A 54,744-nucleotide genomic window follows, 5' to 3' on the forward strand; every position below is an offset into this window, starting at 1 on the left:
TGGTGCTGGCCGGTGCGGTCGCAGTGGTCGGCGGCGATGCAGCCGTCGCACCAGATCCGGTCACCGTCATAGATCCAGCCGACGCCGGCCGCGCGGGCTCCGATGTAGTCCACGGCCTGCGCCACGGTGTCGAAACAGATGGATTCGCCGGTGTTTTCGGTGTAGACGTCACCGCACATGTCGCAGTAGACGACCACGTGGGCCTCGGTCACGAACCCTCGTTTCATCGCGGCTCACCGCCTTTCCTGGGTGGGCGGAAGCCAGCGCAGGGGGCGCAGTAGCCGCGGGGTGATCGAGGCGTACACGCGCACGTCGCGGGTTGTGTGCCGGGCCGGGTAGGTGCCGCCGGTTTCCAGGTCGAACCCCAGCTCGCGAAGTAGCGCCAGGAGCTCGTTGACGTAGGTCGCCGGGCCGCACACACGCACGCTCACCACCGGGTTCGCGGGAATGTCTGCCATGCCGCTCACGCCGCCACCTCCCCGTCGTTCTCGTCACCGAGGTCATCAGGGTCGAAATCGGTGTAGTCGCCTTGCGGGGCGAGATCGACACCGTGATCGGGTGCGTAATGCTCGACCAGGTAGGCGATGTCGTCGCGAGTCACGTGGTAGGCGCGTGCCCGCACGATGTTGGGTGTTCCGTCCTCCTTGACGTAGGCGACACCTGGTGTGTTGAAAGGGATTTCATCGCAACGTGCGCCACGCTCACGCGCGGAGTCGCCGTGCACCATGCCGATCTGGGTTTTCTCGTCCAGGCGCAGCCCGATCCGGATCGGGACCAACTGCCGTTGCGGGAGCGTCTCTTTCGACGGGTCCTGCACGCAGGTGATCACGCAGAACCCCGGCGCACGGCCCTGAGTGAGGATCTTGCCGTTGTGGCGTTCGAACTTCGCGATCGTCTCCTTTTCGGCGTAAGAGGTCATCGACGCCGCTTCATCAACAATGATCACGATCAGCGGTTCATCAACCGTGGGGACATGCTTCTCGATGCCGGCTTCCCGGCAACGGTTGGCGCGTTCGAGCATCAGTGTCTCGGCGTCGGCCATCATGGCGACGATGCCTTCGTCGGTGTATTCGCAGCGGGTCATGAGCTTGCGGCCGCGCCAGAACTCCATGCCGCCCTTGGGATCTGCTACCCACAACTCGACCAGTCCGGCCTTGATCGCTGGAGCGAGTCCGGCGATGATCGCCCACACCAGACCGCCCTTACCGGCGTTGGTGCCACCCGCGATCAACAGATGCCGATACAACAGCCCCAGCCGCCAGGTATCTCCGGATTCCAGCACCCCGACCGGAATCGCCTCCAGGTCCACACCGTTGGGGACCGCCAACGGCGCCGTTGCCGGGGCAGCGAGAGTGTCGAACACCCTCACCTGGAGACGAACCCAGGACGGCGCGGGTGACGACACTGTCACCTCACGGACACCGAGGTAAGTCGCGAACTGGGCGCACACGTCTTCGTTGTTCCAGTCCTTGACCTTCTGTCCGCCCAGCATCACCACATCCGCGTAGAGGCCGTGCGCGTCGTAGTCCCAGCCGTCCACGTACGGGAAGCCGGTATCAACAGAGCCCAGGTCCAGGGCGGCGAGCATCATGTTGGTTTGGTGCGGATCAGCTAAAATCGTTACAGCGGTACGCAATTCGGCCGGAGCCACCGTGGCGAGATCAGCCGCGGTGATCGGGCGGACACCGGCGCCGAGGGACCGCAGCCACACCAGCCCGCCCGTACCCAGCATCGCGCCACCAGCAGCGAGGGCGAGTTCAGACAGTGCCATCACCGATCACCCAGCTCAACCTCGAGCAGCGCCACCAGGGCGGCATTACACTCCGAGCAGCCACACGGGTCACAGGTGATATCGCGATGCGGAATCGGTTCCAGCGCTGCCCCTTCGGCGATACGGCCGTCACGCACCGCCGCCGTCAACAGCCCCGCGAGTTCTTCGGCCGCGTCCACGCTCATGATCAGCAGCGGCATTCGGCCGGCACTGTGGTGCCCGCCCAGGGTCAGCCACACCAACCCCTCGTATTCGCCCTCGGTCGTGTACTGGCACGCGCCCTGAGGCACATACCGCACAGCCGTGCTGCCGTGCCCCTTCACCCCGGTGCCCATGACCTGGAACGCCACCCGGCACGCCGGATCACTTGAGACCCAGTAGTTTTCGGCCTGGACCATCTCGTTGTCCGGCATCACAGCAGCCCCCGCAACGGTGCGAACGACAGCGACACCGAATGCTCCGCGAGCACGTTCGGCAGCACCTCCGACAGAATGCGGGCATCCTCGATCGTCAGCCGGATCTCGGTCCCGCCGACGAGGAACGACATCCGAGCCGCGGACTCGACCGGCTGAAACGGCGACGCCGCAACATATTTCACGTGACGCAACCCGCCCACGATCGGAGTACTCATCACCGCGCCCCTTTCGGTGCCGGGCCACCGATCAGCTCATTGGCATCACGGAACGACGACAGCGGCTTGTCGTCGCAGAACATCACGCACCCATCCGGGCGGACACTCGTCCGTGAGGACACCGCAGCCGGAACCGAAACCACAACAGGAGCTGGAGCGGGAGCAGGGGTCGGAGCCGGGATGCGGTCGTGGGTCAGCAGCACCGCTGTCGCCATGACCGCGACCCCACCCACACCCAGCACGACAGCCAGCAACGGCGGATGCACAACACGATTCGTGGAGGCGCTCATCACGCGACCGCCTTCACACCAGCCGCGGCGATATCGTTGAGCGAGCGCAGATGCCGCGCCATCATCACCAACGCCGCCGCCATCTCCGCATCACCCTCGGCCGCAGCATGTTCGGCCAGCACCACCGGCAGGCCCGCCAGCACCGATCGGGCATCAGCAATCGACAGATTCAGCCGGGAACTGCCCGGACCGGTCAGCGTGATATCCACCGAAGCCGGAATCATCGAGTCGCCGTAGGGATACGGGCTGGTCGCGCGATAGCCGACCTCCACACCATCGGCAGAACTCGTGAGCAGACTCATGAAAGACATGTCAGTTACCCCCAACAGGGACAGCGATCGGCAGCAACTGTTGCACCGGTCGCGAGGAATGAATGGGTTGCATCGCCGCCACCGGAACAGCAGCGGCCTGAGTCAGCGGACGAGGCTTGGCCGTTGCGGTGGCAGGTGCGGGTGAAGGCGCGTAGTTCGACGCTGTGCGAGGCGAAATACCAAGCGTCCTACCGATTTCGGCATAGGTCTTGCCCTTCGCCCGCATCGCGACCGCCTGCGCCACGGTGGCCGGATCACGACGGCCAGACACCGCACGACGACGAGGAGCAGGACGAGTAGGAGCCTCGACCGAGGCCGGAGCACTGACCGGTTCGGAAACCAGCTCAGGGATCGAATCGTGTTGTGCAGCACGGAACAACATCGCTAGGCCGTGCGTGTCGACCAGTAGCGATATCGGGGCGATTGCCGCGACCAGGGCTGAGGCCCACCACGGGAGGATTCGGCCGGCCGCGACCGCGTGCAGCGAGTTGCCTGCGATCGAGACCAGGGCACCGGTGCCGAGGACCCACAGGAACCATTTCCGTTCCGGCGATTTCGCCAGCACCAGCGCGGAAATGGTCGCTTGGATGATGGTGCCGTCCACGATCACCGGGAACAGCCACGCCCACCGCTTCGGAGTGTTGGCAAGAATCGCCAGATCACGCAACGCAGCGAAGCTGAGCACGAACGCAGCCGCCCCGATGACCACGATGATGACCACGGCGGACCAGCGCGCCCAACGCATCCCCGCCGACTGATCCGCCGCCATCATCACGCCGCCTTAGACGCGGCGGGCCGCGAGGCACCCGGATCGTTCGGGGCCCGCTTGGCGCCGGAGGTATCGCCCTTGATCCCCGACGCCCGGATCGTCCAGCCGATCGACTTGAACTCACCCGTACCGACGACCTTCGGCTTGATCTGCAAACCCTCCAGCTCGATCGGCGTCATACCCGGCACGATCTCGGCCACCGCAGGCACCGGCTGCACAGGCGACGCGAAAATCACGTCATAGCTGGCATTGCGCGCGTTGGCCGCATCCGGATCGGTCACCGTGCCCTTCCACAACCGCCGACCAGTCCCGTTACCGTCCTCGTCCAACTCCTGCTTCTGGATCTTCGGCGCGTTGCGATCACTGTTGAACTCAGTCACCGGCGAGATCTCACCCAGCAGGAACAACCCCCTGGGGAACGCCTCACGGAACTCCGGCGTAAACCACACATCCTTCAAAGCCATTGCTCTACCCTCTCGGTTGGGACTACTTGTTGTCAGGTTGTCTTGTTAACCTGATAAGTAGCATGAGTCACACCCGGGGGACTTGTCAAGACAACGTGAGGACTAATCTGAAGCCATGGCACTTAAGTACGAGCGGTTAGCCGATGACCTGCGCGAATCGATCCGGTCAGGCGAGTTGGCAGCGGGCGAGCAGCTGCCGACCTCCACGACGCTCAGCGAGAAGTACGGGGTCAGCCTGCCTACGGTCCGTCAGGCGCTCGACGTGCTACGAACCGAAGGGCTAATCGATTCTCGGCAAGGCGTCGGGGTCTACGTACGGCCACCGCGACGCAAAGTGGTGCGCAGCAATACCAATAGTCATTTCGACAAGGCGCGCGTTCACGAGCCCGAATCCGCCCGTGCCGCAACAGGATCGACAGAGCGAAATACTGGCCTCGATGTCTCCGAGCTTGAGTTCGAGGCCCAGTACGCCGTCGTGAATGCGGACGAGGATCTTGCCGGAGCATTCAACGTGCCGGTAGGTACCAAGCTCCTACGACGCGACTACCGCACTCGGTCGACGGCCGAAACCGCGCCGTTCAATCTGGCACGTTCGTACCTGATCTACGACATGGTTGCGGCGAACCCACGCCTTCTAGACGAAGCTAACGAGCCGTGGCCCGGCGGGACGCAGCACCAACTCTCCACGATCGGCATCGAGCTGGACCGCATTATCGAAGCTGTTACGACGCGTCCACCGACACCGGCCGAGGCCGAGCAGCTCGACATCGCACCAGGAGTCCCCGTCTTCCTGATTCGCAAGACGTCGGTTGATACAACTGGACGTGTCGTCGACATCGCAGATGTCACTTTGCCGGGCGACCGAACCGAACTCGTTTTCGAGACCCCGCTTGAAAGGTGGACGAAATGACCCGACTCATTTCGATCGTTACCCCTGTCTACCAGGCACGTCCCGAGTTCATCGCTGACGCATACAAGTCGATCGTCAATCAGGCGCTACCACAGGGATGGGCCTGGGAATGGATCGTCCAGGCCGACGGCCCCAGCGAAGCTGCAACAGGGGACACCCTGCCCAAAGACAGTCGCGTTAGCTTTGCGGTCGGACGCCACGGTGGCCCCGGCGTGGCCCGCACACTTGCACTTGGACGTGTCAACGGCGAACTCGTCAAGGTGCTTGACGCCGACGATCAACTTGGCGACAACGCACTTGCCCGGGATATCGATGCCCTTGCCAATCATGACATCGGCTGGACCACATCCCGCGTTCTCGATTTGCTCCCGGACGGTTCAACGATCGGCTTCGACAACGACCCTGAGCAGGGAGTAATCACTCGGGGCGCTGTCCTCGCACACTGGCAGGCTCACAACTTCCGCGCCCAAGTACACCCGGCAACCTTGTGCATCCGCACCCAGCTCGTTCTTGCGTTGGGCGGCTGGATGGGACTGCCGGCCTCCGAGGACACCGGGCTACTCCTCGCGGCGAATGCCGTGGCGGATGGCTACTTTTCGGCCGATGTCGGACTGCTCTACCGCAAATGGTCTGGTCAAGTCACAGCGCAGGCAGCACACACTGATGCCGACGACTCCTCGACCCGGTACGCCGTCATTGAGCGCCGTGCGCAGGCTCTTGCAGCAGACTTCCCGCACTGGCACTACACCAGCAACGTGGCCAACCCAGGGCGCGATCAGCGATAACGAGTCCGCCATGCGGTAGTACTATGGAACCATCACGCAAGTGATGCTGGCGGTGAGACGCCGCGACAACGACGCCTCACCAGGTGGGTTACTTAGCCCGCATCAACCAGCGGACCAGAACGAGCGCCCCGGCGATCACGGCAGCAACTACCAGGATGATGCCGTAGTCGACCGGGGCGTTGCCCTTTTCTCGGCGATGTTTCGCCATACCCACCACCTCCCTTCTCGGCACGGTATGGCTGGACCGATTCCATACCGCCCCTGAGCCGGAGGTGGCACCACCCTACGCCAGCCCGCCGACCGGAACCGTTGGAACGCAGCCCATTCCACCGTCCAGAGCCGCGGGCGCTTCGTGTCCGGCTGCGCGGGTTTGCCGTCCCGGGTTCCCGTGCGCGCCTCACGCACAACGGGTTGCTGCCGAATTCCGCCATTGAGGATCAAGAGCGCCTGCGGCGCGGCGCATGCGCGCCGCCGCCGCGCGGCGACGCGCTACGGGTCTGATGGAACGTCGCCCCGGCGCGTCGGCACGTCTGCACCGCGCATGCGCCGCCAACTGTCACTCCAGGACACTCTTGGTCGCTTTGGGCATATCCGAGTAAGTGTGGTCGCGACGAGAGCCGTCCCCGACCTACCTCCGCAGTCGATCACGAATCGGCCGGCGCCGTACGGGGTGACTGGCTGTGGTCCAGGCCGACGAAGGCAAGCAGGGAGATGAAGCTGCGGTGAGATCGTGGCAATGGGTCGCGTAGATCCCTGCCTCCTCATGGCCCAAGTGTCTGACCTCACTCGGTCGTGTCAAGGGAAAGAGCGCCCTTGACACGACCTCCCTCCGCTCAGGAATGGCCAGGACGAGGAAGCAGGGGAAGGGAAGTCCCCAGATGCGGAGGTGTCACACGGGTGTCACAACTCGTCCATACAACCCCGGACACGACAAGACCCCCACGGAAGCGTTTCGCCACTTCGCGTAGGGGGAATGGACGTCGGCAGACGCCGAGCAGACCTCAGATATTCGACTTGAAAGCGAGCGTCGAGAGATCGACCGGGGGTTCAAATCCCTCCGTCTCCGCTTCGGTAGGTTGCAGGTCGGGGCGGGTTTCGGGGATCCTGCCCCGGTCCTGTGACAGGTGGTCTGGGCACGGAACCCGTTGTGTTCGAATCCATTAACGGGCAGGATCCGGTCGTGTGATGAACAAACGAATTACTGGAGCTATCCTGCTTGCCGCGTCCGCTGCGGCCGTGACGTTCGCCCCGCTTACTGCCGCACCCGCCGTTGCGGCGGCCCCGTTCAAGGCCCCCGTGGTCACCTTCGAAGGCACCGGGCCGGGGACGGTGACGGCCACCCTGACCAACCCGAACGAGCGGGGGCAGTGCTGGGCCGAGGCCGGTGTCGGACCGGAGAACAACCACGTCTTCTTCGGCGAGGGCAAGCTGGAGTCGCTGGCTCAGCCCGGCCAGACCATCAAGACCACGCTGACCGGCCTCGAGCCGGGCACGAAGATCACCGCGCGCGGCGGCTGCGCGGACACCAGCCCCGCCGGCGGATACGAACTGAGCGAGACGGTCACCGTCGCCGTCCCTGCCAACAAGCCTGCCACCGGCAGCTTCGGCGGCTAGTCCGCCCCGACGAGGGCGCAGGTCTGGCGGTTTCACGGCCGGGCCTGCGCCCTCGCCGCCAAGCCGCCGACTGCCGAAAGTGGCAGTCCTGCTGGCAATTTCGATTTCCCCATGCATAGCATGCGAGAGCCGGGAAACGGGGACGAAGCCGGCTCGATCGTTGTGCCGAACGTCCGAAGCGCGTCGGCACAACTCGTTTTGAAGTGGGGAGAATTCATGAACATTCGCAAGAAGCTGCCATTCGCCATCGCGGCCGCCGCGGCCATCGGAGGTTCATTGGCGCTCGCGGCGCCGAACGCCACCGCGGAGCCCACCGACATCGTCTGCTCCAGGGACTACATGAACTGGACGGCATGGGACGGCCCGGGAACCACCGGCCAGCAATACGTCTGCACCTACGACGACAACCGCGGCTGGCACTGGCAGGCCACCTAGGAACACGACGTTCTGTCGGACAGGCAGGGGTGTTGATACGTGCACCCCCTGCCTTCGTCGTTTCGAGGCCTGCCGTGTTTGCCTCCCCAGACGCCGGGTAACCGGCCGTCGACTGGGAGGTGCCACATGACGGAAGTGCGAAACGGCCCACCGGCGGAAACACGGTCGGTCGGCGAATTGGTCAACGACGCTACCGAGCAGATAAGCAGGCTGATCCGTGATGAGCTTCAGCTGGCCAGGCTCGAAGTGCAGAAAAAGGGCAAGCTGATCGGCCGTGGAGCCGGGTTGGCCGGGGCCGGGGCATTGCTCGCCTTCTACGGCGGTGCGGCTCTGATCACCGCGGCGATCTTCGCGCTGGCCATCCCGCTACCCGCGTGGGCCGCCGCGCTGATCGTCGGCGGGGTGCTGCTCGCCGTCGGTGCCGTGCTCGCCCTGCTGGGTAAGAAGGACGTCCAGGAAGCCGTTCCGCCGGTGCCGCAGGAGGCAGCCGCCGAGGTCAAACGCGATATCGAAACCATCAAGGACGGGAAACGCCGATGAGCGACCAGGGGCGCCATGCCGCCGATAAAGCAGCCGAGGCCGACCAGCCCATCGTGAGTGGTCCGATCGACGAGGAAGCTCTGCGCACGGACCGCGATGAGACCAGAGAGCAACTCGGGCAAACGGTTTCGGAGTTGACCGACAAACTGGACGTCAAGGGCCGAGCCGAGGACAAGCTGCACGACACCGCCGACGCCGCACGGGAAAAGGCCACGGAGACGGTCGAAGCCGCGGCTGCGAAGACCGCACAGGCCAAGGCGGCCGCGAGCCGCAAGACCGCACAGACCAAGGCGGCCGCGAGCAAGCAGGCCGCCGCGACCAAGCAGGCGGCGAGCGAAAAGGCCGAGCAGACCAAGGAATCCGCGACCCAGTTGGCCGCCGAAGCGAAGGACACCGCGACCCGCAAGGCCGCGGAGGCCAAGCAGGTGGCCAAGGAGACGACTCAGCAGACTAAGGCTCAGGCACGCGAGCTGGTCGACAAAGCCGAGGCCGCGACCCCCGAGCCGGTCGTCGAACGCGGCAGGCAGGCCGCCGACGTCGCCCGCAAGCAGCCCGCCGCGGTCGCCGGCGCCGCCGCGCTCGCCGCCCTCGTGGTCTGGTGGATCCTGCGCAGGCGGCAATCGTGAAAACCTTGTACAAGCCGCTCGGCCTGCTGGTCAGCGTGGTCGGCGGCCTGGCGGCGAACGTCGCGTTCACTCGCGTTTGGCGGGCGATCAGCGGCGAAGACCAGGCGCCGACCGCGACCGCCAGGAACTACACCTGGAGCGAGGTCTTGATCGCCGCCGCCCTGCAAGGCGCCATCTTCGGCCTGGTCAAGGCCGCGATCGACCGTGCGGGCGCGGCCGGCTACAAGTCGCTGACCGGCACCTGGCCGGAGTAGCGCGGATCAGTCCTGCGCGTCCGCGCTGAAATCCCGCCGCACGAAATTCGGCCGGATATCGAGATCGGGCGGATCGTAGTAGCGATGGAACGTCGGGGTGAGACCCGAGGAGATCGGCGGATTGATCCAGCTCCAGTCGGTCGGGCATTTCCGCCCGGCCGTCTCTTCTCGCTTGACGTGATCGCAGAACTGCTTGGCCACCGTGTGGTGATCGACGATGTACACCCCCGCCTTCCGGAAGCTGTGCAGCACTGCGCGATTGAGCTCGACCAGCGCCAGGTCCCGCCACAGGTTGCGCTCGGATCTGGTGTCCAGGCACATCATTTCGGCGATCAGCGGCAGCATGTTGTAGCGGTTGGTGTCGCTGAGGTTGCGTGCACCGATCTCCGCGCCCATGTACCAGCCGTTGAACGGCGCGAACGGGTAAGTGACACCGCCGACTTCGAGGTTCATGTTGGAGACCGCGGGCAACGCGTGCCAGCGCAGGCCGAGCGCGGCGAACCACTCGAACTCCGGATGCTCGAGCTCCACCTCGCGGGCCAGCTCGGGCGGGATGTCGAACCAGCGAATGGGCTCGTCCGGTGTGCTGATCAGTAGCGGCAGAATGTCGAAAGGTGTTCTGGCGCCGCGCCATCCGAGCTTCATGGCGAATTCGGTGAGCGCCACATTCGCCGCGTCGCCGGTCACCGAGCCGTCGCCGTTACGGTAACCCGCGTACCGGATGAGCTGCGGGCTGACGATCCGGAATTCCCGCCCGTCGGGCTGGCGCGGCGGCCCGACGGTGATCATCGATTGAATGGCGCCGCCATTGGTGGCCATCTGCAAATGCTGCCAGCAGACCTCGGCCAGATCGCGCGCGGACCGCACGCGCCGCGCGTCGAGCAATTTCAATGAGCGCCAATGTTTCCGGCCGACGCAGCGGGCGTGGTTACGCCACGCGAGCTTGGCTCCGATCAGGATTTCCTCGGCGGTCTGCAGGTAGCCGCCGGTTTGTTCGAGCTGCTCCAGCGCGGTGCGGCGGCGCTGGGCGGACAGGTGGGCCAATTCCGGCAGGCGGAAGAATTCATCGCACTCGCGTAGCCGGCGTTTCAGGTCGGTACTGAAAGGCTTTGTGTCGGGCGAGTTTTCGATCGGCGGGACGGGTAACACAGGATTCACGGTTTTCTCCGGTCGGGCATAGGTACTGCGGTGAAACAGACGAGTTCGAGCGGGAGAATTCGCGCGGGCGCGCAGCCGACAGCGTCCCGCGTCGGTGGCCCGCGGGAATGCGCCGGCACCGGGATGCCGCGAAATAGCTTCGGCCCGAAGGGGAGCGCGATCCTGCCCGGTCTGTCCCGACTGCGTACCGAGCGGCCGGTCCGCTTGCTGTGCGTAAGCGCAGCGAGTTGACCTCGGTGCCGATGGTGCGGATCCACGATCATGCTCGTCCTTGTTCATGCCCGGAAGAGGCCCGGAGAGTAGCGTACGGCGGGTGTGCTGGCGGTGTGCCCAGATTTGCTGGATTTGCTGGGTTGCCCCACGTCGCGCCGAAAATCGGGCCTGTGTCGAGTCCCGTTGACGTGGTTCGGAGTTCGGTTTTCGACGGTTAGCTGTGGACGGTTGACGGCCGTCGCCGAGGTGGTGAATCGGCGGAATCGGGTGATCTAGGCGACATGGCCGCCCCGCGCCCAGCGCGCGAATGAACGGTCACTCGCGGGTGTCCTGGAGGGAACGTCGCAGGCAGAGTGGAATTGTGCGGCAAACGTGGCTCTGGTCACATCTTATGGCGACCCGCTATGGCCGTCCGAGTGATCTGCGCATTTCTGGCAGGATGGGTCACATGCTGTCTCGGCGTGGTGTGCGGCGCTGGGTATCCGGCGTCTTGGTCAGCGCGGCACTGGTTTCCGGTGCTGTGGCGTTCGGCGCTCCCCCATTGTCGGCAGCCCCTACAGACCCGCAAAAACCGAGTTCCGGTTCCTCGGACGGCCCGGCTCCGGCCGAACCGACCACGGACCGCCCGGCGAAACCGGCGATCGACCGCATCGAACCGATCAACGATCGATGGCTGCGAGTCTTCGTCGAGTCGCCGGCCATGAGCCGCCCGGTCGAGGTGCAGGTGCTGCTGCCGCGCGACACCTCGAAGCCGCGGCCGACCGTCTACATGCTCGACGGCCGCAGCGCGAACCCGACCAGCAACAACTGGACCGACATGGGTCACGCGGACCGCTTCTTCGAGGACAAAGACGTCAACGTCGTGCTCACCGTCGGCGGCCCGGCCAGCTTCTACACCGATTGGCAGAAGCCGGATCCGGTGCTCGGCACGAACATGTGGGAGACGTTCCTGACCCGCGAGCTGCCGCCGCTGATCGACGCGAGGTTCGACGGCAACGGACGCAACGCCGTCATGGGTGTCTCCATGGGCGCCGAGGCCGCGATGATGCTGTCCGTGCGGCACCCGCAGCTCTACACCGCGATCGCCGCGCACAGCGGTTGCTTCTCCATGGGCACCGACCTCGGTCAGGCGCAAGCCAGGGCGGTGATCGCCACCTATCAGGGTGAGCCGGACAACATGTTCGGCGCGTCCGACGATCCCGCCTGGCTCGACCACGACGTCACGCTGCACGCGGAAGCGTTGCGCGGCAAGACGATCTACATGTCCGTCGGCAGCGGAGTGCCCGGCATCCACGACGTGCCGGGCGAACCGGACGTCGACGTGGCCACCGCGATCAGCTTCGGCGGCCCGCTCGAGGCCGCGACCAACGCCTGCACCCGCCGCCTCACCGATCGGCTGCGCGCCCTGGGCATCCCGGTGACCGCGCACTTCCGCGCGACCGGAACCCACTCCTGGCCGTACTGGGCCGACGAGCTGGTCCGCTCGTGGCCGGTGATCGCCGGCGCGCTCGGCGTCTAGATCGAAAAGCGTTCCAGCACCGCGGGATCGGTGGCGAAGCTCAGGAACAGATCGTTCTCGTGCGGGTCGCCGGTGGTGATGCGCACCCCGTCGGTGCCGTACGGGCGCACCAGCACACCCGCCTCGGCGCTCGCCTCACCGAATTCGGCGCTGCGCTCGCCCAGCGGCAGCCAGACGAAGTTCGTCTCGCTGCGCGGCACCTCGTAGCCCGCGGCCAGCAGCGCGTCCCGCACCCGATCGCGTTCGAGCACGAGAGTGTGTGTGCGGTCCAGCAATTCGTGCCGCGACTCCAGCGACGCGATCGCCGCGGCCTGCGCGACCCGGTTGACGCTGAACGGAATGTGCACCTTCATCAGCGCCGTGATCACCGCCGGATCGCCCACCGCGTAGCCGACGCGCAGCCCGGCCAGCCCGTAGGCCTTCGAGAAGGTGCGCAGGACAACGACATTGGGACGCGTGCGGCCCAGTTCGACGCCGTCCGGGTGGTCCTCCTCGGCCAGCCGCATGTACTCGAAGTACGCCTCGTCCAGCACGATCAGCACCCGCTCGGGCACCGCGTCCAGGAAGCGGATCAGCTCGGCCTTGCCGACCGCGGTGCCGCTCGGGTTGTTCGGGTTGCAGACGAAGATCAGCTTGGTGCGTTCGGTGACCGCCGCGGCCATCGCGTCCAGGTCGTGCACGTGCGCCGCGGTGAGCGGGACCTGCACGGCGGTCGCGTTGCCGACCTTGGTGACGATCGGATACGCCTCGAACGAGCGCCAGGCGAACAGCACCTCGTCGGTCGACGCGTCACAGGTGATCTGCACCAGCTCCTGGCACAGCGCGACACTGCCGCAGCCGACCGCGACGTTGTCCCGCGTGACCCCGAGGAAATCGGCCAGCGCGGCCCGCAATTCGAGCGCCTGGTTGTCCGGATATCGGTTGGCCTGCTCGGCCGCCTCGGCGATCGCCTTGGCCGCCGTCGGCAGCGGGCCGAAGGTGGTCTCGTTGCTGGCGAGCTTCACCGCGCCGGGATGGTTACGGCCGGGGACATACGCCGGAATCGAGTCGAGATCCGGCCGGGTTGACGCTGTCACACACCAACCATAGGTGGCCTCGGGCAAAGCATTGCTCGCGTACCGGAAATTCTGTGGCTGATGGCCCCTCAACAGCAATTTCTACCGAAGATCACGAAGTCGCCCTACGCTGGTTTCATGTCGGGCACCTACAACGACCTAGCCCCCCTGCGCCGCGACGAACTGTCGCCCGAACCCGCGACCGACTCCCAACCCCTGGCCGCCGATACCCAAGTGCCCATCATCGTGGTCGAACCCGAGGGTAATGCCCGCGGCGGCATCGTGATGCTGCACGAATCCCGCGAGTTCACCGGCGCGCTGCTGGCCCTGATGAGCGCACTGGCCTCCGAGGGCTGGACGGTGGTCGCGCCCAACCTGTTCCATCGGACCAGCCGCGAGTCCATCGCCGAGGTGTTCGGCGACGAGCTCTTCGACGACTTCGACGCCTGCTTCGACTGGCTGACCCGGCACGGTGTGTTCCCCGACACCATCGGCGTGCTCGGCTTCGACTCGGCCGGCACCGCCGCGTTCCTGGTCGCCACCAACCGTCCGGTCGGCGCGGCGGTCAGCGTCGCGGCGCCCGGCATCGTCGAGCCGCTCACCGACCAGGCCGACGCCCTGGTTCGAGTGGCCTCGCACCTGCAGGCGCCGTGGCTCGGACTGTTCGGCACCGACGACCCCGCCACCCCGCCCGTCGAGGTCGAGCGACTCCGCGACGCCACCGGTCGCGCCGCCGTCGCCAGCCTGGTCGTCAGCTACCCCGGACTCCGCCACCGAGCCGATCATCCGGCCACCGAAGACGACTACGGTCCGGTCGACTCGCAAACCCGTATTTTCGACTGGTTCGACAGCAACTTACGCTGATAACCAGCCGTTTTGCGATCTGGACAACAGCTCCTGTAATCTTCATGCTCGGCGGTTCGAAAGGACCGGTGCCCTCGAAGAGAAGGCTCCAGGAGGCGTGCCAGAGCGGCCGAATGGGACTCACTGCTAATGAGTTGTCCCTTCACGGGGACCGGAGGTTCAAATCCTCTCGCCTCCGCCACAACCCGGGCAACCGGTACCACAACTGAATAACCACGCGGCTGTAGCTCAACGGATAGAGCATCTGACTACGGATCAGAAGGTTAGGGGTTCGAATCCCTTCAGCCGCACATGTGACCAGCGGAAACGCTGAGAGGACAAACCGCGAACAACGTGCTTGTTCGCGGTTTGTTTACGTAATGGGGTCAATCGCGGTGTTCCCAGCCCGCTTCTAGAGCGCCGTAGTAGTCGATCACAATCCTCAATATCGCCGACGTAGAACCGCTCGATGATCACCGTGGAGCCGTGGTGCAGCTGCTCGGAGGCAGCCTCCAAGCCAATCTTGCGCTTGCCCCTCGTTCCTACGGCCTTACGGAACGTCTTCGGCGTCACCCAGGCGAAGTTACTTCTACGGGCCTTGCACAACTGCCCGCTGAGCCTGCGTGGGTCGACCAGGACGGTCCGTGCAGATCGTGAACAACAATGCCTCAGGATCTTGGTCCGCCGCATCGAGAGGCCGGAACAATGTTGGTACCGCGAAGTCGGTGGCTACGGACCAGCTTCGCGGACGCGTCTCCCCGATCCACGTGGCTGAGCTGGGTACCCGCCTCCTCATGGCCCACGATCTGACTTCGCACCGGGAGAGTAAAGGGCGCTTCGCGTCGTTCCGCGATGCCTACGGCAGCCTTGACTACCCCTCCCTCAGCACAGGATGGCCAGTATGAGGAAGCGGGTGATGTAGGTGACGGAAGGGGCACAGTCCGGGGCTGATAGGTGCAATGATCAACCCTATGCGGGCCGAGACTCTTCGGTACACAGCATCTTTCATAGCTCAATCGCCGCCGCCGACTTCTGGGCTGACCCAACCACAGGCAACCATTTGGGCCGCCAGTATCGCGGTAGTAGCCGCGTCTCTCGCCTTCCTCGGAGTCATCATCACTGTGTGGGTGAACATCGTCATCATCGGGAGAAAGAGGCGGTAGCCCTACGGGACAGGAACCGAAAAGAAGCTGTCGATGCCCTCGTTGAAGCTCTGGAGAGCACCATGGCTTACTGGAGGCTCTTAGGTGCTTTGCACGATCACCTGATCGGAACCCTCAGCGCTGACAACCTTCCAACCACACAGGAGGTTGACGACGCGACGATGGCGATGATCTCGACACAACTGAAACTTGAGCTCTTGGGGCTCGATAGCGAACAGTCTGTGGACAGTGCCAGGAAGCAGTTGGACGTCATCGCCGGAGCTGTCGAGGCGGCTCAGCACTGCAACTGGGGGGAGCGCACAACGCACGGAGAGCGATGCTTGCTAATTTCCGTAAAACCCTCGCTCGTATCGACGGAGTGACCGAGCCATCATGATGCCGTCGCGCCTGCCACCGACACGGATCGGAACCAACCATCCGTGACGTCACTAGGACAACGACAGGACGCACTCAAGTTGTACGCAGCAGCACCGATGGACGTCGGCACACACCAACACATCAAACCGTAATTTCAGCTCACGCCCTAGTTGCCAACGATGCCAACTCCCCCTCCCCGGTCTCAGGCAAACCGTCACGATCCGCGCTCCCAAAGTGGGTGTCGCAGATGAAACGAGCTAACCAGTGGCAACGATTGACTGGTATGCCATGCATAGTCACCGTGTCTGGTGAAGGCACTAACGCAGAGCGCTACCGCGTTGTGCTGATTCATTAAGAAGTTCGATCGCTAGATCGTCTCAGCGTTGCCGGATAGTGGCATTCAATAGACCGGCCGTCCTGGCGATATCTCGTTGTTGTGGTTCCGGTACCAATATTTTTATCGCAAAGTTCTCGCGAGCGTCTTCCGCGTTGTCCAGGGAATCAGGACATCGTGTTCGGTGTCGAGGTATTCAGTACTCAGGTCAATCGGATTGCCAGCGTAGCGTTCAATACCAATAGGTCTAAATGTGAAAATGATCACATTTATGAATGCACTTCAGATTGCATAAGGAGAACATTCTAGAATTCTGGAATTCTAGAATTAGTCGCTACCAGCACTTTTGATTTCAGGTATTCGTCGACGACGGCTTTTTCTTGTGAGCGCACAGGTAGCGCGCCGTGTTTGGCCGGTGATCGGGTTTGCGCATTCCACTACAGTCATTCGCAGCACCGCGGTAGTAGTTGTTCGGGACCCCGAAGCTTGGGTGCCTGAAGGAGTCGTGCTCCGCCCTCTGGTCCAGGACGGAGCACGAGCCCGGGCAGTTGCCGCAGCGCGCATTGGAACCCACGTACGACAAGGAGCCGCCAATGGCGACGATAACTGCTTGCACCCCCACGATCAATCAGGTCGGCACGAACAAGACCATCATCACAGTCGATGGCGACCGGCAAGTACCCGTGACTAGTAGCGCCACCTCGTTCGTATCCGGGCCGTCTTCGGTAGAACTTCAGGCTCGGTTGATCGACAATCATCCCGCCTTCGCATTGTCGATCTGCTTGGCAGTCGCGATTGCAGTGATCATCGGGCTGATAACAGGAATTGCCCATCGGGTCGACGGCTCGACTTTCGCGGCAGCGTTCATTCGGGGTGGCAGCGCCGCTGGCTACACCTTGGTAGGCGGCGCGGCGGTGATCACCTTGATCACCTTGATGTCCTAGCTGCGCAAGAGCATCCGGCTGGAGTTCGTGTTCGCGCCTTTGTTCGCTATGTGAGGGGTTGCATCGGGAAGGGTCAGGGTTTCTCCGGGATGGCCGGATGGGCCGTTCCTGCAGATAGAGTGAACATTCGGGAGTAGATGGGCGAGCTGTCCTCTCCTGAACCGAAGGTCAGGGGTTCGAATCCTTTCAGCCGCACAATGAAGAAGACCCCTGCGCGGAAATTCGAGCGGGGCTCTTCTGTTTTGTTTGGCGAAATCCTTGCTGCGCTGGGGGATCCGGCGTTATGGGTGGTTGGTTTTGAAGGCTTTGCGGTAGGCGCCGGGGGTGGTGCCCAGGGCGCGGAGGAAGCGGCGGCGGAGATTGGTGGGGGAGGAGAGGCCGGTGCGGCGGGCGATGGCGTCCAGGGGGAGGTCGGTGGTTTCGAGGAGTTCTCGGGCGGTGGTGATGCGCTGGGTCAGGAGCCATTGGCCGGGAGGGGTGCCCAGTTGGTCGGTGAAGCGGCGGGCGAGGGTTCGGGGAGAGACGGCGGCTCTGGTGGCCAAGTCGTCGACGGTGAGTGGTTCGTCGAGTCGTGCGGTCGCCCATTCCAGAATGGGTGCCAGGGAACCGTCGATCTGGATGGGGTGTGGCGGGGCGGCGTATTGGAGCTGGCCGCCCTCGCGGTGCGGGGGCATGACCATGCTCCGGGCGAGTTGGGCGGCGTAGCGGGCGCCCTGATCCGTGCGCACCAGATGCAGGCACAGGTCGATGCCGGCTCCGGCGCCCGCGCTGGTGGCGATGTCACCGTGGTCGACGTAGAGGACGTCGCGGTCGACCCGGATGGCGGGGAAGCGGGTGGCCAGATCGTCCGTTCGGGCCCAGTGGGTGGTCGCGCGTCTTCCGTCGAGCCGGCCGGTGTGGGCCAGCGCGAAGGCGCCGGAGCAGATGCTGACCAGCCTCGCGCCGCGTTCATGGGCCCGGCGCAGCGACTCGATCACGCGTGGTGAGGGTGTTTCCCCGATGGGCAACCAGCCGGGGATGAGCACCGTGTCTGCCTGGTCGAGCGCGTCGAGACCGTCCGGCACGAGCATGGAGTACCCGGCGTACGTCACGACCGGCCCCGGCTGCTCCGCGCACACGCTGAACGCGTAGCGCGTCGGAACACCACCTCGTTCGAGCCCGAACACCTCTGCCGCGCAACCGAGTTCGAAGGTCGACTGCGGTGCGTGGACCAACGCGACAACTCTGTGCATGGCAGGAAAGTACCCCGAGATGTCATTCCTGACACTCGGCAGCGGACCGCGCGGCCGCGAGGCTGGCTGCATGACGACAGACCTGAACATGTCCGGTTACGAATGGTCCACTGCCCAGGACGCCGAAGCGCGCGAGCTCTTCCCCGGCATCCGCGCTCGCTCGCTGTGGGCCGGGGAGAACGGTGCGAAGGCCTATTTCCTCGAGCTGGACCCGCATTCCCGCTGGGCAGGAATCGATGTGCACGAGCCGGGACCCGAGGAGGTGTTCGTGGTCTCCGGGGTGTTCAACGACGGGATCCGGGACTATCCCGCGGGCTCCTTCATCCATGCGCCGGCCGGTTCCTCACACATCCCGCAGACGACGACCGGGTGCACACTGTTCGTCTTCTATCCCGAGGGCTGAACGCCTGCCAATGGAATTGGGGTCGGCCGAACCTGTCACTTCCGGGTGGAAACGGCCGATACATTGCGGTGATGGTCCAACGAACGGAGATCGGAATGACAGCAAGCTGGCGCCGCATCATCAGTAGTTCGACTCTTCTAGGCATCGCGGCGGCCGCGGTCGTCGCCACCGCCGGTTCGGCCGCGGCGGAGCCGAGGGACTGCGTCCTCGATCGATCGCTGACCGGCGCGACCGGGTTCTGCCCCGGTGGCGACGGGTATTTCACGGTGGAGGCCGACTGCGTCGGCGTTTTCGTCACCCGCGACGGCATCGGCGTCGGCCCCTACCGGCAATCAAGTCAGCGCAACGCCTACGCGGGCCCGCATCCGGAGATGGACGCGACCCAGACCCACCCTCGGGCCGAGTGCAACGAATTCATCACCGGGCACTTCGGCATCGCCACCGACGCCCGGCTGTACGAAACCTTCCGCTGACGCTCGGCTCACACCCACGGAGAGACCATGCGACACCGCAACTGGCTCGTTCGGATCCCGATCGTCGGGGCATTGCTCGCCGGCGCGCTGCTCACCACCAACGCGACGGCTGCGGCCGACGACGCGCTCGGCACTCAGCTGGGGTACATCAACACCCTCTGCTACGACCCGCTCACCTTCGCGACGATCACCGGCAATGCCGGAAACCGTCCCGATGTCGGCGGGCCGGGCGCCGCCAGCGTCTGGTACGGCATCCAGCACTACCTGTTCGTCTACCCGCCGTGCTCGGTGACCGTCTTCGCGAACTGGCGCAACCTGACCACCGGCGACTCCGGCTCGGTGCCTGTCTTCGTCAGCGGCGGTTGGGGATTCGCGCTGCCGATGAATCCGGGCGCGGTCGGGCGCGCCGACCTGCCCACCGGTCGTGGCCGAATCAGCATCACGACCACGACGGACCGGCCGCATCAGGCGCTCCCGGCCTTCGAGTTCACCGTCCGCTGACGTAGCGCTCGACCGGACAGCCTCGCCGAACCCGGCGAGGCTGTTCGTCTTTCAGCAGTCCACCATCTGAGTCGCCGTCTCGATCATCTCCGAGCCGGCCAAACTGGTGGACTCGCTGAGCGAATACGACTCGGCGGCGGACTATTTCCAGGCGGGCAGGGCGGGCAGATCGCCGGTGAGGTCGGCGCCGGTGGAGCGGCCGAGCAGCCAGGCGGCAAGCGCGGCGGACGTGCCGGTGACGGTGGTGACGGGGGAGTCGGCGCCGACGAGGCCGATGAAATCGGTATCGGTGGAGCGCAATTCGAAAGCCGGCACCGGCTCGGTCGCTGCGGCCGTGATTCGGTTCATGTCGACGGTCGCCTGCTGGAGGATGCGGGCGGTGAACGGAGCGGGCCAATCCGAGGGCGTGTACCCGGTATTCAGGTCGACGTGGTGAATCTCGACCTCCTGCAACCGCATCCAGCGCACCTCGCTGGCCGGGATCGGACGTCCCTGGCGGGTACGGACTTCCGCGTGCCAGGTGTCCTCGGTCAGCGAATTCGCCAGCGCGAGCCACCGTTTCGCGGCGGCCTCGTTGTCGGCGAGCTGTTCGGCGGCGGGCCGCGGGGCGCCGGCCTCGATGTCGAAGTCGCGCAGATACATGCTCGCGTATTGCAGGATCTCCACCCCGGTGTGCGCCCACAGCAACAGATTGAGCAGGCTGTCCGCATTGCGGGCAAGGTGGGCGAGCACATGCCCGCGGCTCCAGCCGGGCAGCAGCGAGGCCGCGGCCACGTCGTCGTTGCCGAGCTTGCGCATGGTGTCGAGGAGACGATCGGTCGCCTCGGCGAGGGTGTCGAGTGAGACGGGATCTTCCGGCAGGGCACTGGTCACACTGCGACCCTAGCGACCCGGATCGGACCCCGCCGCACTTCGCCGGGTAGCCGCCGACCGGCGATCGGCACCGAATTGTCACCTGCGCGTCGGCCAGAAGTCGGATCGACGCGGTAGGCAGTCCCGGTGAAAGCTCATTCTCGTCCTCGCATCACCGCCGCCGCCGTCCTCTGTGCCGGCGTGCTGGCCGCAGGCTGCTCGTCCGCGGACTCGGCCGACTTCACCGCCACCAAGGATCAGCCGCTGGTGATCTCCCTGGACGACCTGCTCGCCAAGACGGGCGGCAGCGCCGCCGTCCGCATCGCCGATCCGGAGCACGGCACGCTGAGCCGCCGGGTGGACGGCGCGGTCGTCTACACGCCGAATGCGGGTTACACCGGATCCGACCGCCTCGAGGTGACCACCACCGACGCGGTTCGCCTGTACACCACCGACATTCCGCCGCTCGGCGAGTTCGGTGGAACGACGGTGCAGGGCAGCGGTTTCGGCTCGGCCTGGACCCCGGTGCCCGGCAGCACGGACGAGTTCTACGGCTTGACCGACCGCGGCCCGAACGTGGACGGCCCGGGCAAGAACGAAAAGCTTTCCCCGACCGCGAGTTTCGTGCCCAAGATCGGCCGGTTCAAGCTGGTCGGCACCCGCGCGGTGCTGCAATCCAGCTTCGACCTGCACACCAAGGCGGGCGTCCCGTTCAACGGACAGGTCGACGTCGCCGCGAACACCGGCGAAACCATCAAGGACCTCGCCGGAAACGTGTTGCCGCCCACCGATCACGGCCTCGATCCGGAGGGCTTGGTCGCGCTGCCCGACGGCACCTTCTGGGTGTCCGACGAATACGGCCCGTTCCTGGTGCATTTCGACGCCAAGGGCGGCGAACTCGAGCGCCTGGCCCCGGGATCCGGCCTGCCCAGGGAACTCTCGCTGCGCACCCCGAACCAGGGGATGGAGGGCCTGACCATCACCCCCGACGGCAGCACCCTGGTCGGCCTGGTGCAGAGCGCGCTGAACACCCCTGGCCTCAGCGGATCCGCGAAGGAGGTGCCGCTGACCCGTCTCGTCACCGTCGATCTGAAGACCAAGGCGCAGAAGGAATTCGTGGTCCCGCTGGAGAACCCGAAGAGCACCAAGGTCGCCGACTCGGAGATCACCGCGTTGAGCGCGACCACCTTCCTGGTCGACGAGCGCGACGGCAACCAGGCGCCCAAGGCGGACAAGAAGCTGTGGACCGTCGACATCGCCAACGCCACCGACGTCGGCCCCGACTCGAAAGTGCCCGGCGCGCACTACGATCCCGAACACGGCGGCCTGTTGATCGACGGCAAGCCACTGGAGACCCTGGTCGGCCCGGTCTCGACCACCGACGGTGTCGCCGCATTGACCAAGGTGGGCGTCACCCCCGCGGCCAAGCCGAAGCACCTCGACCTGAACGGCCTGGTCAAGGATCTCGACGCGGACGGAAAGTTCTTCGGGCACGACAAGATCGAGGGCGTGGCCACCCTGGACGGCGGTAAGACGCTCTACATCGCCAACGACAGCGACTTCGGCCTGGCCGGCAGCAAAGGCGATCAGCCGCCGTTCGGCCTGAAGCCCAAGACGCTGCCCAACGGCGTCCAGGACAGCGGCGAGATCCTCTTCGTCGACACCACCAAGCTGCCCGCGAAGACCACCGAGCACACCGTCAAGCTGACGGTGAGGTAGCTAGTCGTTCGGATCGATCCACTCCCGGCCCTCCAGGATGACCGCCGCGGCCAGCGTGATCAGCCACAGCGACATCGACCCCACCTGGATCCGCTGGGCGATGCCGAGCGCGTAGTTGCCGGGCAGGTTGTCGGCGACCAGCATCCACACGGTCGCCGCCGACCCGACCACCAGCACGACCAGCCCGGCCTCGCGCAGGATCCGCCAGCGGTGATAGCGGAAAGCGGCCAGGCTGAACGCGAAGGTGGCGACGGCGATCGAGGTGACCGCGATGGTGCTCGACAGTGCGTGCGGCTGGTGCAGTTGCGGGAAAAGCTCGCTGCCGCCGCCGCACGCATTGTCGCTCGCGGTGCAGTCCTTGAGCGGCAGCAACACATCGGCGATCGTGGCCGCGCCGAAGCAGAACAGCGCGACCCAGCCGATCGTGGTGAACCGGCGGCGCGGAAAAATCAGCAGTCCGCCGATCGCGGCGGGGATCAGCACGGCGCCGACGATCTTGTCGGCGGTGGCGAACACCGCACGATATGGCTTTCCTTCGGCGTCCAGTTCGCTGAGGAACGAGTTGACCGGGTCCACGTCGATCTTCAGCACGAACTCCAGCACCCAGGACGAGTAGCAGACCCCCGCGATCAGGATTGCCGCCGCGATCGCCAAGGACGCCACCCGCACGCGCCGTTCGGCGATCTGTTGGCTATCTGTCACGGACCCATTCTCCTACCTGCCACTGGACCGATGTTCAAACCGTAGGTCAGTGCGGCGGCCGAGTCATGGGATCACCACCGCGATGGGATCAAACACACGCCTTTGCCATTCACTCCACAGGCTCCTGTCAGGTTCGGCGGACAGGCTGTCATGGAAGCGTTCCCAAGGAGGTTCCTTATGATCGGCTACGCGACCGCTGCCGCCGGAGTCATCGTGATGTCGGTGATGGTGGCGTCGAGCTACCTCGCCGCCCACGCGCCACGCACGCTGGTCCGGGTCAAGTCCCGCTAGTCCGGCCCAGCGCGGCCTGCACCCGATCGGCCGCGGCGACGGCGTCCTCGTGTTCCCACACCCGGATCACCCGCCAGCCCGCCTCGATCAGCGCCGCGTCGGTCGCCCGGTCCCGCGCTACGTTCCCGGCCAGCTTGGCGGCCCACCACTCCGCGTTGTTGCGCGGATCGGTGGCGTGTTGCGGACAGCGATGCCAGAAGCAACCGTCGACGTAGACCGCGACCCGGAGTCGCGGAAACACCAGGTCGGCGCGCCGCCGCTGCCCGCGCAGGGGCGCTCGATCGACGAAATAGCGCAGTCCGCGCCGGTGCAGTTCCCGGCGTAAGGCCAGCTCGGGCTTGGTTCCGGTGCGTCGCTGCTTGGCCATGCGCGCACTTGTCGCCGCATCCGTGGCGGGGCGCTGCGTGGTTTTCGAAATTCGCTGTGCGCCCTCGGGCGCGTCGCCAGGCGATCCCGGCCCCGCGTCCGGTCGCCGGCTCATGCCGCCCAGCCACCCATCCGATCGAGATGGCTCTCCACATCGTCGAGGAAGCCCGGCGGAAACCGCAGGCTGCCCATGCTGGTCCGGCGCAGGAACCCGGCCGTGGCCCGGGCCGAGAGCAGCCGCGAATCGGTGAGGAAGTTGCGCAGATCCTCGTACGGCTCGTGCACCGGCCAGGTCGAGACCGGCACCCGATAGGCCGTCCCGTTGCGTCCCCAGGCGGCCACCGGCCAGGGCGTTCCCGGCGGTAACGGCTGGTCACCGGGTATCGGGTCCAGCGGTGCGGCCAGCCGGGAGCCGACCCAATCGGCCATCCGCACGCTCACCGCGTTGCCGACCAGCTTCCATCGATGCCCCTGCCGGACGCCGAGCACCTCACCCGCGGGCGCGGTCCAGCCGGCGTCGAAGCCTTGCAGGCGTTCCACATCGACCAAGCCGGGCGTGACGATCTCCCCGGACGGCAGCCGCACCGCGGGCGGACTGGCGATGCCGAGCGCGGAGCCGCCCTTCACCGTCGGCACCGCGTTCACTGCCCAGCCGAGCCCGCGCACCCCCTCGGTCCAGTAGAACCCGCACGGATCGCGATCCGGGTCGCCGACGATCCGCGGCCCCGCGTCGTCGCCGAACAGCACGCCGCGCGGGTCCTCGGTCCTGGAGGCCAGCATCAAGACCCGCTGACGGCGCTGTGGCAGGCCGAACGCGCGCGCGTCCACCACCCGATAGGCCCAGGTGTAACCGAGCTCCTCCAGGGCCGTGGTGATGTGCCGCATCGCCGCGCCGCGGCCGAGTTGCAGCATGAACGGGACGTTCTCGATCAGCAGCCAGCGCGGCCCGCGTTTGCGCCGCACCAGGCGGAACACCTCGTCGACCAGGCCGGACCGCTTGCCGGTGATGCCCGCGGTGCGCCCGGCCTGGGACAGGTCCTGGCAGGGGAAACCGGCGGCGACCAGTTCGGTGCCCGCGGGTAGCGCGCGCAGGCCGGTGATGTCGGAATGCAGTGGCACATCGGGGAACCGGGCGGCCAGCACCCCCTGTGCGCCCGCGTCGATCTCGCACAGCAACTCGGTCTGCCAGCCGTTGTGGCCGAGGCCGAGCTCGAGCCCGCCGATCCCGGCGAACAGCCCGACCATCCGCGCGCCCGTCACCGACCGTCCCTTCCTCGCGTCTTCGGTCGAGACGCCGCCGACGTCGCCTCGTGCCCGGGGAGAGGTTACTCGAGTTGCCGGGCGGCGTCCGCGAACAGCGCCAGGACGGCGTGACCGAGCGTCCGCGAAGGTGGCCTGGTACCGTCCGCGTGTCAGCAACTCGATCGGTCTGCTGCTGCTCGATAATGCTTATCGGCCGATCGCGTATGCGGCCCTGATGACAGGCTCGGCAGGCTGATCTGCCTGCGCTCCAGCGCTATACGCGCGGATGCCGCCCCACGTGCTAGGCGGCGCGTCCGCATGCGAAATGCAACTGCTCCACAAGGTTTTGAGCTCGACAGATTTCTTAGTCGTCACGCTAGGGAAGTGAGCGAACATGCAGATACCTTCGAAAAGCCGGGGCTTTCCCAACGTCGTCGTGACCAGCCTGGCCGCGACGACCTCGATCGCGGGCGACGTCGACTCGACCTGGAAAGGCCTGCTCAACGGCGAGAGCGGCATCGATGTCCTGGAGGACAGCTTCATCGAGCAGTTCGAGCTGCCGGTCCGCATCGGCGGTCATCTGAAGGTCCCGCCGGCCGACAGCCTGACCCGGACCGAAGCGCGCACCCTGTCCTACGTGGAGCAGATGGCCACCGTGCTGAGCCGGGAGGTGTGGCGCAACGCGGGCAGCCCGGAGGTGGACAAGACCCGGCTCGGCGTCGCCATCGGCACCGGACTCGGCGGCGGCGAGTACATCGTCGACGCCCGTGACCGCATCAAAAACGGTGGCTACCGCAAGATTTCGCCGCTGACCGTGCAGCGGATCATGCCCAACGGCTCGGCCGCGTGCGTCGGCATCGAGCTGGGCGCGGGGGCGGGCGTGGTGACGCCGGTGTCGGCCTGCTCGTCCGGCTCGGAGGCGATCGCCAACGCCTGGCAGATGATCGTGATGGGCGACGCCGACATGGTGGTCACCGGCGGCGTCGAGGGCTCCATCCAGGCGGTGCCGATCGCGGCGTTCACCATGATGCGCGCGATGAGCACCCGCAACCACGATCCGAAGAGCGCCTCGCGCCCGTTCGACACCGACCGCGACGGCTTCGTGTTCGGCGAGGCGGGCGCGATGATGATCATCGAGACCGAGGAGCACGCGAAGGCGCGCGGCGCGACCATCCACGCGCGAATCATGGGGGCCGGCATCACGTCCGACGCCTTCCACCTGGTCGCGCCCGATCTGGAGGGCAAGGGCGCGGCGCGCGCGATGACCAGGGCGATCGAGAAGGCCGGACTGACCAAGCGGGACGTCACCCACGTGAACGCGCACGCCACGGCCACGCCGATCGGGGATACCGCCGAGGCGCAAGCCATTTCGGCCGCGGTGGGCAATCACGCGTCGGTCTACGCGCCGAAATCCGCACTGGGACACTCGATCGGCGCGGTCGGCGCGCTCGAGTCCGTGATCACCGTGCTGTCCATCCGTGACGGCATCGTCCCGCCCACCCTGAATTTGGACAATCAGGACCCGCAAATCGAACTCGACGTGGTCAAAGGACAGAGCAGGCCCGGTCGAATCGATTACGCCGTGAACAACTCGTTCGGTTTCGGCGGACACAACGTAGCGATCGCCTTCGGGCGGTACTGAGCGTCGGAAGGCTGCGCACCTGCTAGCCTTCCCGACGCTTCGTTATCGACCTGTGTTCGGTGTAACTGCACGGCCTGTGTGCGTGCTTTGGCAAAAGGATAAGGCGATGATCGACGAGACCTTCGACGACTATTTGGACGACCAGGGCAATATCAAAATCCGCGGTGACAAGACCCTGATCGACTTCGTCGACAAGCACAGCGCGGAGAACGGCGACGACCTCGCCTACCGCTATATCGACTATTCGCGGGAACGCGACGGTGAGTACCACGAGCTGACCTGGCGGCAGTTCGGTGTCCGGCTACGAGCCGTCGCGGCTCGGCTGCAACAGGTGACCCAGCCCGGGGACCGGGTGGCGATTCTGGCGCCGCAGGGGCTCGACTACGTCGTCTCCATTTTCGCCGCCGTCTACGCGGGCAATATCGCGGTCCCGCTGTTCGACCCGGAGGAGCAGGGGCACACCGACCGGCTCACCGCGGTGCTCAGCGACTGCACGCCGGCGGCGATCCTCACGGTCGGCTCCGCGGCGGGCGGCGTGCGGAACTTCTTCCGGCACCTGCCCGCGGCGCAGCGGCCGCGGATCATTGCGGTGGAGGCGATTCCGGACAGCGTCGGCGCGACCTGGGTACGGCCGGATATCAATATCGATAGCGTGGCCTACCTGCAATACACCTCCGGTTCCACCAGAACGCCCGCGGGCGTGGAGATCACCCACCGGGCGGTCGGCACCAATCTGTTGCAGATGATCGATGCCATTGGCGTGAAAGAGAATTCGCGCGGCGTCACCTGGCTGCCGCTGTTCCACGACATGGGACTGCTGTGCGTGATTCTGCCGACCGTCGGCGGCGGATTCATCACCATTATGTCGCCGAGCGCGTTCGTCCGCCGCCCCTACCGCTGGATCAAGGAACTGGCCGCGGCCTCCGACGGCGCCGGAACTTTCGCCGCGGCACCGAATTTCGCCTTCGAGCACGCGGCGGCGCGGGGTAAGCCGAAGCCGGGTGAAGAACTCGACCTGTCGAATGTGATCGGGTTGATCAACGGCAGCGAGCCGGTGTCGGTGTCGTCGATGAACAAGTTCAACGAGGCGTTCGCGCCGTACGGGCTGCCGAAGACCACGATCAAACCCTGTTACGGCATGGCCGAGGCGACGCTGTTCGTGTCGGCGACCAAGGCCGAGGACGAGGCCAGGGTGGTGTATGTCGATCGCGCCCAACTGAATTCGGGCCGCATGGTCGAGGTCGAGCAGGGCGCCGACAATTCGATCGCCCAGGTGTCCTGTGGATACGTGGCGTTGTCGCAGTGGGCCACCATCGTCGATCCGGACACCGGCGTCGAGCGCGCCGACGGCGAGGTCGGCGAGATCTGGCTGCACGGCGAGAACATGGGCATCGGCTACTGGGGCAAGCCCGAGGAAACCGCGGCCACCTTCCGGGCCAAGCTGGCCGTACGTCAGCCGGAGGGCAGTCACGCGGAGGGCACACCCGAGGACGCGCATTGGATGCGCACCGGCGATTACGGCGCCTACCTCGACGGGGAGCTCTACATCACCGGCCGGGTGAAGGACCTGGTGATCGTCGACGGCCGCAATCACTACCCGCAGGACCTGGAGTTCTCTGCGCAGGAATCCAGCACCGCGCTGCGGCCCGGTTTCGTCGCGGCGTTCTCGGTGCCCGCCAACGAACTGCCGGCGCTGGTGTTCGAGAAAGGCAGCCACTCCGGCCTGAAGTTCGACGCCGACGACAACTCCGAGCAGCTGGTCATCGTCGCCGAGCGCAACACCGGCGCGGGCAAACTCGAAACCGAGCCGGTCGCGGACACGGTTCGCGCCGCCGTCTCGCAGCGCCACGGTGTCACCGTTCGCGATGTGCTGCTGGTGCCGGCGGGTTCGATTCCGCGCACCTCCAGCGGCAAGATCGCGCGCCGGGCCTGCCGGGCCGCGTATCTGGACGGCACGCTGCGCGGCGGTTACCAGCAGCAGGCCTTCCCGGACGCCCGCTGAACGGGAGAGCGCGGGGGTCCGCTAGAGCCGGACCTCGTCCGAATATTCGAATTCACTGACCTCGGCGCCCAGGATCTGGGCGCCGAGGTCGTTCGATGTCCCGTTTCCACGGAACGTGTGCACGGCCTCGCGTGTCGCCGTGGAGTCTATTCAGCGCGACACCCCTTGACCTGAAGATTGCTCGAGGTTGTTTGCTTGCTTCATGACGGACGGCGCGACCTGCGGGCAAGCGGTGATATCCAGCACGAACGCGGTCGCGGGGGAATCGCCGGGCCCGGAAAATCGGTTGGCTGATCGGGGCGATGCTGCCACCCTGAAATGTCGGACCTCGGTGCGAACATCACCGAGTGGGCCGGTTCTCGCCACCACCATCCACAGACCTCTAGGGGGCACTATGTCAGTCGGACTGGACGTCGCAACCGTCGATCCGGAGGCCGACAGACCTGAGCGGCCCGCCGCGTCCGCGCCGGGCCGCCTGCACTCGCTGCGCCGTTTCTGGCCGTACGTGCGCCCGTACCGGCGCGCGCTCCTCGCCGCGACCGCGCTCGCGGTCCTCTCGTCGCTGACCGCGGTCGTCATCCCGTTGATCATCGCCAAGATCATCGACGGACCCATCGCGCGCCGCGATTTCGCGGGCGTGTTCGCGCCGGTCGCGCTGGTGCTCGCGCTCGGCCTGCTGGAAGCCTTCGGCGTCTGGGGCCGCCGGTGGCTGGTGTCCAAGCCGGCCACGATGGTCGAGATCACCATGCGCGCCAAGATCTTCCGCAAGTTGCAGTCGCTGGCGATCGGGCGCCACGACGCCTGGGAGTCGGGTCAGCTGCTCTCGCGCGCGGTGGACGACATGGCCACCCTGCGCCGCTTCGTCGCGTTCGCCGGGCCGTTCCTGATCATCCACTTCGTGCTGATTCCGGTCGGCCTGCTGGTGCTGCTGTTCTTGAACTGGCAGATCGGGCTGATCTTCGTGATCATCGCGATCCCGTTGACCTACATCTGCGTTCGCTTCGAGCGCGAGTACTCCATCGCGTCGCGCCGGTCCCAGGACCAGTCCGGCGACCTGGCCACCACCGCCGAGGAATCGGCGCAGGGCGTGCGCGTGCTGAAGGCGTTCGGTCGCGGGGTGTTCTTCGGCGGCCGGTTCCTCGCGCAGTCGCGCGAGTTGCAGAAGACCGAGATGTACAAGGTGCGCCTGGACGCGCGGCTGTGGTCGGCCATGACCGGCCTGCCACAGCTGGCCATCGCGTTCGCGCTCGGCTACGGCGGCTACGCCGTGGTGCAGGGCACGATGACGCTCGGCACCCTGGTCGCGGCGATCACGCTGGCGAACTTCCTGCAGTGGCCGATCATCTGGACCGGCTTCCTGCTCGCCGAGCTGAACGACGCGCGCACCGCGGGCGACCGGTACTGGGAGATCATCGACACCCCCGTCGACATCGCCGATCCGGCCGATCCGGTGGAGCTGCCGGAGACGATGGTCGGCGAATTGCGTTTGACGGGAGTGAAGTTCGCCTTCCCGGATGCGAAAGAAGAGGTGCTGCACGATGTCTCGCTCAAGATCCGCCCCGGTGAGACGGTCGCGCTGGTCGGCGCGACCGGCAGCGGAAAGACCGCGCTGCTCAACCTGATTCCGCGGCTGTACGACCTGTCCGGCGGCGTGATCACCATCGACGGCATCGACATCGCGACCATGCGGCTGGCCGATCTGCGCTCGCTGGTGTCGGTCGCGTTCGAGGAGCCGGTGCTGTTCTCGGCGAGCGTGCGGGAGAACGTCGCGCTCGGCGACCCGTCCGCCACCGACGCCGACGTGCGGCGGGCGCTGGACGTCGCGCAGGCCACCGAGTTCGTGGACACACTGCCGTGGGGACTGGACACCAGGATCGGCGAGCAGGGACTCAGCCTGTCCGGCGGCCAGCGCCAGCGGCTCGCGTTGGCCCGTGCCGTGCTGAGCGGGGCGGGCGAGGACCGGGGGACGGTCGAAGGCGGGGTGGGCGAACGCCGTCGCAGCCGGATCATGGTGCTCGACGACCCGCTGTCCGCGCTCGACGTGGAAACCGAAGAGCGGGTGCAGGAACGGCTGCGCACCGTGCTGGCCGGCGCGACGACATTGCTCGTCGCGCACCGCCCCTCGACGGCCGCGCTGGCCGATCGGGTCGCGGTGCTGGCCGATGGCCGGATCGTCGCCGAGGGCACCCACGATCAATTGCTGCGCAGCAGCAGCCGATATCGAGAACTGATGGGAGGTGAGGAGCAGTGAGCACGGACACGGCTGTGTCGAAGGACGTTGTCCAAGAGGAGGCTTCGGCCGTCCAGCGCGACGAGGCCGCCGATTGGCGCGGCATCGCCAGCGAGGACAAGGAGGTCACCCAGGCCGGAAACCTGGTGCTGGCCGGGCGATCCCGGCGACTGCTGCTCGACCTGGTCCGCCCGTACCGCAAGCTGGCTGCGCTCGCGCTGGTGCTCATCGTGGTGGACAACGCCGCGATGGTGTCCGCGCCGCTATTCATCGCGCACGGGCTCGACAACGGCATCGGCGAAGGGCGCAAAGGGAATTGGACCCCGCTGATCTGGGCGGTCGGCGGGTACTTCACCGCGGTGCTGATCGGCGGGCTGACCACGTTCCTGTTCCTGCGGGTGTCCGGCAGGCTCAGCCAGAGCGTGCTGTTCGACCTGCGGGTGCGCTCGTTCACGCACATGCAGCGGCTCAGCGTCGCCTTCCACGAGAAGTACACCTCGGGCAAGGTCGTCGCGCGGCTGACCGGCGACATCGAGACCCTCCAGGAGCTGCTGGAGGGCGCGCTGAATCAGGCGCTGAGCGCGATCCTCTCGGTGCTGACCATCGCCGTGCTGCTGATCTACCTGGATCTGACGCTGGCCGCGATCGTGCTGGTCGGCTTCGTGCCGCTGGTGTTCGTCACCCGGTGGGCGCAGCGCAGGCAGCGGGCGAGCTACCGGCACACCCGCGGCGCCATCGCGAAGGTGGTCGTGCAGTTCGTCGAGTCGATGGGCGGCATGCGCGCGGTGCAGACGTTCCGCCGCGAGCAGCGCAACGAGTCGGTGCTCGCCTACGAGGACGGCGACTACCAGCAGGCCACCACCAAGGCCATGCGCGGCATGGGCGACTACGCCGGACTGAGCAGGCTGCTCGGCAACCTGACCACGGTAATCATCATCGTGGTCGGCGCGTGGCAGGTGATCGAGGGCCACATCGCGGTCGGCGTGCTCGCGGCATATCTGTTGTACCTCAACGAGTTCTACGGTCCGCTCGACGAACTCGCGCAGGTGTTCAACTCGTATCAGTCCGCGGCCGCGGCGCTGGAGAAGATCTCCGGCGTGCTCGAGGAGGAGCCCTCGGTGGCCGAGCCGGCCGACCCGACTCCGGTGGCGAAGGCGCGCGGCGCGGTGCTGCTGGATCGGGTGTCGTTCGGCTACGGCGGCGAGCGCCAGGTGCTGCCGGAGTTCTCGCTGGATATTCCGGCGGGACAGGTGGTCGCGCTGGTCGGCGCCACCGGTGCGGGCAAGTCGACGCTGGCCAAGCTGTTGACTCGGTTCTACGACCCGTCCGCGGGCACGGTCACCCTGGACGGGGTCGATCTGCGTCGCATCTCCGATGCCGACCTGCGCCGCAATGTCGTGATGGTCACCCAGGAGTCCTACCTGTTCTCCGGCTCGGTGGCCGACAACATCCGGCTCGGCCGGCCGGACGCCTCCGACGCGGAGGTGTTCGCGGCGGCCCGCGCGGTCGGGCTGTACGACTTCGTGCAGGCGCTGCCCGAGGGCTTCGAGACCGACGTGCGCAAGCGTGGCGGGCGGCTGTCCGCCGGGCAGCGGCAGCTGGTCGCGTTCGCCCGGGTGTTCCTGGCCGATCCCGCGGTGATCGTGCTGGACGAAGCCACGTCCAGCCTGGACATCCCGGGTGAGCGGCTGGTGCAGCAGGCGCTGGAGACGGTGTTGCGCGATCGGACCGCGGTGATCATCGCCCACCGGTTGTCCACCGTGGCCATCGCCGACCGGGTGCTGGTGCTGGAATCCGGGCGGATCGTGGAGGACGGCTCCCCGGCCGAACTCATCGCGGGCACCGGCCGGTTCGCCAGTTTGCACGCGGCGTGGCGGGAATCGCTCGTGTGATGCGGGCTGGTGTGGTGCTGTCTATGGCCCGGTGTCGCTTACGGTAGATACGTGACGATCCCAGCCCCCGAGAGCCAAGCCTCTGGCCCCGATACGCCACCGGCCTCCCGTTGGCCGGCGATTCTCACCTGGCGCGCGCACAACGCGTCCCGGATGGAGTCGGTCCGCGTGACGCTGAACGGCAATCGCATCCGCGCCGCCGGTCGCATGATCGGCGGCGCGTGCGACGACCATCCGGCGTTCAGCGCGTCCTACGATCTGGTCACCGACGAGAGCGGCGCGACCAAGCGTCTCTCCTTGCGCACCACGACCGCGGCCGGCGAGCGGCACGCGTCGATCGCCAGGGACGAGGAGAACTACTGGCTGGTCGACGCGGGCGGCAGCCACGTGCGCTCGACCTTCGCCGGCGCGCTCGACGTCGACGTGGTGCTCAGCCCGTTCTTCAACACGCTGCCGATCCGCCGGTTCGACCTGCAGCATGCGGTGCACGACGTCCAGGTGCCGGTCGTCTACGTGCGCCTGCCCGACCTGCTGGTCCAGGAGGCCAGCCTGACCTACAGCGCGGCCGCCGACGGCATCAGCGTGCTGTCCCCGGTCTCCAGCGCGACGGTCACCGTCGACGCCGACGGCTTCTTGCTCGACTACCCGGGTCTCGCCGAGCGCATCTGACAATTCCCGCGCGTCAGTTCAACCGGGTGATAACCCCGCCGCGCTGTCCGGCGTCGCGTAAGTCCGCCAGCCAATTGTGGTCGCCGGGGTGGATATCGGTGATTTCCCATCGTTGCGCGGTTTCGTAGCGTTCTCGCGCGTCGTGACCGGCCTCGACGAGATCGGCCAGAGAATTGTCCGCGCGCAGGCTGTCGCGGGCGGCGCCGAGCACCGTGAGCGTTTCCTCCAGCACCGCCAGCAGGGCCGCGGAATTCGGTTCACAAATGGCGCGCACGAGATCGGGGGCGGTGGCCGCGACCCGGGTTCCGTCCCGGAACGAACCCGCCGCCAGCCCCAGCGCGAGCGCGCCGCCTGCCGCTCCGGACGAGGCCAGCGCCTCGGCCAGCACGTGCGGCAGATGGGAGATCCGGGCGACCGCGCGGTCGTGCTCGTCCGCGACCACCGGAACGACCACCGAGCCGCAGTCCAGCGCCAGCCGCGCCACCCTGGTCCACGCCCCGGCATGGGTGCCCTCGTCCACGCCGACCGCCCACACCGCGTCGCGGAACAAGCCGGAATCGGTGGCGGCCCATCCGGATTCGGCGGTTCCGGTCATCGGGTGCCCGCCCACATAGCGGGCCGAAAGACCCTCCTTGCGCACCGCCTCCGCGACCGGAGCCTTCACACTGACCACATCGGTCAGCACGCAGCGCGGCGCGTAGGTGGCGATGGCGGAGAGCATGTGCCCGACCGCGGGCATCGGCACCGCGATGACGATCAGCGCGTCCGCGGCGGCGGCCCGGGTCAGCGCCGCGGACAGGTCGTCGAGCACATCGAAGCCGTCACTCCGGGCGGCCTCCGCGCCTGCCGCCGATCGGTTGAACCCCCACGCGTCATACCCGGCGCCGACGGCGGCACGCAGCAGGGAACCGCCGATCAAGCCGGTTCCGAGGACACACACGGACGCTTTCTCAGCAGAAGTCACCCGAACAGATTCGCATACGACTTCAACATTTCGGCTCGGGCAGACTACCGTTGCGCCCATGGCAGCACAGCGCTCGGGCACGAATAGGGCGGCGTCGGATGATTACGACGACGTAGAAGGGTTCGCAGTGGCGGTTGTCCGCGAAGAAGGCAAATGGCGGTGCAGCCCGCTGAGCCACGACGCGCTTACGGATTTGTCCGCAGCGGAAAACGAACTGAAGGCCTTGCGCAGCTCGGGTGCCGTTTTCGGCCTGCTCGACATCGACGACGAGTTCTTCATCGTGGTCCGGCCCGCGCCCAGCGGCACCCGGATGCTGGTTTCGGACGCGACCGCCGCCATCGACTACGACATCGCCGCGGACGTCCTGGACGCCCTGAACGTGGAAATCCCGGACATCGACCCGGACGAGCTCGACGACATCGAGCCGTGGGAAGAGGGCGACCTCGGCGTGCTCGCCGATCTGGGCCTGCCCGAGCCGGTGCTGAGCGTCATCCTCGCCGACACCGACCTCTACCCGGACGAGCAGCTCGGCATGATCGCCCAACGCCTCGGCTTCGCCGACGAACTCTCGGCGGTGCTGGACAAGCTGCCCCGCTGACGTGGCGCTGCCTTCGGACATCGACATGGTGCGTGCCGCGATCGCCGCGGCCGCCGAAGCCGACCCCCGCGACGTTCCCGTCGGCGCAGTCGTATTCGACTCCGCCGGAAGGGAACTCGCGCGCGCGGCGAACGCCCGCGAAGCCCTCGGCGACCCCACCGCGCACGCCGAGGTCCTGGCCCTGCGCCGGGCCGCCGAGGTGCACGGCGACGGCTGGCGCCTCGAAGGCGCGACCCTCGCCGTCACCCTGGAACCCTGCACCATGTGCGCCGGCGCCCTCGTCCTCGCCCGCGTCTCCCGCCTCGTCTTCGGCGCCTGGGAACCCAAGACCGGCGCCGTCGGCTCCCTCTGGGACGTAGTCCGCGACCGCCGCCTCAACCACCGCCCCCAGGTCCGCGGCGGCATCCTCGAACCCGACTGCGCCGCCCTCCTCGACACCTTCTTCCGCCCCCAGCGCTGACCCGCCCGTGCCCCCCGTCACACCACTCCCCACCCTGCCCAGGCGATTTAACGATCAGCCCCCAGTCCGGTATGGTTGTCGGCGGTGGCGTGTCCGAGCGGCCTAAGGAGCACGCCTCGAAAGCGTGTGACGGGTAACCCCCGTCCGAGGGTTCAAATCCCTCCGCCACCGCCAAAGCCCCTCACCTGTTCCGGCAGGTGAGGGGCTTTTTTCTTCTGACAGAACCTGCGATTCTCCGCCGTGCCCCATCCTCGGGGCCTACTCGGGTGCCTGGGGAGCCAGTAGTGACCGGGTGCGCTCTAAAGCGGCTTGGGCTTCGTGGGTCAAGTCCTGCAGTCCGGATCTCGCGGTGGCCCGGATCGTTCTCTGAATCTGGTGCGGGAGTCGGTGGTGCTCAGCGGACTCGATGGCGTCGGCAAACGCGTTGGCCGCGTCGGCGGGCTGGTTGACCGCTGCGAATACTTCGCCCACAGTGACGCGTTCGATGATCCGCCACTGTGGAGCTGAGGGCGAGCCGACAGAGACGCTGACAAGTCGACCGGCCTCCGCCACTCGGCCGGTACCGAGCAATCCGCGGAGCTCGATCTCTCGAAGCGTAAACGGCTGAAATAGCAGGCCACTGCCCGTGTTGTGGTCCAGAAGTCGCCGATATTCGGCGAGGGCAACGTCGAACTTCACTGCGTCGCCGAGCTCGCCTGTAGCGCGGCATAAGAACGCCAGCGTGCCACCGATTTCGGCTGGCTGGGAGGACAGCTCTAGCGACTGCTCCAGCCGTGCGACACCTGCGCCGACATGCCCAGCCTTGCGCAGTTCGTTGCCATGCATCCGAAGCGTGTGGGCGTAGAACGTTTGGTCATCGAGCCGGGAGGCAACGGTGACGGCATGCCCCGTCCATCGCGCCGCCGATGACAAACGTTCTTCCGGAAGGACCGTCCCGAGGGACACCCCGAGGGCCACACGCGCTTGTGTCAACAGGATGAGGCTGTCCCGTTCTAAGCGTCCTTCGGCCGCTCGCGCCTCCAATCGCGCTACCAACGGCCACAATTCGTTGACTGCCTCGACCGCGTGACCGGCTTGGCGGGCGATTTCGGCGAGGCGGACAGTGGAGTCGCCGAACTTGAGCATGGCTCTGTATTCGGCATCGTCGGTGCCGGTAACTCCGAGGATGTGGGCGGGCAGTCCGAGCCGGGCGGCAATGTGCCGGCGCGAGGCGACATCTGTAATCGCTCGCTTGCCGGTCTCGATCATGGAGACGTACGAGTTGTCATAGCCGAGCACGTGCGCCATCGCTGTTTGGCTGAGCCGATTGATTCGGCGGTAGGTGCGCAGGATCGTCGGCAGATCGCGGGTCGCGATTGCCGTCGTCGCCTCCGGGGTCGCCCACAACCAGATGACGGAGGCGATCGGAGCGGCAACATGCACAGGTACCTGTTCGGTGCTGTTGCTGGCAGCGCAGGTGGGGCATACGGGTTCGCTCGCGTAGCGGCTGATGATTACGCCGCACGCCTGACACCTGCTGCCCATGGCTTGTCCTTAGACGGTCTCCGCCGCCCGAAGTTGCGCGAACCACGTCATGACCGACCGCTTGTAGCCGTCCGGCATCTTCAAGCCCGCAATTTGATCTTCGCTGAACAGTCCAACCTCTTTGTGTTCATGCGACAGAATGGGGTCGGCGTCGGTGTCCGGATAGCAGCCGTAGGTCACGATGAATACGTGTCGTTCGGCCTGGTTGATGTAGTAGATCCAGGAATCCAGAATCGGTCCGGTGGTGACCGCCCACTGGGTCTCCTCGGTGATCTCCCGGGCTACGCACTCCTCGGGAGTCTCGGTGGGTTCGATTCTGCCGCCGGGCAATTCCCACTCGTCGCGCTCGTTCTTCAGCAGGAGCACCTGTCCGTCACGGATTACCACGCCCTTCACTGAGATCGAGTACATGTGCGGCACGTATTCGGTGGCAGTCATATCCGCGACGCTAGCACCGCTGACCACGCAATTTGGCTGGTTGTCGGTTGACAGTCTGTCAGTGGACGAGCGCATAACGCGGCGCGCACGGTTGGGGTCATGTTCGTGGACTTACAGCAGGAATGGGCAGCGGGAGTAGCCGCGCAGCTGGCCGAGTGTGGGCTGGCAATGATCGAAGGAATCCGCACCCGAGCGCAATTGCTCACCTTCGCGGCCTCGCTCGGTCATGTTGTCCCGCATAGGGATAGCGGTCCGGATGGTGTGACGACGTTGATGCATCGTGGCGGAGCCGCGGGGCGCGCAGGATTCGAAGGATTCGGCAAAGGCGCGTTGCCTCCACACACGGACCGGTCCGGGATCCCGGAGCCGCCGGCACTGCTGTTGGTGGTGTGCGGGCGGAAGGGTAACTCGGGCGGCGAGTGCATCGCGATCGACGGGTCTGCCGTCTACCTCGAGATGATGCTGATGAATCCCAATGCCGCACAGGCGTTGTCGCAGCCTAGAACCGTGTTCTTCGGTGGCGCCGCCGGATACTTCGGCTCGATATTCGAGCACACTGCGGACGGCCGCATTCGAGTCCGCTACCGCCGCGACGAGCTTGCCAAGTTCTCACCTGGGTTGGCCAGGTGGCTCCCCGCTCTGGACGACGCGATCGGGCGCCACACGACGAAGTTCGTCCTGGAGCCGGGGCAGGGTTACGTGCTGCACAATCACCGTTGGCTGCACGGCCGGGCCGCCTTCACTGGGGAGCGCGTCATTTACCGGCTCAGTATGAACCCGTATCCGGGGTTCGCCATCCCGTCCGGGTTCCTCGCTCCGAGCATCCTCGGGGTGCAGTCGTGAACGTCGACTACGCGACGATACGTGTCGGGATTCGTTTCGAGAACGGCTCGGATGATCCGAATCACTATGCCTACTACGACCATTGCGGATTCGATCCCGGACCGCTATCGAATGACCAGGCGCACAGACTGTTTCAGATTCACCTGCATAACGAGTCGGTGCGATGCAGGCAGCGGGAAGCGGCGGTGTCCGCCTTGGAGGCCGCCGGGCTCCTCCATCGTGCAACACCGTGCGGGCCGTCGTCATGAACAAGGTCTTCCGGCGAATCCTGCCAGGCCGGGCGAAGCTCGACGCGGACCACCTCGCGGCGATGCAGTCGATCCCGCGGTCGGCGAGCCGGGCAGATCCAGAGACCTGGAGCCGGGTCGCGGCCGAACTCCGGGCGCAGATCTCGGATGGGCCGCCGCGCCTGCAATCCGAAATAGACAGGGTGATCGCCAAGTACCGGGAGACACATCCCGAGCGGATGAGGGGAGGTGAGAACGCCGTGCACGGACCTATGCAGCTAGGGCCGAATGATGGCGACGATGCGACCGAACAGAGCTCACTACGGTCCGGCTGAATACGTCAGAGACGCCCAGCCCAGTTGCCCAGACGGGGGCGTTCGTGCTGCTTCGCTGGCAACTGGGCACTAACCCGTTTTGATGCAGGAGCTGCCGGTGTCGAGGCCGGTGCCGGCGACATCGACGGTGGTGAATTTTGTCGAGGTGTATTTGCCGGGGTCGCTTTGGATGGCGGTGATGTTTTGGGGGCGGGGCGGGTGGGGGTCCAGGTGGTGGTGACGGTGTTGTTGGCGGGGTGGTGGATGGGGGTGCCGGGGAGGCGTTCGCCGTTGCCGGGGATGACGCCGCCGGAGAGCCAGAAGAAGACGGAGGCGGGGTCGTCGGAGAGGTCGGTGACCGTGGCGGTGATGGTGTAGCGGCAGCCGGTGACGATGCCCTCGGAACCCGCGGTGACGCTGACGCCGGTCATCTCGGCGCTGGCCGGCGGACCGGTCAAGGCGGCGGTGACGGATACGGCCGCTAGGGCCGTCGCGCTCGCTGCGGCTCGAGAACGGGACCTGCTCATCGTGCTGACCTCCCTGATTGGAATTTCACGATTGCCTCACCGTTGATGCTGACCCAGTCCAGCAGACTGTGCAATCGATCCGCTACTTCCATACCCATCGGGGTCAGTGCGTATGTCACTTGCGGAGGAATGGTCGGTTCCACGGTGCGGTCGGTGAGGCCGTAATCGGTGAAGGTGCGCAGATTCTGCGACAGCATCTTCTCGCTGATGCCGCCGATGTGATCGCGCAGGACGTGGAAGCGCATCGGCCCGTCGCGCAGGGCGGTCAAAATCAGCACACCCCACCGGCTGGTGAGCTTGTCCAGGACGACGCGGCCGGGGCAGTCGCTGTCGAATATTGACTGCCGTGTGGCACCGGTCGAGCCGCCGGCCAGGGAACCTACCTTCATGACCAGAGCTTACTTTCAGGTATGGCCTTACAAAAGGTTAGCCGCCTTCGTATGGTGAGCTCATGGCACAGACGACGAAGGTTCTGGTGATCGGGGCGACCGGTCACGTTGGCGGACAAGTTGTTTCGCAGCTCGCGGACACCGGGGTGGAAATTCGAGCGTTGGCGCGCACGCCCGCGGCGGCGGCGCTCCCGGCGGGCGTCGAGGTCGTTCCCGGCGATCTGACCGCGCCGGAGACGTTGGCTCCCGCGCTGGACGGGGTGGACGCGGTCTATCTGACCTGGCCGAATCTGCCCGGCGAGGCGGCGAAGTCGGTGATCGAGGTGATCGCCGAGCGCGCGCGGCGCATCGTCCTGCTCTCTTCCGCCGCGGTCCGCGACGACGTGGCCGAGCAGGACAACCCGATCGGCCGGGTGCACGCGCTCATCGAACAACCGATCCTGGATTCCGGGCTCGAGTGGACTTTCCTGCGCCCCTACGGTTTTGCGACCAACACGCTGGAATGGGCACCGCAGATCCGCGCCGGCAACGTGGTCCGCGGCGCGTACGGCGCCGCGGCGAGCACCTTGCTGCACGAGGCGGACATCGCCGCGGTCGCTGTGCTCGCGCTGACCACCGACGAACACATCGGGGCACGCTACATACTCAGCGGACCGACCTCGCTGAGCCGGGCCGAGCAGGTCGCCACCATCGGCGCGGCCCTCGGTCGTCCGCTCACCTGGGAAGAGATCTCCCCGGCGCGGGCAAGAGCGCAGATGGATTGGCTACCAGCGGAATTCGTCGATTTCGTGCTCGACGGATTGGCCGAGCTGGTCGAGTCCCCAGGCCTGCCGACCTCGACGATTCAGGACGTCACCGGCGCACCCGCCCGCAGTTTCGCACAGTGGGCCGCCGATCACGCCGCCGACTTCTCCTGACCTCTATCGCGGTGTAGGTCAGGTGCCGCGGGAAAGAATCCGGATCGGCAGCGGTACCTGATAACCGGCCGCCTTGATGAATTTGGCCCCGCCCCGGGCTTCCTCGGGCGCCAGCGCTTGCGCACCGAACGCGTTCAGCATCCGATTGATGACCCCGAACGTGACGCCCACCCACACCGCCTCGTCGAAGGCCTCGGTGGAGACCCCCGCCTCCCGGACCGTGTCCGTGTCTGCCGGGGTGAGTCCGTCCGGGTCGCGGGCCAGCTTCCGGAGGAATCCGAGCATGGCCCGCGCCTCGGGGCGCAGCGGAGAGTCCGCGCCGTCCTGTAGGGCCAGGTCCACGACCTGGATGTCCACGTAGGCGCCGGCGATCGCGTGATGCGCCGAGGTGCAGAACGGGCACTCGTTCGCCTGCGACGTCCCGGTCGCGAAGATCTCGCGTTCGGCCACCGTCCAGAACGAGGGCCCGCGCATGGCCTGCTGGATGAGATCCGACAGTGGCGTCCCGAAGAAATGATTCCGATAGAACGTCACCTTCAACACCGCGGGCAGGTCTATCTTGCTGAACCGCCGCATCATGCCGAACATCCACCGAGTCGGTCGATCGTGTCCGGATTCCACTGCCTCGAGCCACATTTCAACGCCCTCCCCACGCGCGGCGCGCGGCCCGCAGTCGCCGATCGGCGGCGCCGTAGGCCGCGACGGCCGCCGCCTCGAAGATCTCGTCGTCGCTGTGCCCGGCCGCCGTCAGCCCGGTGACGGTCGCTTCGGTGACGCGGTACGAACGCTCCGCGACCAGGTCGACGAACGCGGCTAGCTCAGGAGGAATGCCCTCGCCGACCGTCGAATCGGCTGTCCGCCTGCGGATCTCCCGACGAACCTCGACCGGTAGCCGGCCGCGCCCCGACTCGAGCTGCGCACCGAACCGCTGCCACTTCTCCGCCATCGACCGCGCCATCGCAATATTGTCCCCCCGATTGCCTTGCCGCCCGGGCTTATTCGTCTTTCGGATGCTCCGCCCGCAGCACAACGGTGTGTCGGTCGAGGTCGACACCGAATGGGGGCGCGCCGTCGGCTTCCTCGTCGCGCAGCATCGAGACCGACTCGCGGTGATCGAGTTCCATCCGCTTGGTGGAGTAGAACAGCGCCGTGAATTCGTCGGTGAAGGTGCCGGAGATCGGGGTCCGGCGGCGCTTGCGCCGCCTGCCCAGCGTCAGCTCGTAGAGCGCGACCAGCATCAGCAGGATGATCCACCCAGGGATCCACCATTGCAGTACTGATGCCATGTCTGTCGAACGATCCGGCCGTGGGCAGTGTTCCCGGTCACACGGGTAGCGGTGGAATGCGCCGCCCGCCTGCGGTTTCGAGCCGGCGAGCAATAGTTTCGGCGGAACGGATATTTCGGGCGATCGGGGGTATACGCCGGATAGCTAGATGCGGGAAGGACGTGGTGGCCCATGCGCCGTCGTGCAGTCCGCTCGAGACCGATGAGCGAGAGAAACATGAGAATCGGAAGCATTATTGTCCTGGTCTGGTTGCTGATCGGCGTCGTCGCCGCAGCTCAGCGGGACTACTTCGACAGCGGGCCGGTGAACTGTGCCGGTTTCGGCACCATCGCCGTCACCGTGATCGCGGGACCGCTCAACTACATGGGCGTGAACCCCAAGGTCGACGATTGCAATGTGCCGCAACCAAGTCCGTAATCCACGCCACCGGTGAGTGCGTACTGCGCACCGGCCCAACCTGTTCGGCGACCTCGCGCCCGGTAACGGCGCGAGGTTCGTCGTCGTACGGCGCGCAGGTGATCTCGTCGCGCTCGGCGCGTCGCGCCCGGCATCCCATAATTGATGTTGCTCAGCGGACGCCGACGAACGAGGCACCATGCGACTTGGCAGTGTGATTGTCGTGCTCTGGCTGGTGATCGGGGTGATCGCCGCAGGCCAGCGCCATTACTTCGACAGTGGCCCGGTCAATTGCGCCGGTTTCGGCAGTACCGCGCTCACCGTGCTCGCCGGTCCGCTCAACTATGTCGGGGTGAATCCGAAGGTTGCCGACTGCAACGTTCCGCAGCCGAGCCAATGACGGATAATCGCTGATCAGGCGGGTAATCTCCGGTGGGGGAGCACGGAAGGGAGCGATGACATGCGCGACCGGGAGATCCGCGACCGCAGCTTCAGCGGACGAGCAGTGCGCCACACCGGAACTCGGATGTTCAGCACGCTGCTGCTCATCTGGTGCGCCATCGGCCTGATCGCCGCGGGTCAGCGCCACTATTTCGACAGCAGCCCGACGAACTGCGCGGGCTGGGGCACGATCGCCGTCACGGCACTCGCCGGCCCGCTCAACTACATGGGTGTGAACCCGAAGGTCGACGACTGCACATTGCCGCAGCCGAGCCAATAAAAACGCCCCCACCCGGTCACCGAGTGGGGGCGAGTCGTACCGGTCAGCCGACGTCGGCGGGCAACTTCGCTTCGCCCGGCGTCGGCTGCCCGCGCAAAGCGAACAGCTTGGCGCCCTCCACGTCGATGTCCGGCACGATCTTGTCCAGCCACTTCGGCATCCACCAGGCCCACTTGCCCATCAACGCGAGCAGCGACGGGATGAGCACCATCCGGACGATGAACGCGTCGAACAGCACGCCGGCCGCCAGCGCGAAACCCATCATCTTCGCGGTCACGTCGGTCTCCAGCAGGAACGAGCCGAACACCGAGATCATGATGACCGCCGCCGACGTGACCACCCGGGCTCCGTGGTGATAACCGCTGATCATCGCCTCCTTCGGCGGTTTGCCGTGCACGTACTCCTCGCGCATCCGGGTCACCAGGAACACCTGGTAATCCATCGCGAGGCCGAAGACCAAGCCCACCAGCATGATCGGCAGGAAGCTCACGATCGCCCGCGGATCCTGGATGAGCCCGAGCTTGCCCTCCTGGAAGATCAGCACCGTCGCGCCGAAGGTGGCCGCCATCGACAGCAGGAACCCGAGCGCGGCGGTGAGCGGCACCAGGATGGAGCGGAACACCAGGATCAGCAGGATGAACGCGGCGCCGGCCACGATCGCCATGTACGGCACGATCTTGCCGAGCAGCACGTGGTCGATGTCGGCATAGATGGCGGTGGTGCCGGTGATGCCGTATTTCATCCCGTACTGCGATTCGAGCCGCCCCTCGGCGGCGCGCGCGTCGCGGACCAGATCCTTGGTGGACTGGTCGTTCGGGCCGGACTTCGGCACGCCGTTGATCAGCGCGCCCAGCCCGTCCTGGCTCATCCGCGCCTCGGTCACGTAATCCATGTCCGGTGAGCTCGCGAGCTCGTCGTGCAGCGCGGCCAGCGCCGCGGCGCGTTTGTCCGCCGGGACGTTCGCCAGATCCACCGCGACCTGGAGCACACCGTTGCTGCCCTCGCCGAATCCGGCCGTGCGCAGCTCATAGGCCTTCCGGACGGTGGAGGTCTTGGGCATGCTGTCCTCACCGGGCAGCCCCAGATTCATCTTGGTCGCCGGCAGCGCGAGCAACCCGAGCACGACAATGCTGAGCACCAGCGCGACCGCGGGCGCCTTACCGATCAGCCGGCCGAAGCGCATGCCGTTGGTGACCGAGTTGTCGTCCTCTGGATCGTGCTGAGCGATGAGCGGCAGTTTCGGCTTGAACAGCGCCCCGCCGAACGCGCCGAGCAGGGCCGGCATCAGCGTGATCGCGGTGAGCACCGCGAATCCGGCGGCGATCGCGCCACCGAGACCCATGAAGGTCAGGAATCGAACCCCGACGATGCTGAGCCCGACCAGCGCGATGATGACGGTCAGCCCGGCGAACACCACCGCGGACCCGGCCGTGCCCAGTGCGGTACCGGCCGCTTCGTCCGGTGAATCCTGTACCGCCAGTTCATGTTTGTAGCGGGAGACGATGAACAGCGCGTAGTCGATGGACAACGCGATCCCGATCATCGACGCGAGGAACGTGGTGAAGCTCGGTATGGAAAGGAACGACGTCCCGAGGAAGATCAACGAGGTCGCCGCACTGAGCCCGACCACCGCCGTGATGATCGGCACGAACGCCGCCACGATCGCGCCGAACGCCACGATCATCACGATCAGCGCGACGGCCATGCCGATCATCTCGGATTTGCCGCTCGGCGCCTGCTGCTCCATCGCGATGGTGCCGCTCATTTCGACTGTCAAACCCGCCCTGCGGGCCTGATCGGCCACGTCGTAGGCGGCCTTGCGAGTGTCCGCGGTGACGTCGGTGAAGTTCTTGATGCCGAACGGCACGCTGAAGAACGCCACCGTGTCCCGATCGGTCTTGTTGAGCACGTTCAACGGCGCACCGCTGCACTTCGAGGGATCCGGCTCGGCGACCAGACAGCCCGTCTCCTCGGTGGCGGTGATCGGATTCGAGATCGGCTTGCTGTGGTCGACGATGCCGAGCTGATTCAGCTTGTCGATCAGCGCGTCGATCGCCTGCCGGTTGACCGGGTCGGTCAGTTTCTGGCCCGCGGGCGCGCCGATCACGTAGGTACCGGTGACGGCGTCGAATTTGAACCCTTCGGACATGCCGGGGAAGTGCTGGTCGAGAATCTGCGTGGCCCGCTCCGACGGCAGGTTGGGCATGCTGAAGTCGTCGCTCATCGGCTCTTTCAGCTGGGCGCCCAGGCCGGCCAGGACCAGGAAACCGACGATCCAGATGGGTAGCACTATCCACTTGTGGCGGAAGGCGAACCTTCCCCACCGGTATAGGTACACGGACACAGGGTTCTCCTCGCGGTGATCGAGTCGTGCCGGATCGAACGACAAAACGCGTGCGGGCCGACTGCACCCGCCGGGAACTACCGAGCTGGAGAGAGCGAACTTCCTCTGAGTCTGCTGCGGCCGGCCCACAAGATCAAGAACCCCGGATACGACTCGGCCCCGCACCCGTCGGACGGGTGCGGGGCCGAGCGCGGGCTACCGCTGGTCAGCTGACGCCGACCGGCACCTGCACCGTGTCCGCCGAGCGCTGCTGCAATTCCCGCAGCTTGGCGCCTTCGACATCGATGTCGGGCACGATCCGGTCCAGCCACTTCGGCATCCACCAGGCCCACTTGCCCATCAGCACCAGCAGCGACGGGATGAGCACCATCCGGACGATGAACGCGTCGAACAGCACGCCGGCCGCCAGTGCGAAGCCGAACGACTTCGCGGTCACGTCGGTCTCCAGCAGGAACGAGCCGAACACCGAGATCATGATGATCGCGGCCGAGGTCACCACGCGGGCACCGTGGTGGTAACCGGCGACGACCGCCTCCTTCGGCGACTTGCCGTTGACGAACTCCTCGCGCATCCGGGTCACCAGGAACACCTGGTAGTCCATCGCGAGACCGAACACCAGGCCGATCAGCATGATCGGCAGGAAGCTGATCAGTGGATGCGGGTCCTCGATCAGCCCGAATTTGCCCTGCTGGAAGATCAGCACGGTCGCGCCGAACGTCGCACCCATGGACAGCAGGAACCCGAGCGCCGCGGTCAGCGGCACCAGGATCGAGCGGAACACCAGGATCAGCAGCACGAACGCGGCGCCGGCCACGATCGCCAGATACGGCACGATCTTGCCGAGCAGCACGTTGTCCACGTCGGCGAAGATGGCGGTGGTGCCGGTGATGCCGTACTCCATGCCGAACTCGGCCTGCAGCTGGCCTTCCGCGGCGCGCGCGTCCTTGACCAGGTCCTTGGTGGCCTGGTTGTTCGGCCCGGACTTGGGCACGCCGTCGAGCAGCACGCCCTGCTTGTCCTCGCTCCACTTCGGCTCGGTCACGTAGTCCATGCCGGGGTAGGCGGAGAGCTTGTCGCGCAGCGCCTTCACCGCGTTGTCCCGGTTCTCCACCGGCACCTTGGACAGGTCGGCCGCCACGTTCAGCACGCCGTTGCTGCCCTCACCGAACCCCTCGGTGCGCAGCTCGTAGGCCTTGCGGATGGTGGAGGTCTTGGGCTGGCTGTCGTCGCCGGGCAGGCCGAGGTTCAGTCCGGCCGCGGGCGCGGCCAGCGCACCGAGCACCAGCACGCTGAGCCCGAGGGCGAGCCACGGCGCCTTGCCGATCAGCCGGCCGAAGCGCATGCCGTTGGTGACCGAGTGGTCGTCCTCCGGGTCGTGCTTGGCGACCAGCGGCAGCTTCGGCTTGAACAGCGCCTTGCCGAACGCGCCGAGCAGGGCCGGCATCAGCGTGATCGCGGTGAGCACCGCGAAACCGGCGGCGATCGCGCCGCCCAGGCCCATGAAGGTCATGAACTGCACGCCGACGATGCTGAGCCCGCCGAGCGCGATGATCACGGTCAGACCGGCGAAGACCACCGCGGACCCGGCTGTGCCGAGCGCGGTGCCGGCCGCCTCCTCCGGCGAATCCTGTACCGCCAGTTCATGTTTGTAGCGCGAGACGATGAACAGCGCGTAGTCGATGGACAACGCGATACCGATCATCGACGCCAGGAACGTGGTGAAACTCGGCACCTCGATCACCGAGGTACCCAGCATGATCAGCGAGGTGGCCGCACCGAGGCCGACGATCGCGGTGACGATCGGCACGAAGGCGGCCACGATCGCGCCGAACGCCACGATCATCACGATCAGCGCGACGCCCATGCCGATCATCTCGGACTTGCCGCTCGGCGCTTCCTGCTTCGACGCGATCGAGCCGCTCATCTCGACGGTCAGCCCGGCGTTGCGCGCGTCGGCGGCGACCGCGTAGGCCGCGTCGCGTTCCTTGTCGGTGACGTCGGTGAAACTCTTGATGGTGAACGGCACGTTCAGCACCGCGACCGAGTCCGGGACGGTCTTGCTGAGCACGTTCAGCGGTGCGCCACTGCACTTGCCCGGATCCGGATCGGCCAGACAGCCCATCCTGTCCGCGGCCTCGATCGGATTCATCAGCGGCTTGCTGTGGTCGACGATGTCGAGTTCACCGAGCTTGGCGATCAACGCGTCGACGGCGGTGCGGTTCGCCGGGTCGGTGAGTTTCTGCCCGGCCGGTGCGGCGATCACATAGGTGCCGGTGACCGCGTCGAACTTGAACGCGGCGGACGCGCCGGGAAAGTGCTTGTCCAGAATGTCGTTGGCGCGCGCGGACGGCAGGTCCGGCATGCTGAAGTCGTTCGTCATCGGCTTGCTGAGCTGCGAACCGAGGCCGCCCAGGAGGACGAACAGGACAAGCCAGACCGGGAGAACGATCCACTTTCTTCGGAAAGCGAACTTTCCCCATCTATAGAGATATACGGACACGAAGGATCTCCTAGCGGTGCTGGGGGTGTGCTGATTCAGCCGGTGACAGCACTCGCGGGGGTGCCCTGCCTGTCCCCCGCCTCCACGTGACGCTTTCTGCCTACCGTGCGGTAGGTAGACTATCCGGGGTCTAAGCGGAGGTGCAACCTCAATTTCGCTGGCACCGTTAGCTCGGCGCACGATTGGTGAGAGGATCATCCGATGGCCGCCCGTTCCACCCCTGCCACCGTTGCCGCTGGTCGGGGGACGAAATCCGCGATTCGCGATGCCGCGGTGAAGCTGTTCGGCGACAAAGGATTCGAGCAGACGAGCCTGCGCGAGGTCGCGGATGCGGTAGGAATCACAAAGGCGTCGCTCTACTATCACTACGCCTCCAAGCTCGATCTGCTGCACGCGATCATCGATCCGATCGTCGATCACATGCGCTCGGTGGTGGTCGATCTCGACCAGGCGACGCGGGACACCGATGGCATCCGGGACGTGCTGCGCAATTACCTGCGTGGCATGGTGCACTACCGCGCGGCGGGCGCGCTGGTGCTGCGCGACACCGTGACGATCGTCAACGCGATGGCCGACCGGCACCCCGATCTCGTCGACGACGATCGGACCCTGCGCGAATGGCTCGCCGGACCGGATGCCACCGACGAGGCCAAGCTCCGGGCCAGCGCGGCGCTCGCCATGCTCGGCGTGGCGCTGATGTCGCGCGAGTTCGCTCCGGGCGCCGACGACGCCCTGGTGGAGACCACGCTGCTCGATGCGGCGACCTGCGTGCTCAGCCCGCGCGACTGCGCGTAGATTGCAGCTACTCGAGGACCAACCGGATAACGCCAGGAGAAGCTGTGCATATCACCGCGAAGGTCGACTACGCGGTGCGGACGTTGCTCGAAATCGCCCGCGCACCGCAGCTGAACCCCGCCGCGCTCGGGCCGGCCGTCCAGGCGGCGCCGGTGGTGAAGGCCGATGCGATCGCAACGGCGCAGCGAATCCCGCCGAAGGTGCTGGAGACGGTGCTCGGCGACCTGCGCCGCGCCGATCTGGTGGTCAGCAGGCGCGGTCCCGACGGCGGCTACTGGCTGGCCCGTCCGGCTCGGGAGATCTCCGTCGCCGACGTGATCAGGGCGATCGAAGGACCGCTCGCCTCGGTGCGCGGCGAGCGTCCGGAAGACGTGACCTATGCCGGCGCGGCCGAATCGCTGCAGCGTGTCTGGATCGCCTTGCGCGTGAATATCCGTGCGGTACTGGAGAATGTGTCGATCGACGACGTCGCCAACAATCGGCTACCCGAGTTCGTCGACGCGCTCACCAATGATCCGGGCGCATGGGCGCGGCGAGAGCGCCCGCTGAATTAGGTCCGCTGAATCAGACAAAGCACCCGCTGAATCAGCCGCCAGGGCCACCGAATTGAACGCCAGGCGCGGATAAGCGCCGTGACGGGAGGCAATTTATGCTGGTCAGAAATGTTTGCGACGCACGTCACTGTTCGCCGGTATTCTGCGATTCATCATGCTGATTCGACTTCTGCGCACCTATCTGCACCCCTACCGCGCCCAGCTGGCGGGGGTCGTTGTGCTGCAGTTGATCTCGGTGATCGCCATGCTGTATCTGCCGAGTCTCAACGCCGATCTGATCGACAACGGCGTCACCAAGGGCGATATCGGATATATCTGGAGCACCGGGCTACGGATGCTCGCCGTCACCGGCGTGCAGATCCTGGCCTCGGGCTGCTCGGTCTACCTGGGCGCGCAGGCGGCGATGAGCGCCGGCCGCGACCTGCGCGGAGCGCTACTTCATCGGGTCGGCACCTTCTCCGCCCGCGAGGTCGGCATGTTCGGCGCGCCGTCGCTGATCACCCGCAATACCAACGACATTCAGCAGGTGCAGCTGCTCATCGCGATGTCGGCGACCATCCTGGTGATGGCCCCGATCATGTGCATCGGCGGCATCTTCATGGCGCTGCGCGAGGACCTCGGCCTGTCCTGGCTGCTGCTCATCGCGGTGCCCGCGCTCGGGTTGTCGATGGGCTGGATCATCAGCAAGATGGTCCCCGGCTTCCGGGATATGCAGGCCAGGATCGACGAGGTGAACCGAGTGCTGCGCGAGCAGATCACCGGCATCCGCGTGGTCCGCGCGTTCGTCCGGGAACGCCAGGAGACCTGGCGCTTCGGCGTCGCCAACACCGAACTCACCGATACCGCGTTGCGCGTCGGCCGGCTGATGGCGCTGATGTTCCCGCTGGTCATGCTGATCAGCAATGTCACCGCGGTGGCGGTGATCTGGTTCGGCGGGCACGCGGTCGACCAGGGCACCATGCAGATCGGCTCGCTCACCGCGATGCTGTCCTACATCATGCAGATCCTGATGGCCGTGATGATGGCCTCGTTCCTGGCCATGATGGCGCCGCGCGCCGCGGTCTCGGCCGACCGGATCGGTGAGGTGCTCGAGACCGAGTCCTCGGTCGTACCGCCGAAACTGCCGCAACCGTTCCAGGGCGACCCGGCCGACGTCGACTTCCAGTTCGCCGAGTTCGCCTACCCCGGCGCGGAGAAGCCGGTGCTCAAAGCCATTCGCTTCCAGGTGAAGCCGGGCACGACCACCGCGATCGTCGGTTCCACCGGTTCCGGCAAGACCACGCTGCTCAACCTGATCCCGCGGTTGATGGACGTCACCGACGGCGCGGTCTACCTCGGCGGCACCGACGTCCGGCACATCGACCTGGAGTTGCTGCGCGAACAGATCGGCCTGATCCCGCAGAAGGCGTACCTGTTCTCCGGCACGGTGGCCAGCAACCTGCGCTACGGCAATCCGGACGCCACCGACGACGACCTGTGGCGGGCGCTGGAGATCGCGCAGGCCGACGACTTCGTCCGGGAGATGGCGCAGGGCTTGGAGACTCCGGTCGCCCAGGGCGGCACCACGGTCTCCGGCGGCCAGCGCCAGCGGCTCGCCATCGCGCGGGCGCTGGTGAAGCAGCCGCGGGTCTACCTGTTCGATGACTCGTTCTCCGCGCTCGACGTGGCCACCGACGCCCGGCTGCGCGACGCGCTGCGGCCGGTGACCAGGGACTGCGCGGTCATCATTGTGGCGCAACGGATCATGACGATCCGCGACGCGGACCAGATCGTGGTGCTGGAGGACGGCGAGATGGTCGGCATCGGCACTCATGAACAGTTGATCCGCGACTGCAAGGAATACCAAGAGATCGTTTCGTCCCAGCTGAGCGCGGAGGAGGTGCGATGAGGCCAGGAATGCCGGCCCCCGGTGCGCCGGACGCCAAGGCGAAGTCGTTCGGCCCGTCGCTGAAGCGACTGCTGCGCAGGCTCGCCCCGGAGAAGAAGTTCGTCTGGCTGGTCGTGCTGCTCGCCATCACCTCGGTCGTGCTGAACACGCTCGGCCCGTACATGCTGGGCAAGGCGACCAACCTCGTCTTCGACGGCGTGGTCGGCAAGCAGCTGAAGTTCCCGCCGGGGACCACCAAGGAGCAGGCGGTCGAATACCTGCGGTCCAAGGGCGACAACACCTTTGCCGACATGCTCAGCGCGATGAACGTGGTGCCGGGCACCGGCATCGACTTCACCGCGGTCGGCCGGGTGCTCATGCTGGTGCTCGCGCTCTACATCGGCGCGTCGGTGTTCGGCTGGTTGCAGGCCTTCTTGTTGAACATGGTGATCAACCGGACGGTCAAGCGGCTGCGCAGCGACATCGAGGACAAGATCCATCGGCTTCCGTTGCGCTACTTCGATTCCCAGCCGCGTGGCGACGTGCTCAGCCGGGTCACCAACGACGTGGACAATGTGTCGCAGAGTCTGCAGCAGACAATGAGTCAGCTGATCGTCTCGGTGTTCACCGTGCTCGGCATCCTGGTGATGATGTTCTGGATCTCGCCGCTGCTCGCGCTGATTGCCCTGCTCACCGTGCCCGCCGCGATCACCGTCACCGCGTTGATCGCGAAGCGGTCCAAGCCGCACTTCGTCGATCAGTGGAAGCACACCGGCATGGTGAACGCGCAGGTCGAAGAGGCATACACCGGGCACGAGGTGGTCACCGCGTTCGGGCGCAACCGCGAGGTCGGCGCCGAGTTCGACAAGCGCAACGAGCAGCTCTACCAGTCGAGCTTCAAGGCGCAGTTCATCTCCGGGCTGATCATGCCGGCCATCATGTTCCTCGGGAACGTGAACTTCGTGCTGGTGGCGCTGGTCGGCGGCCTGCGGGTGGCGACCGGTCAGCTCTCGCTCGGCGAGGTGCAGGCGTTCATCCAGTACTCGCGTCAGTTCAGCCAGCCGCTCACCCAGATCGGCGCGATGGCCAACCTGTTGCAGTCCGGCGTCGCCTCGGCCGAGCGGATCTTCGAGATCCTCGACGCCGAGGAGCAGAGCCCGGATCCGATCGCGGCCGATACCCGCCCGGTCGATCGCGGCGAGGTCGAGTTCGAGGGCATCTCCTTCCGCTACGAGGAGGACAAGCCGGTGATCGAGCGGCTGTCGCTGATCGCCGAACCCGGGCACGTGGTCGCCATCGTCGGCCCGACCGGCGCGGGCAAGACCACGCTGGTCAATCTGCTGATGCGGTTCTACGAGCTGGATTCCGGCGCGATCACCATCGACGGTGTGGACATCACCCGGATCACCAGGGACCACCTGCGTTCCCGCATCGGCATGGTGTTGCAGGACACCTGGTTGTTCAAGGGCACCATCCGGGAGAACATCGCCTACGGCAACCCGAACGCGAGCGAGGAGGAAATCCTCGCCGCCGCGCGCGCCGCGTACGTGGACCGCTTCGTGCACGCGCTGCCCGACGGCTACGACACGGTAATCGACGAAGAGGGTTCCGGCGTCAGCGCCGGCGAGAAGCAGCTGATCACCATCGCCAGGGCGTTCCTGGCGAAGCCGTCCATCCTGATCCTGGACGAGGCGACCAGCTCGGTCGACACCCGCACCGAACTGCTGGTGCAGCACGCGACCGCGGCCCTGCGCCGCGACCGCACCAGCTTCGTCATCGCGCACCGCCTGTCCACCATCCGCGACGCCGACCTGATCGTCGTCATGGAGGCGGGCCGCATCGTCGAGCACGGCACACACGAACGCCTGCTCGAGGAACGCGGCGCCTACTACCGCCTGTACAACGCCCAGTTCGCGGCGGCGTCGGCGGAGGTGTAGTTCTCGATCGAAGGCCGCTCCGCCGTTTCCCGACGGTGGGGCGGCCTTTGTCGTGCGTGCGGCAGGGGCCGACATCGCCGCCGATTCGCTACTGGGAGGATGTTCGAGTGTCAGAGCCTGGTTCCTTCTCGTTCAGTGTCGGTGCGCGCCTCGACGGGCGGCATGGGCGATCGGGGGTGATCGACACTCCGCATGGTGCGATCGCGACGCCCGCGTTCATTCCGGTGGGCACCAAGGCGACGGTGAAGGCGGTGCTGCCGGAGACGATGAAAGAGATCGGCGCGCAGGCGCTGCTGGCCAACGCCTATCACCTCTACCTGCAGCCGGGCTCGGACATCGTGGACGAGGCGGGCGGGCTCGGGAAGTTCATGAACTGGCCGGGGCCCACCTTCACCGACAGCGGCGGGTTCCAGGTGATGTCGCTGGGCGTCGGCTTCAAGAAGGTGCTCGCGATGGAAGCCGTGGGTGTGCGCAGCGACGACGTGATCGCGAAGGGCAAGGAGCGGCTGGCCACCGTCGACGATGACGGCGTCACCTTCCGTTCGCACCTGGACGGCTCGAAGCACCGGTTCACTCCCGAGGTGTCCATGGGCATCCAGCATCGGCTCGGCGCCGACATCATGTTCGCCTTCGACGAGCTCACGACCCTGATGAATACCCGCGGCTACCAGGAGAAGTCGTTGCAGCGCACGCACGAGTGGGCGCAGCGCTGTCTCGATGAGCACGAACGGCTGACCGCGGCCCGCACGCACCGCCCGTACCAGGCGCTGTTCGGGGTGATCCAGGGCGCGCAGTACGAAGACCTGCGCCGCCAGGCCTGTCGCGGCCTGGAATCGTTGCGCGGCAGCGCGGGAACGGGTTTCGATGGGTACGGCATCGGCGGCGCGCTGGAGAAACACAACCTCGGCACCATCGTCGGCTGGTGCTGCGACGAGCTGCCCGAGGAAAAGCCCAGGCACATGCTCGGCATCAGCGAGCCGGAGGACATCTTCACCGCGGTGGAGAACGGCGCCGACACCTTCGACTGCGTGAACCCGTCCCGGGTCGCCCGCAATGCCGCGATCTATGTCGACGAGGGCCGATTCAATATCAACACCAGTCGTTTCCGGCGCGACTTCACCCCGATCGACGACACCTGCGACTGCTACACCTGCGCCAATTACACCCGCGCCTACCTGCATCATCTGTTCAAGGCGAAAGAAATCCTCGCGGCGACCCTGTGCACAATTCACAACGAGCGCTACACGATTCGGCTGGTGGACCGTATCCGCGCGAGCATCGAGGGCGGTTACTTCGACGAGCACAAGGCGGAGACGCTCGGGCGCTGGAAGGGCCGCATCTCGACCCCGTAGTCCGGTGAGCCCCGGACTCCACGGCGTGAAGTCCGGTGGCCACCAATGTCTTTCAGCTCAGCAACGCGGGTTCTTCGCGCGGTGCGTAGGTCGGCTCGTGTTTCTTCAGCCAGGCGATCACCCGGTAGGTGATCGGCAGCACGATGACCTCCGCGAGCGTCTTCCACAGGAAGCCGACGATCACGTAGTTCACGAACTGGCTCCACGAGTCGATGCCGATGGCGGTGGCCGCGATCGAGCAGAAGATCAGCGTGTCGCCGAACTCGCCGACCACGGTGGAGCCGATCAGCCGGGCCCACAGGTGCTTTTCCTTGGTCCGCTCCTTGATCAGCACCAGCGTCGCGGAATTCAGCATCTCGCCGACGAAATAACCGGCCAGTCCGGCGGCGACCAGCTGCGGCGTGGTCCCGATGACGGCGCGGAACGCGTCCTGATTCTCGTAGAACGTCGCGGCGGGCAGCTCGATCGCGATCTTGAAGCACACCACCGTCAGCAGCAGGACGGCGAAGCCGAAGTAGATGGCCCGGCGGGCGGATTTGAAGCCGTAGATCTCGCTCAGCACATCGCCGATGATGTAAGCGAGCGGGAA

The 54,744-nt window shown here is 66.2% G+C and carries 62 protein-coding genes and 3 tRNA genes (1 of these 65 only partly in view); 37 read left to right on the plus strand and 28 right to left on the minus strand.

The features are described 5' to 3' along the window. The 9 genes from ACFYO1_RS42945 to ACFYO1_RS42985 all read right to left on the minus strand — a co-directional run. Positions 1-212: hypothetical protein (locus ACFYO1_RS42945; protein ID WP_387245243.1), on the minus strand; the 212-nt coding region annotated here is incomplete at its 3' end. A 21-nt stretch (positions 213-233) separates the two neighbouring features. Beyond that, positions 234-467 (minus strand): hypothetical protein, encoded by a 234-nt coding sequence (locus tag ACFYO1_RS42950; RefSeq protein ID WP_387245246.1) that lies wholly within the window; start codon positions 465-467, stop codon positions 234-236. Continuing rightward, entirely contained in the window at positions 464-1,651 is a 1,188-nt protein-coding gene (locus tag ACFYO1_RS42955; RefSeq protein ID WP_387245249.1) for an FtsK/SpoIIIE domain-containing protein, read from the minus strand. The genes ACFYO1_RS42950 and ACFYO1_RS42955 overlap by 4 nt, the downstream gene beginning before the upstream one ends. Before the next feature lie 119 nt (positions 1,652-1,770). Next, entirely contained in the window at positions 1,771-2,184 is a 414-nt protein-coding gene (locus tag ACFYO1_RS42960; protein ID WP_387245252.1) for a hypothetical protein, read from the minus strand. Further along, positions 2,184-2,402, minus strand: a complete 219-nt coding sequence (locus ACFYO1_RS42965; protein WP_387243217.1) for a hypothetical protein — start codon at positions 2,400-2,402, stop codon at positions 2,184-2,186. Before ACFYO1_RS42965 ends, ACFYO1_RS42960 begins: the two co-directional genes overlap by 1 nt. Beyond that, on the minus strand, positions 2,402-2,692 hold the full coding sequence (locus ACFYO1_RS42970) for a hypothetical protein (RefSeq protein WP_387245255.1): 291 nt from the start codon (positions 2,690-2,692) through the stop codon (positions 2,402-2,404). Before ACFYO1_RS42970 ends, ACFYO1_RS42965 begins: the two co-directional genes overlap by 1 nt. Next, entirely contained in the window at positions 2,692-2,994 is a 303-nt protein-coding gene (locus ACFYO1_RS42975) for a hypothetical protein (protein WP_387245258.1), read from the minus strand. Before ACFYO1_RS42975 ends, ACFYO1_RS42970 begins: the two co-directional genes overlap by 1 nt. Positions 2,995-3,004: 10 nt before the next feature. After that, entirely contained in the window at positions 3,005-3,775 is a 771-nt protein-coding gene (locus ACFYO1_RS42980; RefSeq protein ID WP_387245261.1) for a DUF2637 domain-containing protein, read from the minus strand. Then, complete coding sequence (locus tag ACFYO1_RS42985; RefSeq protein ID WP_387245264.1) at positions 3,775-4,236, minus strand: hypothetical protein; 462 nt, start codon at positions 4,234-4,236, stop codon at positions 3,775-3,777. The genes ACFYO1_RS42980 and ACFYO1_RS42985 overlap by 1 nt, the downstream gene beginning before the upstream one ends. Before the next feature lie 115 nt (positions 4,237-4,351). On the opposite strand from ACFYO1_RS42985, the gene ACFYO1_RS42990 reads away from it, so the two are divergent. The 7 genes from ACFYO1_RS42990 to ACFYO1_RS43020 all read left to right on the plus strand — a co-directional run bounded on the left by ACFYO1_RS42990 (position 4,352) and on the right by ACFYO1_RS43020 (position 9,400). Continuing rightward, a complete protein-coding gene (locus ACFYO1_RS42990) occupies positions 4,352-5,146 on the plus strand; it encodes a GntR family transcriptional regulator (RefSeq protein WP_387245267.1) in 795 nt (264 codons plus the stop codon). Further along, positions 5,143-5,931: a glycosyltransferase family 2 protein gene (locus ACFYO1_RS42995; RefSeq protein ID WP_387245270.1), complete on the plus strand. Its 789-nt coding sequence runs from the start codon at positions 5,143-5,145 to the stop codon at positions 5,929-5,931. Before ACFYO1_RS42990 ends, ACFYO1_RS42995 begins: the two co-directional genes overlap by 4 nt. A gap of 1,185 nt (positions 5,932-7,116) precedes the next feature. Beyond that, on the plus strand, positions 7,117-7,545 hold the full coding sequence (locus ACFYO1_RS43000) for a hypothetical protein (RefSeq protein WP_387245273.1): 429 nt from the start codon (positions 7,117-7,119) through the stop codon (positions 7,543-7,545). Positions 7,546-7,761: 216 nt separating this feature from the next. After that, a complete protein-coding gene (locus ACFYO1_RS43005; RefSeq protein ID WP_387245276.1) occupies positions 7,762-7,980 on the plus strand; it encodes a hypothetical protein in 219 nt (72 codons plus the stop codon). A gap of 126 nt (positions 7,981-8,106) precedes the next feature. Beyond that, positions 8,107-8,520 (plus strand): phage holin family protein, encoded by a 414-nt coding sequence (locus ACFYO1_RS43010; protein WP_387245279.1) that lies wholly within the window; start codon positions 8,107-8,109, stop codon positions 8,518-8,520. Further along, on the plus strand, positions 8,517-9,146 hold the full coding sequence (locus tag ACFYO1_RS43015; protein WP_387245282.1) for a DUF3618 domain-containing protein: 630 nt from the start codon (positions 8,517-8,519) through the stop codon (positions 9,144-9,146). The genes ACFYO1_RS43010 and ACFYO1_RS43015 overlap by 4 nt, the downstream gene beginning before the upstream one ends. Next, positions 9,143-9,400: a DUF4235 domain-containing protein gene (locus tag ACFYO1_RS43020; RefSeq protein WP_387245285.1), complete on the plus strand. Its 258-nt coding sequence runs from the start codon at positions 9,143-9,145 to the stop codon at positions 9,398-9,400. Before ACFYO1_RS43015 ends, ACFYO1_RS43020 begins: the two co-directional genes overlap by 4 nt. A 6-nt stretch (positions 9,401-9,406) precedes the next feature. Here the strand turns inward: ACFYO1_RS43020 and ACFYO1_RS43025 are convergent, their stop codons facing one another. After that, positions 9,407-10,531, minus strand: coding sequence for a nitric oxide synthase oxygenase (locus tag ACFYO1_RS43025; protein ID WP_387245650.1), 1,125 nt, complete (start codon positions 10,529-10,531; stop codon positions 9,407-9,409). 688 nt (positions 10,532-11,219) lie between these two features. Here ACFYO1_RS43025 and ACFYO1_RS43030 point away from each other — a divergent pair. Then, on the plus strand, positions 11,220-12,290 hold the full coding sequence (locus ACFYO1_RS43030; RefSeq protein ID WP_387245288.1) for an alpha/beta hydrolase: 1,071 nt from the start codon (positions 11,220-11,222) through the stop codon (positions 12,288-12,290). Here the strand turns inward: ACFYO1_RS43030 and hisC are convergent. Next, the gene (gene hisC, locus ACFYO1_RS43035) at positions 12,287-13,366 is read right to left on the minus strand and encodes a histidinol-phosphate transaminase (RefSeq protein WP_387245291.1); all 1,080 of its coding nucleotides are present in this window, start codon (positions 13,364-13,366) and stop codon (positions 12,287-12,289) included. The genes ACFYO1_RS43030 and hisC overlap by 4 nt on opposite strands. A gap of 117 nt (positions 13,367-13,483) precedes the next feature. Here hisC and ACFYO1_RS43040 point away from each other — a divergent pair, with 117 nt between their 5' ends. The 3 genes from ACFYO1_RS43040 to ACFYO1_RS43050 all read left to right on the plus strand — a co-directional run bounded on the left by ACFYO1_RS43040 (position 13,484) and on the right by ACFYO1_RS43050 (position 14,499). Beyond that, positions 13,484-14,209 carry a dienelactone hydrolase family protein gene (locus ACFYO1_RS43040; protein ID WP_387245294.1) on the plus strand — a complete coding sequence of 242 codons (726 nt, stop codon included), beginning with the start codon at positions 13,484-13,486 and terminating at the stop codon, positions 14,207-14,209. A 91-nt stretch (positions 14,210-14,300) separates the two neighbouring features. Next, a tRNA-Ser gene (locus ACFYO1_RS43045) sits at positions 14,301-14,390 on the plus strand. A 36-nt stretch (positions 14,391-14,426) separates the two neighbouring features. After that, positions 14,427-14,499: transfer RNA gene (locus ACFYO1_RS43050), tRNA-Arg, on the plus strand. Here the strand turns inward: ACFYO1_RS43050 and ACFYO1_RS43055 are convergent. Next, positions 14,465-14,761: a hypothetical protein gene (locus ACFYO1_RS43055; protein WP_387245297.1), complete on the minus strand. Its 297-nt coding sequence runs from the start codon at positions 14,759-14,761 to the stop codon at positions 14,465-14,467. The genes ACFYO1_RS43050 and ACFYO1_RS43055 overlap by 35 nt on opposite strands. 550 nt (positions 14,762-15,311) lie before the next feature. Between ACFYO1_RS43055 and ACFYO1_RS43060 the strand changes: the two genes are divergently transcribed. Further along, a complete protein-coding gene (locus ACFYO1_RS43060) occupies positions 15,312-15,713 on the plus strand; it encodes a hypothetical protein (protein WP_387245300.1) in 402 nt (133 codons plus the stop codon). A 922-nt stretch (positions 15,714-16,635) separates the two neighbouring features. Next, positions 16,636-16,986 carry a hypothetical protein gene (locus ACFYO1_RS43065; protein WP_387245302.1) on the plus strand — a complete coding sequence of 117 codons (351 nt, stop codon included), beginning with the start codon at positions 16,636-16,638 and terminating at the stop codon, positions 16,984-16,986. A gap of 281 nt (positions 16,987-17,267) precedes the next feature. Here ACFYO1_RS43065 and ACFYO1_RS43070 read toward each other — a convergent pair whose 3' ends face one another. Further along, positions 17,268-18,218: a helix-turn-helix domain-containing protein gene (locus ACFYO1_RS43070; RefSeq protein WP_387245305.1), complete on the minus strand. Its 951-nt coding sequence runs from the start codon at positions 18,216-18,218 to the stop codon at positions 17,268-17,270. 70 nt (positions 18,219-18,288) lie between these two features. Here ACFYO1_RS43070 and ACFYO1_RS43075 point away from each other — a divergent pair, with 70 nt between their 5' ends. From ACFYO1_RS43075 to ACFYO1_RS43085, 3 genes are all read left to right on the plus strand, one after another. Continuing rightward, complete coding sequence (locus tag ACFYO1_RS43075) at positions 18,289-18,621, plus strand: cupin domain-containing protein (protein ID WP_387245308.1); 333 nt, start codon at positions 18,289-18,291, stop codon at positions 18,619-18,621. Between the two features lie 95 nt (positions 18,622-18,716). Then, entirely contained in the window at positions 18,717-19,094 is a 378-nt protein-coding gene (locus ACFYO1_RS43080; RefSeq protein ID WP_387245311.1) for a hypothetical protein, read from the plus strand. A 27-nt stretch (positions 19,095-19,121) separates the two neighbouring features. Then, on the plus strand, positions 19,122-19,595 hold the full coding sequence (locus tag ACFYO1_RS43085) for a hypothetical protein (protein ID WP_387245314.1): 474 nt from the start codon (positions 19,122-19,124) through the stop codon (positions 19,593-19,595). Positions 19,596-19,736: 141 nt separating this feature from the next. On the opposite strand, the gene ACFYO1_RS43090 is transcribed toward ACFYO1_RS43085, so the two are convergent. Then, positions 19,737-20,468: a maleylpyruvate isomerase family mycothiol-dependent enzyme gene (locus tag ACFYO1_RS43090; RefSeq protein ID WP_387245317.1), complete on the minus strand. Its 732-nt coding sequence runs from the start codon at positions 20,466-20,468 to the stop codon at positions 19,737-19,739. 126 nt (positions 20,469-20,594) lie between these two features. Here ACFYO1_RS43090 and ACFYO1_RS43095 point away from each other — a divergent pair, with 126 nt between their 5' ends. Continuing rightward, positions 20,595-22,166, plus strand: a complete 1,572-nt coding sequence (locus ACFYO1_RS43095) for an esterase-like activity of phytase family protein (protein WP_387245320.1) — start codon at positions 20,595-20,597, stop codon at positions 22,164-22,166. Here the strand turns inward: ACFYO1_RS43095 and ACFYO1_RS43100 are convergent, their stop codons facing one another. The 3 genes from ACFYO1_RS43100 to ACFYO1_RS43110 all read right to left on the minus strand — a co-directional run bounded on the left by ACFYO1_RS43100 (position 22,167) and on the right by ACFYO1_RS43110 (position 24,770). Continuing rightward, positions 22,167-22,868, minus strand: coding sequence for a DUF998 domain-containing protein (locus tag ACFYO1_RS43100; protein WP_387245323.1), 702 nt, complete (start codon positions 22,866-22,868; stop codon positions 22,167-22,169). A gap of 277 nt (positions 22,869-23,145) precedes the next feature. Then, positions 23,146-23,577 (minus strand): very short patch repair endonuclease, encoded by a 432-nt coding sequence (locus ACFYO1_RS43105; protein ID WP_387245653.1) that lies wholly within the window; start codon positions 23,575-23,577, stop codon positions 23,146-23,148. A gap of 59 nt (positions 23,578-23,636) precedes the next feature. Beyond that, on the minus strand, positions 23,637-24,770 hold the full coding sequence (locus ACFYO1_RS43110; RefSeq protein WP_387245656.1) for a DNA cytosine methyltransferase: 1,134 nt from the start codon (positions 24,768-24,770) through the stop codon (positions 23,637-23,639). Between the two features lie 391 nt (positions 24,771-25,161). On the opposite strand from ACFYO1_RS43110, the gene ACFYO1_RS43115 reads away from it, so the two are divergent. From ACFYO1_RS43115 to ACFYO1_RS43135, 5 genes are all read left to right on the plus strand, one after another. Continuing rightward, the gene (locus ACFYO1_RS43115; RefSeq protein ID WP_387245326.1) at positions 25,162-26,409 is read left to right on the plus strand and encodes a KasA/KasB family beta-ketoacyl-ACP synthase; all 1,248 of its coding nucleotides are present in this window, start codon (positions 25,162-25,164) and stop codon (positions 26,407-26,409) included. Positions 26,410-26,518: 109 nt separating this feature from the next. Beyond that, positions 26,519-28,411: a long-chain-fatty-acid--AMP ligase FadD32 gene (fadD32, locus tag ACFYO1_RS43120; protein ID WP_387245659.1), complete on the plus strand. Its 1,893-nt coding sequence runs from the start codon at positions 26,519-26,521 to the stop codon at positions 28,409-28,411. A gap of 394 nt (positions 28,412-28,805) precedes the next feature. Beyond that, positions 28,806-30,662, plus strand: coding sequence for an ABC transporter ATP-binding protein (locus ACFYO1_RS43125; RefSeq protein WP_387245329.1), 1,857 nt, complete (start codon positions 28,806-28,808; stop codon positions 30,660-30,662). Further along, the gene (locus ACFYO1_RS43130) at positions 30,659-32,533 is read left to right on the plus strand and encodes an ABC transporter ATP-binding protein (RefSeq protein ID WP_387245332.1); all 1,875 of its coding nucleotides are present in this window, start codon (positions 30,659-30,661) and stop codon (positions 32,531-32,533) included. Before ACFYO1_RS43125 ends, ACFYO1_RS43130 begins: the two co-directional genes overlap by 4 nt. Positions 32,534-32,584: 51 nt before the next feature. Then, the gene (locus ACFYO1_RS43135; protein WP_387245335.1) at positions 32,585-33,202 is read left to right on the plus strand and encodes a putative glycolipid-binding domain-containing protein; all 618 of its coding nucleotides are present in this window, start codon (positions 32,585-32,587) and stop codon (positions 33,200-33,202) included. 13 nt (positions 33,203-33,215) lie between these two features. Here the strand turns inward: ACFYO1_RS43135 and ACFYO1_RS43140 are convergent, their stop codons facing one another. After that, positions 33,216-34,166, minus strand: a complete 951-nt coding sequence (locus ACFYO1_RS43140) for a prephenate dehydrogenase (RefSeq protein WP_387245338.1) — start codon at positions 34,164-34,166, stop codon at positions 33,216-33,218. A gap of 58 nt (positions 34,167-34,224) precedes the next feature. Between ACFYO1_RS43140 and ACFYO1_RS43145 the strand changes: the two genes are divergently transcribed. The 3 genes from ACFYO1_RS43145 to ACFYO1_RS43155 all read left to right on the plus strand — a co-directional run bounded on the left by ACFYO1_RS43145 (position 34,225) and on the right by ACFYO1_RS43155 (position 35,398). Continuing rightward, the gene (locus tag ACFYO1_RS43145) at positions 34,225-34,764 is read left to right on the plus strand and encodes a tRNA adenosine deaminase-associated protein (RefSeq protein ID WP_150400650.1); all 540 of its coding nucleotides are present in this window, start codon (positions 34,225-34,227) and stop codon (positions 34,762-34,764) included. 7 nt (positions 34,765-34,771) lie between these two features. Beyond that, positions 34,772-35,224: a nucleoside deaminase gene (locus tag ACFYO1_RS43150; protein WP_387245662.1), complete on the plus strand. Its 453-nt coding sequence runs from the start codon at positions 34,772-34,774 to the stop codon at positions 35,222-35,224. Positions 35,225-35,307: 83 nt separating this feature from the next. Beyond that, a tRNA-Ser gene (locus ACFYO1_RS43155) sits at positions 35,308-35,398 on the plus strand. 84 nt (positions 35,399-35,482) lie between these two features. Here the strand turns inward: ACFYO1_RS43155 and ACFYO1_RS43160 are convergent. Further along, positions 35,483-36,748, minus strand: a complete 1,266-nt coding sequence (locus ACFYO1_RS43160) for a helix-turn-helix domain-containing protein (protein WP_387245341.1) — start codon at positions 36,746-36,748, stop codon at positions 35,483-35,485. A gap of 9 nt (positions 36,749-36,757) precedes the next feature. Then, the gene (locus ACFYO1_RS43165) at positions 36,758-37,186 is read right to left on the minus strand and encodes an NUDIX domain-containing protein (protein ID WP_387245344.1); all 429 of its coding nucleotides are present in this window, start codon (positions 37,184-37,186) and stop codon (positions 36,758-36,760) included. Between the two features lie 99 nt (positions 37,187-37,285). Here ACFYO1_RS43165 and ACFYO1_RS43170 point away from each other — a divergent pair, with 99 nt between their 5' ends. The 3 genes from ACFYO1_RS43170 to ACFYO1_RS43180 are packed head-to-tail and all read left to right on the plus strand — an operon-like array spanning position 37,286 to position 38,591. Beyond that, positions 37,286-38,029 carry a TauD/TfdA family dioxygenase gene (locus ACFYO1_RS43170; RefSeq protein WP_387245347.1) on the plus strand — a complete coding sequence of 248 codons (744 nt, stop codon included), beginning with the start codon at positions 37,286-37,288 and terminating at the stop codon, positions 38,027-38,029. Next, on the plus strand, positions 38,026-38,277 hold the full coding sequence (locus ACFYO1_RS43175) for a hypothetical protein (RefSeq protein ID WP_387245350.1): 252 nt from the start codon (positions 38,026-38,028) through the stop codon (positions 38,275-38,277). Before ACFYO1_RS43170 ends, ACFYO1_RS43175 begins: the two co-directional genes overlap by 4 nt. After that, entirely contained in the window at positions 38,259-38,591 is a 333-nt protein-coding gene (locus ACFYO1_RS43180) for a hypothetical protein (RefSeq protein ID WP_387245353.1), read from the plus strand. Before ACFYO1_RS43175 ends, ACFYO1_RS43180 begins: the two co-directional genes overlap by 19 nt. A 5-nt stretch (positions 38,592-38,596) precedes the next feature. Here the strand turns inward: ACFYO1_RS43180 and ACFYO1_RS43185 are convergent, their stop codons facing one another. Next, a complete protein-coding gene (locus ACFYO1_RS43185; protein ID WP_387245356.1) occupies positions 38,597-39,097 on the minus strand; it encodes a hypothetical protein in 501 nt (166 codons plus the stop codon). Further along, positions 39,094-39,486, minus strand: coding sequence for a winged helix-turn-helix transcriptional regulator (locus ACFYO1_RS43190; RefSeq protein WP_387245359.1), 393 nt, complete (start codon positions 39,484-39,486; stop codon positions 39,094-39,096). Before ACFYO1_RS43190 ends, ACFYO1_RS43185 begins: the two co-directional genes overlap by 4 nt. Before the next feature lie 62 nt (positions 39,487-39,548). Between ACFYO1_RS43190 and ACFYO1_RS43195 the strand changes: the two genes are divergently transcribed. Beyond that, the gene (locus ACFYO1_RS43195) at positions 39,549-40,403 is read left to right on the plus strand and encodes an NAD(P)H-binding protein (RefSeq protein WP_387245362.1); all 855 of its coding nucleotides are present in this window, start codon (positions 39,549-39,551) and stop codon (positions 40,401-40,403) included. An 18-nt stretch (positions 40,404-40,421) separates the two neighbouring features. On the opposite strand, the gene ACFYO1_RS43200 is transcribed toward ACFYO1_RS43195, so the two are convergent. The 3 genes from ACFYO1_RS43200 to ACFYO1_RS43210 are packed head-to-tail and all read right to left on the minus strand — an operon-like array spanning position 40,422 to position 41,689. After that, on the minus strand, positions 40,422-40,991 hold the full coding sequence (locus tag ACFYO1_RS43200) for a carboxymuconolactone decarboxylase family protein (protein ID WP_387245365.1): 570 nt from the start codon (positions 40,989-40,991) through the stop codon (positions 40,422-40,424). A gap of 49 nt (positions 40,992-41,040) precedes the next feature. Continuing rightward, the gene (locus ACFYO1_RS43205; RefSeq protein WP_387245368.1) at positions 41,041-41,361 is read right to left on the minus strand and encodes a hypothetical protein; all 321 of its coding nucleotides are present in this window, start codon (positions 41,359-41,361) and stop codon (positions 41,041-41,043) included. 37 nt (positions 41,362-41,398) lie between these two features. Next, positions 41,399-41,689, minus strand: a complete 291-nt coding sequence (locus ACFYO1_RS43210; protein ID WP_387245371.1) for a DUF6191 domain-containing protein — start codon at positions 41,687-41,689, stop codon at positions 41,399-41,401. 216 nt (positions 41,690-41,905) lie between these two features. Here ACFYO1_RS43210 and ACFYO1_RS43215 point away from each other — a divergent pair, with 216 nt between their 5' ends. The 3 genes from ACFYO1_RS43215 to ACFYO1_RS43225 all read left to right on the plus strand — a co-directional run bounded on the left by ACFYO1_RS43215 (position 41,906) and on the right by ACFYO1_RS43225 (position 42,806). Then, positions 41,906-42,106: a hypothetical protein gene (locus ACFYO1_RS43215; protein ID WP_167460303.1), complete on the plus strand. Its 201-nt coding sequence runs from the start codon at positions 41,906-41,908 to the stop codon at positions 42,104-42,106. 178 nt (positions 42,107-42,284) lie between these two features. Beyond that, on the plus strand, positions 42,285-42,485 hold the full coding sequence (locus ACFYO1_RS43220) for a hypothetical protein (protein WP_150400663.1): 201 nt from the start codon (positions 42,285-42,287) through the stop codon (positions 42,483-42,485). Positions 42,486-42,611: 126 nt separating this feature from the next. Continuing rightward, positions 42,612-42,806, plus strand: coding sequence for a hypothetical protein (locus tag ACFYO1_RS43225; RefSeq protein WP_387245665.1), 195 nt, complete (start codon positions 42,612-42,614; stop codon positions 42,804-42,806). 43 nt (positions 42,807-42,849) lie between these two features. On the opposite strand, the gene ACFYO1_RS43230 is transcribed toward ACFYO1_RS43225, so the two are convergent. Both ACFYO1_RS43230 and ACFYO1_RS43235 read right to left on the minus strand, forming a co-directional pair. Then, the gene (locus tag ACFYO1_RS43230) at positions 42,850-45,150 is read right to left on the minus strand and encodes an MMPL family transporter (RefSeq protein ID WP_387245376.1); all 2,301 of its coding nucleotides are present in this window, start codon (positions 45,148-45,150) and stop codon (positions 42,850-42,852) included. A gap of 205 nt (positions 45,151-45,355) precedes the next feature. Then, positions 45,356-47,650 carry an MMPL family transporter gene (locus tag ACFYO1_RS43235; RefSeq protein WP_387245379.1) on the minus strand — a complete coding sequence of 765 codons (2,295 nt, stop codon included), beginning with the start codon at positions 47,648-47,650 and terminating at the stop codon, positions 45,356-45,358. A gap of 201 nt (positions 47,651-47,851) precedes the next feature. Between ACFYO1_RS43235 and ACFYO1_RS43240 the strand changes: the two genes are divergently transcribed. From ACFYO1_RS43240 to tgt, 5 genes are all read left to right on the plus strand, one after another. Then, positions 47,852-48,445 (plus strand): TetR/AcrR family transcriptional regulator, encoded by a 594-nt coding sequence (locus ACFYO1_RS43240; protein ID WP_387245382.1) that lies wholly within the window; start codon positions 47,852-47,854, stop codon positions 48,443-48,445. A gap of 44 nt (positions 48,446-48,489) precedes the next feature. Next, a complete protein-coding gene (locus tag ACFYO1_RS43245; RefSeq protein ID WP_387245385.1) occupies positions 48,490-48,999 on the plus strand; it encodes an RrF2 family transcriptional regulator in 510 nt (169 codons plus the stop codon). Positions 49,000-49,153: 154 nt separating this feature from the next. Beyond that, a complete protein-coding gene (locus ACFYO1_RS43250; RefSeq protein ID WP_387245388.1) occupies positions 49,154-50,887 on the plus strand; it encodes an ABC transporter ATP-binding protein in 1,734 nt (577 codons plus the stop codon). Further along, positions 50,884-52,803 carry an ABC transporter ATP-binding protein gene (locus ACFYO1_RS43255; protein WP_387245391.1) on the plus strand — a complete coding sequence of 640 codons (1,920 nt, stop codon included), beginning with the start codon at positions 50,884-50,886 and terminating at the stop codon, positions 52,801-52,803. The genes ACFYO1_RS43250 and ACFYO1_RS43255 overlap by 4 nt, the downstream gene beginning before the upstream one ends. A gap of 107 nt (positions 52,804-52,910) precedes the next feature. Then, positions 52,911-54,155 carry a tRNA guanosine(34) transglycosylase Tgt gene (tgt, locus tag ACFYO1_RS43260; RefSeq protein WP_387245394.1) on the plus strand — a complete coding sequence of 415 codons (1,245 nt, stop codon included), beginning with the start codon at positions 52,911-52,913 and terminating at the stop codon, positions 54,153-54,155. 52 nt (positions 54,156-54,207) lie between these two features. On the opposite strand, the gene ACFYO1_RS43265 is transcribed toward tgt, so the two are convergent. Beyond that, positions 54,208-54,744 carry the 3' portion of a queuosine precursor transporter gene (locus ACFYO1_RS43265; RefSeq protein WP_387245668.1) on the minus strand. 240 nt of this gene lie beyond the right edge of the window, so the window shows 537 of its 777 coding nt (coding positions 241-777); its start codon lies beyond the right edge, outside the window; its stop codon occupies positions 54,208-54,210.

The sequence above is a fragment of the Nocardia sp. NPDC006044 genome (assembly GCF_042871115.1).
GTDB lineage: Bacteria > Actinomycetota > Actinomycetes > Mycobacteriales > Mycobacteriaceae > Nocardia.

Excerpts from the sequence above, each read along its gene's own strand:
- ACFYO1_RS43015 (WP_387245282.1), top strand. The coding sequence starts at position 8,517 with ATGAGCGACCAGGGGCGCCATGCCGCCGATAAAGCAGCCGAGGCCGAC.
- ACFYO1_RS43185 (WP_387245356.1), bottom strand. The coding sequence starts at position 39,097 with ATGAGCAGGTCCCGTTCTCGAGCCGCAGCGAGCGCGACGGCCCTAGCG.
- ACFYO1_RS43145 (WP_150400650.1), top strand. The coding sequence starts at position 34,225 with ATGGCAGCACAGCGCTCGGGCACGAATAGGGCGGCGTCGGATGATTAC.
- ACFYO1_RS42990 (WP_387245267.1), top strand. The coding sequence starts at position 4,352 with ATGGCACTTAAGTACGAGCGGTTAGCCGATGACCTGCGCGAATCGATC.
- ACFYO1_RS43165 (WP_387245344.1), bottom strand. The coding sequence starts at position 37,186 with ATGACTGCCACCGAATACGTGCCGCACATGTACTCGATCTCAGTGAAG.
- ACFYO1_RS43125 (WP_387245329.1), top strand. The coding sequence starts at position 28,806 with ATGTCAGTCGGACTGGACGTCGCAACCGTCGATCCGGAGGCCGACAGA.
- ACFYO1_RS43255 (WP_387245391.1), top strand. The coding sequence starts at position 50,884 with ATGAGGCCAGGAATGCCGGCCCCCGGTGCGCCGGACGCCAAGGCGAAG.
- ACFYO1_RS43075 (WP_387245308.1), top strand. The coding sequence starts at position 18,289 with ATGACGACAGACCTGAACATGTCCGGTTACGAATGGTCCACTGCCCAG.
- ACFYO1_RS43000 (WP_387245273.1), top strand. The coding sequence starts at position 7,117 with ATGAACAAACGAATTACTGGAGCTATCCTGCTTGCCGCGTCCGCTGCG.
- ACFYO1_RS42980 (WP_387245261.1), bottom strand. The coding sequence starts at position 3,775 with ATGATGGCGGCGGATCAGTCGGCGGGGATGCGTTGGGCGCGCTGGTCC.
- ACFYO1_RS42960 (WP_387245252.1), bottom strand. The coding sequence starts at position 2,184 with ATGCCGGACAACGAGATGGTCCAGGCCGAAAACTACTGGGTCTCAAGT.
- ACFYO1_RS43065 (WP_387245302.1), top strand. The coding sequence starts at position 16,636 with ATGGCGACGATAACTGCTTGCACCCCCACGATCAATCAGGTCGGCACG.
- ACFYO1_RS42995 (WP_387245270.1), top strand. The coding sequence starts at position 5,143 with ATGACCCGACTCATTTCGATCGTTACCCCTGTCTACCAGGCACGTCCC.
- ACFYO1_RS43005 (WP_387245276.1), top strand. The coding sequence starts at position 7,762 with ATGAACATTCGCAAGAAGCTGCCATTCGCCATCGCGGCCGCCGCGGCC.
- ACFYO1_RS43040 (WP_387245294.1), top strand. The coding sequence starts at position 13,484 with ATGTCGGGCACCTACAACGACCTAGCCCCCCTGCGCCGCGACGAACTG.
- ACFYO1_RS43070 (WP_387245305.1), bottom strand. The coding sequence starts at position 18,218 with ATGCACAGAGTTGTCGCGTTGGTCCACGCACCGCAGTCGACCTTCGAA.
- ACFYO1_RS42975 (WP_387245258.1), bottom strand. The coding sequence starts at position 2,994 with ATGAGTCTGCTCACGAGTTCTGCCGATGGTGTGGAGGTCGGCTATCGC.
- ACFYO1_RS43115 (WP_387245326.1), top strand. The coding sequence starts at position 25,162 with ATGCAGATACCTTCGAAAAGCCGGGGCTTTCCCAACGTCGTCGTGACC.
- ACFYO1_RS43240 (WP_387245382.1), top strand. The coding sequence starts at position 47,852 with ATGGCCGCCCGTTCCACCCCTGCCACCGTTGCCGCTGGTCGGGGGACG.
- ACFYO1_RS43030 (WP_387245288.1), top strand. The coding sequence starts at position 11,220 with ATGCTGTCTCGGCGTGGTGTGCGGCGCTGGGTATCCGGCGTCTTGGTC.
- ACFYO1_RS43170 (WP_387245347.1), top strand. The coding sequence starts at position 37,286 with ATGTTCGTGGACTTACAGCAGGAATGGGCAGCGGGAGTAGCCGCGCAG.
- ACFYO1_RS43080 (WP_387245311.1), top strand. The coding sequence starts at position 18,717 with ATGACAGCAAGCTGGCGCCGCATCATCAGTAGTTCGACTCTTCTAGGC.
- ACFYO1_RS43010 (WP_387245279.1), top strand. The coding sequence starts at position 8,107 with ATGACGGAAGTGCGAAACGGCCCACCGGCGGAAACACGGTCGGTCGGC.
- ACFYO1_RS43215 (WP_167460303.1), top strand. The coding sequence starts at position 41,906 with ATGAGAATCGGAAGCATTATTGTCCTGGTCTGGTTGCTGATCGGCGTC.
- ACFYO1_RS43250 (WP_387245388.1), top strand. The coding sequence starts at position 49,154 with ATGCTGATTCGACTTCTGCGCACCTATCTGCACCCCTACCGCGCCCAG.
- ACFYO1_RS43210 (WP_387245371.1), bottom strand. The coding sequence starts at position 41,689 with ATGGCATCAGTACTGCAATGGTGGATCCCTGGGTGGATCATCCTGCTG.
- ACFYO1_RS43205 (WP_387245368.1), bottom strand. The coding sequence starts at position 41,361 with ATGGCGCGGTCGATGGCGGAGAAGTGGCAGCGGTTCGGTGCGCAGCTC.
- ACFYO1_RS42985 (WP_387245264.1), bottom strand. The coding sequence starts at position 4,236 with ATGGCTTTGAAGGATGTGTGGTTTACGCCGGAGTTCCGTGAGGCGTTC.
- ACFYO1_RS43085 (WP_387245314.1), top strand. The coding sequence starts at position 19,122 with ATGCGACACCGCAACTGGCTCGTTCGGATCCCGATCGTCGGGGCATTG.
- ACFYO1_RS42970 (WP_387245255.1), bottom strand. The coding sequence starts at position 2,692 with ATGAGCGCCTCCACGAATCGTGTTGTGCATCCGCCGTTGCTGGCTGTC.
- ACFYO1_RS43225 (WP_387245665.1), top strand. The coding sequence starts at position 42,612 with ATGTTCAGCACGCTGCTGCTCATCTGGTGCGCCATCGGCCTGATCGCC.
- ACFYO1_RS42965 (WP_387243217.1), bottom strand. The coding sequence starts at position 2,402 with ATGAGTACTCCGATCGTGGGCGGGTTGCGTCACGTGAAATATGTTGCG.
- ACFYO1_RS43160 (WP_387245341.1), bottom strand. The coding sequence starts at position 36,748 with ATGGGCAGCAGGTGTCAGGCGTGCGGCGTAATCATCAGCCGCTACGCG.
- ACFYO1_RS43190 (WP_387245359.1), bottom strand. The coding sequence starts at position 39,486 with ATGAAGGTAGGTTCCCTGGCCGGCGGCTCGACCGGTGCCACACGGCAG.
- ACFYO1_RS43220 (WP_150400663.1), top strand. The coding sequence starts at position 42,285 with ATGCGACTTGGCAGTGTGATTGTCGTGCTCTGGCTGGTGATCGGGGTG.
- ACFYO1_RS43195 (WP_387245362.1), top strand. The coding sequence starts at position 39,549 with ATGGCACAGACGACGAAGGTTCTGGTGATCGGGGCGACCGGTCACGTT.
- ACFYO1_RS43110 (WP_387245656.1), bottom strand. The coding sequence starts at position 24,770 with ATGGTCGGGCTGTTCGCCGGGATCGGCGGGCTCGAGCTCGGCCTCGGC.
- ACFYO1_RS43200 (WP_387245365.1), bottom strand. The coding sequence starts at position 40,991 with ATGTTCGGCATGATGCGGCGGTTCAGCAAGATAGACCTGCCCGCGGTG.